Below are 57,671 nucleotides of genomic sequence, written 5' to 3' on the forward strand. Positions count from 1 at the left end.
CGCTCTGCGATGAGAAAACTGAATATCGATAACAATATTGAATTCTTGCGCTGGTTAAAAATGCACAGCGACTCTTGTTAATGGAGAGGGGGAAAGTGACGATCTGATTCGGTATTTTTACCGGCGCAGGCGGCGATCGTTCATGGTTGCCGCCTGGCATGGAATAGGTTTTATAGGGAGATAAAACATGGCTGATTTTGTAAGGGAAACGGTTTCCAAAAATCATTTCAAATTATTGCAGGACCTTTATGGCAGAGATCTGGGCGGGGAGCGTTTCCTGCACTGGAAGCATCTGCTCGATCCGCATTGTGGCGCGCCAAGGGAGAAGACGGGCATATTCTACAAGGATCGCGAACGTTATCTCGGGATGTTCGTTTCAAGCTTTTATCCCTTTAAGATCAACGGTGTTGGTGTCAATGTCAATATGCTTGGCGATCTTGGCATCCATCGTCAGGTAAAGTCCGCCACCGTACTGAAAGATTTTTTCCTGCAGGCCAGACGGTCGGACGTGGCGGCGGATATTTGCTTTTCCGATGACAGGAAGATCCGGGTTTACGAAAAAATATTTAGAAAGTATTTAACAACCAACACCCAAATCTATCCTTATGTCGAATTAACCTTAAAGCCTGACAAGTTTATGGCATTTCGTTTTGCTGAAAGTGGGCTCGCACAGCAGGCAAGCTTCATCAATAATTTAGGGCGGGAAAAAGATCGCCGCGCCTTTGAGTATATTGAAAAACACCCCCTGTACCATAAAATTCATTATATCAACAAAGGCAGCCACTACGCCGTGATTGGCTGTTCTCATGAATGTGCCGAACTCTTGGATATTTCCAACCCTTCCAGGGAGTGTTTTTCCTGGGCCATCGGTGTGTGTCGGCATCTGCATAGCCGTTGCAAAGTAATGATCCCCCTCGCTTTTTATAAGTCGGTTTGCGCTCAGGCGGCGGAGGTCATTTCAGAAAAACGCATCAACATGCTTATCGGCTATTACTCACAAAAGATAAGCGATCTGATGCCGAAAGAGGTTTGGGTATGCCGCATGGATCGCCGTTAAGCAGGGCTTGTGTCTTCTAAATGGAGTGTTTGTCATGGAAGAAATTCCTGTATCACCCTACTCAAAAGTTTTTATCGATGAATATGATCGCCATCCTGAAGGCTGCAATTACAACGTATTGGTGCTGCAGCGAATTGAGGGCGCGTTGGATCCCATCCGGTTGCAAGCCGCGCTGAATGCGCTGGTGCAAGATCATGTTCTGCTGAACAGCCATATTCATGAACAGGATGGCGAGCTGTATTGGCGCCGCAATGACGCAATCCATCCGTTGCAGCATTACACGGACCGTACGCTGCTGACGCAAGTGATTCGCCGGCCCTTCGATATTTACCGCGGGCCGCTTTATCGTTGGGCACTATTCGCCGAGGGGGAGCGGCGCTATACCTTGGCGTTGGTCGGCCACCATCTGGTGATTGACGGCGCCTCTTCCGACGAGTTTTTCTCCCTGGTGAGCCAGTACTATCGCCAGCAGCGGCTGGCGACGCGCGTCGAGGCGGCCGAGATCGCCGCCGTTAACCGGCAACTACAGCAGGAGGTGAAGCAACTGGCCGCCGAGGGGGCGCTGGCGCATTGGCGCGCCGAAGCGGAAAGTTTGGGCGCGCTCGAGGTGCCGTTTGAGCGAAGCGGCGCCGGCCGTGAAGACGAAGCGGGCGAGCTGCGCTTCCACTTTCCCAAAGCGCAATGGAAAGCGCTGAAACAGGCCTCGGGGATACGGCGAGTGAATGATTTCCTGGCGTTGCTGGTGCTGTGGGGCATCTTGATGGCGCGCAGTGGCAATCAGGAAACGGTCTACATCAGCTATCCGGTGTCGATAAAGAAGGGGCAAAAGTTTGCGCTGGGCGGCCATGTGAACACCAGCGTGTTGCCTCTCTCTTTGCGTGACGGCGCGAGTTTTTCCGACGTTTATCGACGGGCGCTGGCATTTATTACCGCCGCGCCGCCGCAGTCGCGCCAACGTTTTAACCAGCTGCCCACGCAAGAGGTGGTGCGGGCGTTGGGGATCCGCGCGTTACCGATCTCCTTTGCCCAAACCAACTTGCGCGATGCGGCATTGCCGCTGGCCGATTGCGCCACCTGGCCGCTATTCGAAGCCAATCACGATATGGCCAGCGCGGCGCTCTCGCTGGAATACGAAGACCGGGCCGATATTGATGCGTTGCAGTTCCGGTTGCGCTTTCGCCAGGGCATGTTTGACGAGGAAGACATGCGCGACTGCGCGGCGCATTTTACTCGCCTGATGCAACAGGCGATGAGCGCGCCTGACGCCCCGTTAAGCCACATGGCCTTCTATCCCGCCGCCGACAGGTCGCCGCCGGATAATGAGAGTCTCCCGCTGCCAGGGGAGACCCTCAGCGCCCGTTTTGAAGCGATCGCGCAACGCTATCCGGAAAACATCGCGCTGGAGTATGAGGGGCTGCGCGTCAGCTACCGTGAGTTGAACGGCATGGCGAACAGCCTGGCGCGCGAGATCGTGCTTCGCTATGCGTCGCTGACCGGGGCCGAGCCCCAGGCCGACGCGCCGATCGCGCTATACAGCGAAAAAAGCCTGGAAATGGTCGTGGCGCTGCTGGCGGTGCTGAAAACCGGCGCGGCCTATGTGCCGATCTCCTGCCATTATCCCCAGGCGCGTATTCAACATATTCTTGCGGAAACGCGGGCGGCCTTGGTGATTGCCGGGCCCTCTATGCAGACGGCGGCGGAAGCGTTGGCGGCGATGATGCCGCATCCCCAGGCCGTGCTGACACTGGGCGATCTGAGCCGCCTGCCGCATGAACGGCATAATCTGCCGGTGGTCACCGCCGCCGAACGGCTTGGCGCGATCATTTATACCTCGGGATCGACGGGAGTGCCGAAAGGCGTGATGCTCGAGCAACAGGCGATGTGCGGGTTGGCGACCGCGTCCGGCATCGCGATTACGCCCGAAGATGTCTTGTTGTTCCTGTCCAGCCCGGCGTTCGACGCGGCGACGTTCGAAGTGTGGGGTGCCTTGCTCAACGGCGCCAAACTGGTGGTTATCCGCGACACGGAAGATATCGCCGGCGATGTGCCGCAGCTGGAAGCGCTGCTGCGTCGGCAGCAGGTGTCGATTCTCTGGGCCACGCGCAGCCTGTTCGATCACCTTTATCTCAGTAATGCGGAGCTGTTTGCCGGGCTGCGCTATCTGCTGGTGGGCGGGGAGGCGCTGACCGCCACGCTGATGCAGCGCCTGGTGCGGCAACCTCACCGTCCGCAGTGGGTCATCAATGGCTATGGCCCCACCGAATGCACCACGTTCACCACGATGTACGCTATCGCTCCAGACGAAGCGCGCAGCAGCATTCCCATCGGCAGAGCGATACCGGGGCGCGAGCTCTACGTGCTGGATCGCTGGCTGCAGCCGCTGCCGCCGGGGTTGGCCGGCGAGTTGTATATCGGCGGTTCAGCGCTGGCGCGCGGCTATCTCAACCAGCCGCAGCAAACCCAGGCGAGTTTTATCGAACTGAATGGCCGGCGCTTATATAAAACCGGCGATCGGGTGCGTTGGCTGCGCGACGGCAACCTGGAATATCTCGGCAGAAATGATTGCCAGGTGAAAATTCGCGGATTCAGGATTGAACTCAGCGAGATAGAAAATGCGATCAATGCCCTGGATGGCGTCGAAAAATGTGTCGTGGTGGATGTCGCCCATCGCGACAGCAAGCGCCTTGCCGCTTATTTGCTGATGGCGCGGGGCGTGGCCTGGGATCCTGCTGAGCTGCGCGCCCGGCTTGAGCGCGGTTTGCCGGATTATATGGTGCCGTCCAGCTATGTCGAGATTGACGAGATACCGCTGACGGTTAACGGCAAGTTGGATCGTTCGGCCTTGCCCGCGCCGCAATTCGCGCAAAGCGGGCGTTATGCCGCGCCGGAGAACCCGCTGGAGGCGCTGATTTGCTCTCTGTGGTCGAGCATTCTTGGCGTGGAGACCGTGGGTATCGACGACGACTTTTTCCGATTGGGCGGCGATTCGATCCAAAGCATTGTGTTCACCAGCGAATTGAGCAAGTCGGGTTACCACAGTAACTCGCGTGCGGTGTTCGAAACCAGAAATGCGCGGGCTCTGGCCCAGCGCATTCTGCGGCAGCAAGACGCGGTTACCGCGCTCAATGAACAGGGCGAGCTGCAGGGCGAATTCGAGCTGCTGCCGATTCAGCGCTGGTACCGTGAGCTGGCGCCGAACCGCGGCGCCTTCTTCAACCAGACTTTTTTGGTGCGGGTACCGCCGATGTCCGCCGAACAGGTCGCCGATCTGGTGGCCGCGCTGGCGGATCAGCATGACATGCTGCGCGCGCGTTTTAGCGTCGACGACGCCGGCGTCATCGTGGCGCAGCGCTACCTGTCAGCGGCCGACGGCGGCCCTTCATGGGGCTACTATGACCTGGCGCTTTGTCGCCAAAGCCGCGCCGAGCTGCTGCGTCAATGGCAATCGGGGTTTGATCCGGCGGCAGGGCCGATGTGCCGCTTCGTTTATATCTTTGACAGCCGCGCCCCCGGCTACGCGCTGATGTTCTGCGCGTTTCATCATCTGATCGTCGATGTGGTTTCCTGGCGCATCATCGTCAGCGACCTGCAGCGGTTGCATCAGGGGGGATCGCTGCCGGCAAAAGGCACCAGCTACCGCCAATGGGGAGAACGGTTAAGGCAATACGCGGCAACCCGGCAAGACCAATGCACTTACTGGCTGGCGATGATCGCCGGGCAGCCCGATTACGCCACGCTCAGCGGCGTGGTGCAGGCCCCTGAATTTTGCCGCTTCGAGTGCGACGTGGCGTTGACCGCGCTGCTGATGGACGGTTGCCACCAGGCCTACAAAACCTCGGTGCGCGAAGTGCTGTTAGCGGCCCTGGCGCCGGTGCTGCAGGCATGGCACGGCAGTGCGGACAGTTACCTCACGCTGGAGCACCATGGCCGCGATATCAATGACGATAAGATCCGGCTTGAGGGCACCGTCGGCTGGTTCACCGCCTTGATGCCTTTGCGCATTACCGCGCACGAGTGCCAAAAAACCACGCTGCGCGCCATCAAGGACCGGCTGAGAAAGATGCCTGACCACGGTATCGGTTATTCGGCGCTGAAATACGCTTCAGCGCCGGGCGATGAGGTGCCGGCTTGCCTGCGGCGCCACCGCCTGCCGGCCATTTCGTTCAATTATCTCGGCGCGTTCAACGAGCAGGCCGACGACGCGTTATGGGCCTTGATCGACCAAACGGCGGATTTGGAAAATGGCGCGATGCCGGTCAGCGGCAACGTATTGGATCTGGTGCTTTATGTTCACGACGATCGGCTAAGCATCGTCATGTCAGGTCTGCTGCCGCATGAAACGCTGTCGCGGATCGGGTCGCACTATGTCGACAGCCTGTCGGCGCTGGTTGAGCACTGTTGCCACGAAGCCGGCAATGGCGTTTGTCTCGCCAGCACGGGCGACTTCCCCCATGCCGACGTCAGCCTCGCCGAATTGGATCGCTGGCAGCAAAAGCATCGCCTTGCCGCCGTTTTCGAAGCCACGGTAACCCAGCGAGAGTTGATGTATTTCAACCGACTCAACCGCGAGTATCAGATCGACCAGGCGGTTTATGAGATCGCGGGGCCGTTGCAACCGGCCGTGTTGAATCAGGCGTGGGCGCTGGCGCTGCAGCGGTTTGAAATGCTGCGCGCCGGATTTGACGATCAAACCCGCCGCGGCCGGCCCAACGTCTTTATCTGCGAGACGCTGCAGGCGCCGATCGCGATGGACGATTGGTCGGATGCCGCGCCAGCCTCTCTGGAGGAACGGATGGAGGCGCTGCTGGCCCGGGAGAGGGAGACCGCGTTTGAGCTGGATGCGCCGCCGTTGATTCGCTGGCGCCTCATCAGGTTGCATGCGGACGAGCACTATCTGGTGCAGACCTTTAACCACATTCTGTTTGATGGATGGTCGCTGGGGGTCTTGTTCGGCCAGTGGTTCAACGATTACCTCGCCCTGTTGGCGGGCCGGGTGCCGGCGCTGGAGATTAACCGATTCGAGCCTTTTGCCGCCCATGTGCGCACGCACGGCAATGATCCTGAGGCGCGGGCCTTCTGGGCAGACTATTTGCGGGATGCGCCGGTCAATCAACGCTTGCCGCTGACTGCCGCACCGCAGCTCGTACCGCAGGGGCGCCGGATGCGTCAGCATGGCGACGAATTCTCCAGCGCGCAGATGGCGCGCCTCACCGCGTTTTGTCGGCGGCAGGGGATCACGGTCAACCAACTGACGCAGCTGGCCTGGATGCTGGCGCTGGCCGAGGCGCTGGCTTGCGATGATATCGCCATCGGCACGACCATGAGCGAGCGCCCGGCCGACATTGAGCAGGTGCAGACGCTGTTTGGCCTGTGCGTCGCAAGCCCGGTGCTGCGGTTGCGGGCGATTCGCCGCCGCCCCCTTTATGAGCTGCTGGATGACATCGCGGATTCACAAACCTTCCGGCAGAAATACGCCTTTTCCGAACTGAATCGATACGACGAGAATTGGGTGCCCACCTCGCCGTTCGGCAGCCTGTTCGTGTTCGAAAACATGCCGAAACCGGCGATGGATCCGCGGCTGCCATTTCAGTGCCGCGTGATGGATATCGTCAGCGGCAGCAATCACCAAACGGTGCTGTGCCTGTTCCCCGAGGCGGAACGGCTCGCCATTTCACTGTTTTATGATTCCCACGAGATCGCTCGGGAAAACATCGTCGAATTGGGCCGACGTTTTCTGATTATTGCGCTCGCGATCGCCAATCTCCCGCCCGACAGCGACATCTGCGCTGAGGACGGGATTATCCAGGCTGAGGAGGCATGATATGTGGCTGGCAGTCGACGGCAAAATAAAGTACCGGGCGATCGTGAGCGATCTTGACGGCACCTTGCTCGATCCGTCCGGGAATTTATCCGATGTGACGGTGGAAACGCTCAACATTTTACAGCGTCGGGGGTTGGAAATCGTCATTGCAACGGGGCGCTGCGATGCGGATGCGCGCGGGATCGTGGATGGGCTGGGGTTCTCGCCGGTGATCGTTTCTTGCAACGGCGCGATGGTCAACATCGAAGGGCAGGCGGTGGCGGATAGAAGCTATTTTTTGCCCGCAGAGCTGCAAACCGGGCTGATCGATTTTTTATTCGCCAGCCCGTTCCACGTGACCCTGTTCACCCGAGAGGGCTGGATGATGGCCGAAGAGAATCCGCATTTTTCTGACTACGTCAAAACGTCGGGCGTGGCCTGCCGCTATGTCGAGCCTGAGGCCATGAAGCGGCAGCGGATATTGAAGGTACTGGTGCATGGCGACGCGGCGCCGATCGAGACGCTCTTTGACCAGGTCAACCAGGCCTTCGGCAAAACGCTGTCCATCTGTAAGTCCTCCACGGAAACGATAGACATCATGGATAAGCATATTTCCAAGGCCAGAAGCGTGGCCGACTATTTGAATTCCAAACAGATAGCGATGCGCGATTGCCTCTCTTTCGGCGATGCGATGAACGATCTGGACATGCTGCGCTGGGCCGGAACGGGCGTGGTCATGGGCAATGCCATGAGCGAATTGAAACGCGCTCTGCCGTTGAATCCGGTGGCGTTGCCCAATAGCCGCAATGGCGTCGCAGACTATCTCTGTCGTGAATTCGGTCTGTTCTGACGTTTTCACCGGGCGAGGTTTATTGGCAGACATAAGGAGGTGAACGAACAGTGAGGGTTTCATTTTCTCAAAACGGAACACTTAGATTAATGCAAAGGAGCGAGTATGAAAGAACTGACTGAAGCAGAAGTTATGGCGGTATCCGGCGCGGGCATCGCTTCCGACGCCGGCAAAATCCTGGGTACGGGTATTGGCGCCATCGTGGATGCCGGCACCGGTCTTTTCGGTATCCATGCGGATGCGTCAAACGCCGGCGCAAAACTCGGTGAAGGCATTGGCGCCGTCATCGATGCCGGGATTAGCGCGTTCTCGCAGTTGTTTGGCCGCAAATCCTCTTGAGCCTCTAATGAAAAGTGCCCGCAAGGGCACTTTTAAATCAACCGCGAGCGCGGTGCAGGGAACGGGGCGGGAGGATGAATGGCAAATAAAATCATGCTGATTATGGTTATCAATCTTTTTGTGGCGGTGGCATTGGCGGTGTTTAACGTCATCTATATCCAAAAGAAGATGGATATCCGCTACCCCAGTGACGCCACCCCCTTTCAGGTCGCGGAGAAAGCGCAGGCCAGAATCCTGTCCATGAGACAGACCGCGGTGTTTTTAAACAACAATCCCGTGGTGGCGTTTACGTTGGAAATTACTGCCAAGCGCAGGCAGTTCACCCTGACGGATCATCGCGAGGTCGTGCTCTATGTCGCCATGAGTCGTTATCAGGAGAACCGCATCTATAGCGTGCTGGTGGGCGAAAACGAGAACGATGTGATGTTCGAAAAAGACAGCTTCGGCTACCCGATATTATTTCATCACGCCTCGTGAGGCTGTTGATGCCCGTTTGCCGCCGCGCTGGCCTGCGAGGGCGGGGCAACGCCAATTATCGTGGGGGAAAAATGTTAAAGATCTCCGCTTATATTACCTTGATTTGGCTGGCTTTGGCCGTCTGCCGGTACGCCGCGGCCAAGGAGGAAGACACCTGCTTCGCCGATGAGCACCCAGCATTACAGACGGTGATCCCTTGCTATAACCAGCAACTGGCCACGCTGCCCCTGTCATTTTCGTTAAAAAGCGTGGAGAGCGGCCAACACGCGGAAATTCGTCATTATCGGCTGATGTCGCAATCCTGGTCGCCGCAAGACGCGATCCGGCCGACGCAGTGGTGGCACGACGTGGACATTTATATTCCCAACGGGGCATTCACCGGTAAAGCGTTGCTGGTGATGAGCGAAGACTGCGCGTGCAGCGCCGCCGGCCCGGGAACGTCGGGCAATCAAAAGCCGGCGTTTTCCGCCGAGGCGCTGGCGGCGCAGAGCAAAACGGTGGTGGTGGTGGTCAATCGGCTGCCTTACCCGTACCTGGAATACCAAAATGAGGGACGGCGCCGTTCAGGGGCGGATAGCCGGGCGAGGGGATGGCGATTGTTCCTGGATGATGCCGATGAATATTTGATGATGCCGCTGCATATCCCGATGACGGCGGCGCTGTCGCAAACCATGACGCTGGCGCAACGCGAATTGCGCCAGTGGGGGATAGACAAATTTATCGTCGCGGGCGTGTCTGAGGGGGGAACCACGGCCATGCTGACGGCGCTTTCAGATGAGCGCATCGATGCCGTGGCCGCCATTTTCCCTGAGGGGATCGCGGCGCGGCAGGTGATGAAGCATACCTATCGCACGTATGGCGGGCGTTGGCCTTTGGCGTTTCATCCTTATTACCAACTGGGCATCGATCGGCGCATAGAGACCCCGGCGTTTGACAAGCTGATGCAGATTGAAGATCCCATCGAATATCCCCCTCTGGCCGAGCGCGGGCGGCCTCAGGCGCCGAAGTATTTCATCGTCGCCGGCGGCGACGAACGCTATCCGCCCGACAGCACGCGGTTTTATTTGAATAAGCTGCCGGGGGAGGTCTCGATGCGAGCCATCGCCAGCGACGAGCGCACGGTCCCCGAACGCGCTGTTCTGGCCTTGGTCAACCGTCGTCAGCGTGATATTGCGCTACCGACGATCGAGGTGCAGAGCAACGCCTCAGAGACGGCGCTGCGCACGCTCCGCTTTTCCGAGCCGCCGATCAGGGTGTTGCGCTGGACTGCGCATAACCGCACGGCCCGAGATTTTCGCTACTCGTGCGGCGTGCGTTATACCTCGGCGCCGCTGGAGGCGAACCGCGGTGAATTTCGGCTGAACGCCCCTGCACAGGGTTGGGAGGCCACCTTTATCGAAGCCGAGTTTAGCGACGGGTATATCGCGACCTCGCCGGTCTTTATCACCCCTGACGATCGCTACCCGATCGCCGCACCGGCGGGCGATGGCCTGGCGTGTGAAACCTTACCGGGCCGAGGGCTGGGAGAAGATTATCGCCATGACGACTAATCCCGCTGAAAATAAGACGGAGAAGCGTTTATTATGAATTGAGCATCAAAAGAACGCGGCCACATCGCTGAATTAACCTGCGTCGGAAGGGAATCGCTGATGATCGAGGGCGGTTCCCTTCCCGCAGCATGATTACGCTGATTTTATTGTCGGCGTTTTCTTATTTAAGAGAAAGCACGCCCCCATGTTTTACCGCTTCTGAACGCCTAACCTTCGCTGCATCCTCTGGTTTATCCGTCGGCTCGTCATTTCCCCTTGCAAGAATAAAAAACCTCTCCGGTTATTCGCGCTCGTGCGGTGTCTTTCATATTTGTGACGATTAATCCTTGTGCGCATTCATTGAAGGGGAAATGAGTGGATTATCTTGTGGGTGGTGTATGAAGCACGCTGATAAACATTTCCTTTTCGGCCAGAGGAATGAATCAAGAAACGCCTTTTTTTTGGTTTTTTTAAAATAAAAATAAGAATGATGCCAATTCGATTCGGGGTAATTATCTTTTCTCATCTTTACATTGATTTTATGTATTGCTAAAGAGGGAAAGCCAAGCATAATTAACTGTGAAAGGGGCGGAGCTCCTATTCGCCTTATCACGGATTAGCCGTGATAGGGATATTTTTAAGTTTGTCCAATCAAAAGGAGAAGTACCCATGATGGAAAAAAAAGTGATTATGTTGGCATTGGTTGCGGCGAGTTTTTCGAGTGCTTTGCCGGCCCTGGCGGCAGACGGGCAGGTTAATTTTACCGGGAATATTGTTGATGCCGCGTGCAAGGTCACAAATGACTTGAGTAATCCATTAAATGTTGTTCTGGGCGATGTGGCCCGAACGGCATTTGCGGGGGGCAAGGGATCCACTTCCTCGGCGACTAAATTTACGCTGGAAGTGACGGATTGTCCGGATACGGTAAAAAGCGCCACCGTTAAGTTCGACGGCTCGGCCGATAATGGTGACAACAACGTATTGCAGCTGACCCAGGAAACGGATGTCGCCACGGGCGTTGGCATCCAGCTGTCTGATATTTCTAATAATGTTCTTCCGCTTTACACGGCCTCAACGGCCTATCCGCTGGCTTCCGGCAGCGGCGTGAAAAACAATCTTGATTTTACCGCGCGTTATATTTCCACGCTTGCAGATGTGACTGCCGGTAAAGCCAATAGCGTCGCGACCTTCACGCTGAATTACAACTGATAATATTTTCTTGCCCGCTGGTTTCCAGCGGGCCGTATTGCCTCGGAGATAATATTATGCGGTTTAATCGCTGCAGTGCCCTAATGGGATTCATTTTATTATTATTTTTTTCTACGGCGCAGGCCGGTGTGGTTGTCGGTGGAACGCGAGTAATTTTTAACGGTGAAAAAAAAGAAGCCTCAATCAGCGTCGACAACCCGGACAACGAACCTTATTTAATCCAGTCCTGGCTGGATAATCAACAGAGCGGCGTGGATAAGATAGCCTTTATTATTACGCCGCCTTTATTTCGTCTGGATGGGCATCAGGAGAATATGCTGCGCATCGTCCGCGTCGGCGATGACTTACCGAAGGATAAAGAGAGCCTGTATTGGATGAATATAAAGTCCATTCCTTCGACAGAACACACGGGTAAGTCGAACACGTTGCAAATCGCGGTAAAAACGCGCCTCAAACTGATTTATCGCCCTGCGGCGTTGCTCAAACAGGTTCCCGAGGATGTGACTCAACGGTTGACGTGGCAGCGCGTCGGCAAGGAATTAAAACTCACCAATCCCACGCCGTATTATATGAATTTTCATTATGTTCGCATCGGCGGGCGCGAAATGAAAGAGGTGACTTATATCGCGCCGATGAGTAGTGAAATGTTTTCATTGCCGGTTTCTGGCGCGTCGTCGGTCAGTTGGAAATTAATTAACGACTACGGCGGCACCGGCAAGGAGCATCAGTCAGGTATTTAACCGCCAGGGGATGGGCGGCAGAAGGGAATAACGAATTCAATAATGGAGCTAATGAATGATAACTCGTCAGCGTAGAGCAGCGAAGCGGGATGCTTGGCTGAAGCGCATCGTCTTATTCACGGCAACCACGGCGGTATGCGGCAACATGGCCAACCCTGCCTTTTCCCGTGACTATTTCAATCCGGCGTTGCTGGAAACGGGGCGTTCGGGCCAACAGCCTGTTGACCTGTCGGTGTTTGAAAACGGCAACCAGGTGCCCGGCAAGTATCGGGTGGATATTTGGGTGAATGACATGCTGATGGAGACGCGTGATGTTCGGTTTGTCATCAAGCCCGGCGGCGACGATAAAGCCGGCCTGCAGCCTTGCCTGACGGGGGAGGATTTACAACGGCTCGGCGTGAAGATCGAGCGGTTTCCCGCATTGAACCGCGCGGAAGAGTGCGCGAATTTGGCCGCCATCCCGCAGGCCTCGGCGCAATTTCAATTTAACCGCCAGCGGCTGGTGCTGAGCATTCCCCAGGCGGCGTTGGAAAATCGGGTGCGTGGTTATGTACCGCCCGAACTGTGGGACGAAGGGATGCCGGCGATGCTGCTTAATTACGGTTTCACCGGCAGCAACAGCAAGGGGCGCGATCGTTTTACCCAGAGCGCAAGCAGCTACTACCTCAACCTGCGGCCGGGGTTCAATCTGGGAGCCTGGCGGGTGCGGAATTACACCACCTGGAGCTACAACAGCGGCGGTGGCGGGCGGCAGTCGGAAGATCGCTGGGACACCGTCTATACCTACGCCCAGCGCAATATCATCAGCCTGAAGAGCTTGCTCACGCTCGGTGAAAGCAGCACTCCGTCCGATGTGTTTGACAGCGTGTCGTTTCGCGGCGCGCAGCTGGCCTCCGATGACGACATGTTGCCGGAAAGCCTGCGCGGCTATGCGCCGGTGGTGCGCGGCATTGCGCGCAGCAACGCGCAGGTGGTCATTCGCCAAAACGGTTATGTCATCTACCAGAGTTATGTCGCGCCGGGCGCGTTCGAGATTTCTGACATGTATCCGACCGGCGGCAGCGGCGATTTGGACGTGACCATCAAAGAGGCGGACGGCAGCGAACAGCATATGACCGTGCCTTTTGCCAGCTTGCCGGTATTGCAACGCGAAGGGCGCCTGAAATACGCGCTGACGTCCGGCCAATACCGCACCTACGATCACAGCGTGGAGAAAAAGGTTTTTTCTCAGGGCAGCCTGATTTACGGCTTGCCGGCCGGCTTTACCCTCTATGGCGGCGGACAGTTCGCCGGCCCGTATCAATCCTTGGCCTTGGGGGTGGGTAAAAACCTGGGCGAGTTCGGCGCCCTGTCGGTGGACGCGACTCAGGCCTGGGCGAAACAGGAACATCAGCCGAAAAGCGACGGCCAGTCGTGGCGCGTGCGCTACAGCAAAAACATCGTAGCGACCGGCACGAACTTCGCCATTGCCGGCTACCGCTATTCAACCAGCGGCTATTATGGGCTGCAGGAAGTGCTGGACACCTACCGCAGCGGCAACCGCTACGCCCTGACAGACCGCCGTAAAAACCGCGCCGAGATTACGCTCAACCAGAATTTATGGGAGGGGGCGGGGTCGCTTTCCCTCAGCGCGGTCAGCGAAGATTACTGGAATTCCGAGCGCAACATGCAATCGCTGAGCGCGGGTTACAACAATAGCTGGAATGGCATCAGTTACGGTTTTAACTACAGCTACAACCGTAATTCACAGGCGATTTACGGTGACTCAGGCCGGGGACAACGGCGTATTTACGATCGCGACCAACTGTTTGCCTTCAATATCAGCGTGCCGTTGGAGAAATGGCTGAGCAACACCTACGCCACCTATAGCCTCAATACCAGCCAAAAAGGCAATACCAGCCATACGGCGGGGCTCAACGGCACGGCGCTGGCCGGCAACAACCTCAACTGGAGCGTACAGGAAGGGTATGGCAATCAGGGCCAGGGCAACAGCGGCAATGCCAACCTTGACTGGCGCGCCACCTACGGCGAACTCGTCGCGGGATACGCTTACGATCGCAGCCAACAGCGCGTCAACTATGGCGTGAAAGGGGGCGTGATTGCCCACGAAGACGGCGTCACCTTCGGCCAGCCTTTTGGCGAGACGGCCGCCCTGGTGACGGCGGCCGGCGCCAGCGATGTGGCGGTCGGCAACCAGGTCGGGGTGAAAACCGACTGGCGCGGCTATGCCATCGTTCCTTACGCCACCCCTTATCGCAACAACTCGATTCGTCTTGATGTGGAGAGTTTGCCGGATGATGTCGATCTCGCGCTGACCAACCAGTCGGTCACGCCTACCCGCGGCGCGGTAAGCCGGGCGAATTTCAAGGCGCACGTCGGCAAAAGGATCCTGATGAGAGTCACGGATCCACATGGGGTGCCTCTCCCTCTGGGGGCCAGCGTCCGCGATGCGGATCATTCGGCGCAGCCGTTCCTGATTGGTGGGGATGGGTTGGTTTATCTGTCCGGCATGGCGGAACAAGGTCGACTCATCGTGCAGTGGGGGCGAAATGCCGAGCATCAGTGCCGCATCAGCTATCAACTGCCGGCGGAGAAACCTGCTGCAGGGATCCAAACCCTCAATGGCGTTTGCCAATAGATCTCGCTCCGTATCCATCATGACTTGTTAAGTGAGAGTGAAAATGAACGTTTTTATCAGGATATTCGGTTACGGCGCTCTGCTATGGCTGGCGACGCTAACGACGGTGGCGTATGCCGGCACCTGTACCACCAACGCGAAAACCATCCGCATGGGGTTGCTGACGCTGGCCGTGGATCCGCGTATTGAAATCGGCGAACAGTTGGCTGTCCGTACGGAAAACAGCATCAGCGGCACGACGTTTTCTTTTCTTTGCTCGGGCTCGGTGGCCTATCGCTCCCTGTCGCCGCTGACGCCGAGTGCGCTGCCCGGCGTGTTTGAAACGGGCATCGACGGCGTAGGCGTGACGATTTCGGACCTGTGGCAGAGCAATAAGAACGTGCCTTTCAATACGGCGATTTCGCCCAACCTGCTGACGCCGTGGATCAACCGGAATGATGTCAGGCTGACGTTTATCAAAACCGGCCCGATTAAAACCGGCGGTGATATGGGGGGGAAGATTATCGCCAGATATTATCTGGACTCGACCTCGGTATTGGACTTGAGCATTTCCGGCATGAAGGTCATTCAGAAAAGCTGCCTGGTGGATTTGAATTATAAAAATCAAACGGTGGACTTAGGCAGCCCAAAACGCAGCGAATTTAATGGGGTCGGCAGCAGCGCGGTGTCTTCCGAACGTAACTTCTTCGTGGTCTTGCAATGCCAGGAAGACAATATTCCGGTACAGGTGACGTTTGAAGCGGCCGGAAATTCGCCGGGCGTAGGCATGATCGCTATTGCCGACGGTTCTGATGCGGCAAAGGGCGTTGCCGTGGAGGTCCTGGACGAGAACCGTAATCCGCTCACGTTTTCCCGGCCGATTAACTATCACACCGCTGCCGAAAAAGAGATCAGAATTCCCTTAATGGCGCGTTATAAGCAGACGGGGGACATTAGCCCCGGGCAGGCCGATGCCGTCATGACATTCACCATTACGCAGAATTAAGGGAGCCGTATCAAAAATATAATGCCGTCTTTTCCCGCGGCATTATTGGTGGCATCCGGCGCTGCAGGCCGATGCCAATGCAATGACAACACGCATGTATGGCTGTGTTTGTCCGTTTAAATATGGAGATTAACCAATGAAAGAACTGTCTGTTATCGAAATGAATGAAGTGTCAGGCGCCTATTCCTGGGATATGAGCAATGGGCTGGCCGGCCTGATTGGCAGCGCCGTCACGAATGCCGCGGAAGCCGTTTCGTCCGTTGCTTTGGGCGCCGCGGTCGGCAGCATGGCGGGCGCCGTCATCGGCGGTAAGCACGGCGGCGACGGCGGTGGTCTGCTGGGCGTCGGCTCCATTGGCCAGGGCGTTGGCATGGTCGCTGCGGGTATTCTGGGTGGCGTGGCCAGCGGCGTGGCCGCGGCCGTTGTTGGCTGGGATACCACCCTGGAATACTCCAAAAAAGGCCTCGATGGGCTGATTAACGGCACCATCAGCTAAATCAATATTGCTGTCCAAGGCCGCAGCGCTCGCGCTGCGGCTGTCTCCCGGTCAGGCATGCGCAGGTCTTCCTATGAGTGATAATAAGAGCAGAAATATTTTCCGCCAGGAGGCGGTCAATTATCAACGTCAAAGATGGACCGGCAGAGCGCTGCTGATTTCCGGCGCGTCCAGCTCTGTGATTGCCGTGACGTGCCTCGTTTTTATTCTTATTTTGGCGAGCGCGCTCTATTTTTGTGAATATACGCGCAGGGTGGATGTCGAGGGGGAGGTGATCAGCATTCCGCATTCGACGAACGTTTTTTCTTCCCAATATGGCTATGTGAATCGGTCTTTCCACCAGGCCGGTGATGTGGTGGAAAAAGACGAGCCGCTGTATATCATCGATGTTTCCAGAAGCACGGCCTCGGGTAATGTCAGCCATATTGCCGCAGGTGAAATCAACAAGCAGATCGGCAATCTGGATTCGATTATCAGCAAGCTGAAAAAAAACAAAGACGCGATGCTGGAGAACCTGAGAAAACAGATCGACAGCTATGAGATAGCGTATAAAGAAACGGAAAAACTTAACCTCAGTGCCAGAGACGGCATGGAAAAAATGAGGGAGAGTTTGAAAAACTATGAGCATTACCTGACGAAAGGGCTGATTACCAAGGATCAGCTGAATTATCAGCGTTCGCTCTTTCAGCAACAGCAGAGTTCCTATCAGGCGCTCAACAGCCAAAAGATTCAGCAGAATATCCAGCTGTCGCAGCTGCGCAGCGATCTGCTGATTCGCGCCGCCGATTACGACAATCAAATATCGCAAAGCGAATCGCAACGCAGCGAGCTGCAACGCCAATTGGCGGAATCCAACGCCGGCGACCAGGTGATTATCAAGGCGCCGCTGAAGGGGAAAATCGAGTCGCTGAGCGTGACCGCCGGGCAGGTGGTCGAGAGCGGCAGCAGCCTGGCGCAGATCAAGCCGATTGAGAACATCAAATATTATCTGGTGTTGTGGCTGCCGAATAACAGTTTGCCCTACGTGAAAATCGGCGATGGCATCAACATTCGCTACGAGGCTTTTCCCTCGGACAAGTTCGGCCAGTTTCCGGGGCGCATTGAATCCATCTCTTCGGTTCCGGCTTCTCCGCAGGAGATGGAGGAATACAGCAGCGGCAATAAAAGGGAGCGAAACGCCTACTACAAAGTGTTGGCGTCCATCAGCGACACGCAATTCAGCGACAAAGGGAAATATCTGGAGATCAGCAGTGGGCTGCAGGCCAGGGTGATTGTGTTCCTGGATAAGAAACCGCTTTATCAATGGGCGGTCGCGCCTTTGTATGACATAAAAAACAGCGTGGTGGGGAGAGTCGATGAAGGATCATAATCTTTTTGAACGGATCAACGAAAAGTTAACGTTCTCTCTGCGTAAACGGGTGCCGAGCATCTTGCAGTCGGAGTCGTCGGAGTGCGGCCTGGCCTGCCTCGCGATGATCTCTTCTTATTACGGATTTAATGTGGATATGCTGAGCCTGCGGCAGCGATTCGGCATTTCCACCCAGGGCGCGACCCTGGGCACCCTGTCACAAATCGCGGCGCAAATTCAGCTGAAGACGCGGGCCTTGTCGCTGGACATCGATGAAATCAATCAGCTGAAAACGCCCTGCGTATTGCATTGGAACATGAACCATTTCGTGGTGCTGGTTAAGGTTCAGCGCGCGGGCTTTGTGATTCACGACCCTGCCTTCGGGCGCCGAGTGATTGGCCTGCAAGAGATGTCGAACCATTTTACCGGCATTGCGCTGGAGCTGTGGCCCGACAAGGCTTTTCAGCAAGAGACCTTAAAGACCCGTTTACGCCTGCTGGATTTGATGAAAAATATCGAGGGGCTGCCGGGAACGCTGCTCAAGATTTTTGCCTTATCGCTCGTCATCGAGTCGGTCAACCTGCTGCTGCCCGTGGGGACCCAGCTCGTGACCGACCATGTCATTCAGGCGCATGACTACAGCTTGCTGACGGTCATCTGTTTGGGGCTGATCTTCTTCACCCTGTTTCGCGCCGTGGTCAGCATCGCCAGGGCCTGGATTTCCATCGTGCTGGGGACGCTGACCGATATCCAGTGGAAGACGACGCTGTTCGAACATTTGCTGAAGCTGCCGCTGGACTTTTTCGAGAAACGGCACCTGGGGGATATCCAATCGCGGTTTTCCTCACTGGATGCGATCAGAACCACCTTTACCAATAATATCGTCGGCGGGATCATCGACGGCATCATGACGGTCGGCTTGTTCGTGATGATGATGGTCTATGGCGGCTGGCTGGTCTGGGTGGTGTCAGGCTTCACCCTGGTCTACATCCTCATCAGGATGATGACCTACCGCACCTACCGCCAATTCTCGGAGGAGCAAATCGTCAAGGCGGCCAAGGCCAACTCGCATTTCATGGAGACGCTGTACGGTATTTCCACGGTCAAAGCGCTGGGCATCAAGGAAACGCGCTCCAGCTATTGGCTCAATTTGAATGTCGATGCCGCCAATACCAATATCAAAATCACCCGTTTCAATATGATGTTCGGCGGGATCAATACCTTTATCACCACGCTCGATCAGGTGGCGATACTTTGGCTCGGCGCCATGATGGTCATCGACAATTCTATGACGCTCGGCATGTTCATGGCGTTCAACGCCTATCGCGGCCAGTTCTCGCAGCGGGCTTCCAGCCTGATCGATCTGGCGATCGGCCTGCGCATGCTGTCGCTGCACAATGAGAGGATATCTGACATCGTCTTTACCGATGCGGAGGCGGAGTCCGCGCCGCGGCAGGTCTTCGAACCGGGCAAAGGGGTTGCCGTTGAGGTTAAAAACCTTACCTATCAATATGACGCGCTGTCCCGGCCGATCTTTAAAGACCTGGATATCCGCATCGCCGCCGGCGAGAGCGTCGCCATCGTCGGGGCGTCAGGCGTGGGGAAAACCACCTTGCTGAAGGTCATGTGCGGCTTGCTCAACCCGACCTCGGGAGAGATCCTGGCCGACATGATGGATATCCATAAAATCGGCGTGAATAACTACCGCAATGCGATCGCCTGCGTGTTGCAGGACGACCGGTTATTCTCCGGCTCGATCGCGGAAAACATCAGCGGCTTCGAGGTCAACGCCAATAAAGAGTGGATTGTGGCCTGTGCGATGCACAGCAACATTCACGAGGAAATCATGCAGATGCCGATGGGTTACGAAACCCTGATCGGCGAGTTGGGGAACGGCATCTCCGGCGGGCAAAAGCAACGTTTGTTTATTGCACGCGCCCTCTACCGGCGACCAAGCGTGCTGTTTATGGATGAAGCAACCAGCCATCTGGACGTTGAGAATGAATTGGCGATCAACCGGGCGATATCTTCGCTGAATATCACGCGCGTGATTGTCGCCCACAGAAAATCGACGATCGACTCGGCGGATAGGGTGGTGGCGCTGGGGGCCGCGAGCGGCGGCTAACGCTCGCCCGGCAACCCAGGCTGTCCCCGCGGCCAAAATCGCGGTAAAATGCAGCAGTTGACCTTATCGCACGCCATCAGGCCGCCGTACTCGCTATGAAAATGCGCAAACCGCGCCGTCCGCCCGGGCGGTGGATCTATTACATCCTGCATGAAGACATGCTGTGGCCCTGCCCGGTCAAATGGGAGTGGGAGAGCGGCTATAACGCCTGGCTGCCGTTTTACTATTCCCCCACGCTGGAGTTCGTCGCCGGCAACCCCGCCCGCGCCACCAAAGTCAGCAGCGGTCGGCGTTAAGCGGGCAGCGCGTGCTGCTCGCCTTGCCGCCCGGCATCCGCTCACCTAAGATCATTGCATCACCCACAGGTTTTCCGGGAGCTCCCATGTCTACTCTGTTTCGCACTTCTCTTTGCGGCGCGGTGGCGTTGCTGCTGCTGGCGGGCTGTCAGCAAACGGCGCATAAACCGACGCCGCCGCTGCAGGCGCAGTTGGATCACATCGCTTCGATGCTGGCCGGCGGGCACTTCCTGCGCGTGGACTGCGGGCGCAGCGATGTGCCGGACGATGTCAAATTGCAACGCACCGCGATGCGGGCGGCGCAGCATCGCGGCTGGGATACGCAGGCGGCAGGGTATCGGCAGCTGCCGGCGCTCACCCAGGCGCGCTACCTGACTCTGCAGCAGGACAATCAGCTGCTGACGGACAAATGCACCACGCTCAGCCGCAGCACCGCACGCTTTATCGCGGCGGCGCAGGCCGATCAGGAAGACTACATGGAGTAGCGCGACGGTGTGCCTTACGGGCGCTCGTCGCGGGCGCCCAAAAATTCTTTGCAGGATAACGATTTATCGCTCATCATTTGAAATGATGTTTCACTTTTATCCATCGAGCCCACCTTGAACCTGTATGCCGCCCTGCGTCAGCGCGTGGAAAATACGCCCTGGTACGCCAAACGGAAAAGCTACCGCGTGCTGTTCTGGCGCGAAATCACGCCGCTGGCGGTGCCCATTTTTCTGGAGAACGCCTGCGTTCTGTTGATGGGGGTGCTGAGCACTTTTCTGGTGAGCTGGCTCGGTAAAGAGGCGATGGCCGGGGTGGGGCTGGCGGACAGCTTCAACATGGTGATCATCGCCTTTTTCGCCGCGGTGGATCTCGGCACCACCGTGGTGGTGGCCTTCAGCCTCGGCAAGCGCGATCGTCGGCGCGCGCGCGCGGCGGCGCGTCAGTCCCTGGTCTTGATGACCGGCGTGGCGCTGCTGTTGGCGGCAGGCATCCATCTGGCGGGCGAACCGATCATCGATGTGATCGCCGGGGCGGCCTCGCCGGAGGTGAAGGCGCTGGCGCTCTCTTACCTGCATACCACGGTGTGGAGCTACCCGGCGGCGGCGATTGCGCTGATTGGCAGCGGCGCATTGCGCGGCGCGGGCAACACCAAGATCCCGCTGCTGATCAACGGCGGCATGAATATCCTCAATATCATCATCAGCAGCATTCTGATTTACGGCATGCTCGGCTGGCACGGGCTGGGCTTCGTCGGCGCCGGGCTGGGGCTGACGATTTCCCGCTATATCGGTGCCATCGCCATTCTCTATGTGCTGGCGATCGGTTTTAACCCGGCGCTGCACATCACGCTGAAAAGCTATTTCACGCCGCTGAAGATGAGCATCCTGTGGGAAGTGCTGGGGATCGGCATTCCCGCCAGCGTCGAATCGGTGCTGTTCAACGGCGGCAAGCTGCTGACGCAGATGTTCGTCGCCGGCATGGGCACCAACGTGATCGCCGGTAACTTCATCGCCTTCTCCATCGCTTCGTTGATCAACTTGCCGGGCAACGCGCTGGGCTCGGCCTCGACCATCATCGTGGGCCGGCGGCTCGGCAAAGGTGAGATCGGCCAGGCGGAGCGGCAGCTGCGCCATATTTTTTGGCTGTCGACCCTTGGGCTCACCGCCATCGCCTGGGGCACGGCGCCACTGGCCGGCGTCTTTGCCGCGTTCTATACCTCGCAGGATGACGTAAAAACGGTAGTGAAAACCCTCATCTGGCTCAACGCCGCCTTTATGCCGATCTGGGCTGCTTCCTGGGTGTTGCCCGCCGGGCTGAAAGGCGCGCGCGACGCCCGCTTCGCCATGTGGGTGACGATGCTGGGCATGTGGGGCTGCCGCGTGGTGGCCGGCTATGTGCTGGGCATTGAACTGGGCATGGGCGTGGTGGGCGTCTGGCTGGGGATGTTTCTCGATTGGGCGGTGCGCGGCGCTTTGTTTTACTGGCGCATGGTCAGCGGGCGCTGGCTGTGGAAATATCCGCGGGTCAGGCGCACGGACGCCGGATAGTCTCGTCCGTGCGAAGCCTGCCGGTAGCCTGGGGGACACCGGCAGGAAAAACGCGTTCAGAGGGAAGGGTACCAGCGCAACGACTTATTGACCGGCCCCGGCGTGACCAACACTTTGCCCCTGCCGGCCAGATTCAACAGCAGGTTGCGCGCCTGATAGATGGTGATGTCGTTAGACTCGGCCAGCTGGCGAGTGGTGGGCCACTCGCCGGGGGGCGGGGGGGCCGCACCGTTGGCCACAGGGCAGAGGCGGTGCAGCGTGGTTAATAAATGCTGCTGCAGGTTTTGTAATTCTTGTTGTTTTGGCGTGCGTTTTATCATGTCAGCCTCCCTTAAGCCTCAGCCGAGTTTTGATATAACGGTAAGCGTCTCCCGGACAATAATGCTCTGTTCCGGCAATACCCTTCTTGAACCGATCGCGAACGCCTGCCTGAACCCGATATTTCCGTTGCGATAATCCCGCGGCACTCACCGATCAGAAGGGGTAACGGGGTGGCTAAATGCTCAGCCTGCTGTATGTAATGGCTGTAATTCATATCTTTTCTCCATTATTTACTGCCCGGTGCCGGTTTTTACCGGACCGAATTGATAAGCCTCCCTTTCCTTTTCCGGATCATTATAACGCAAATAGAAAAAAGGCGATCAATAATGTCGCGTGATATATATTTTACGAGATAATTGACTGATGTTGTTAATTTTACGATCTGTTGTTTCGCAAAAATATATTTGCCCTGTGGTTTTTGGGCTTATATCTCGTATTTATTGCTTTTGCCGGAAATGACTTTTCAAATTGTCGCGGTTTTTGTAACAATATTCGGGCCAAGACAAGCGAATAAGTTAAATCTTAGTGTAATTTTCATGATGGGTAGTAAATTTTGTGGAAATTTAAAGATTTGATTTTTTTCTTTCTCGTCAGCGTGAGTTTTGCTGAATACCTAAAATGGGTAATGATGAAATAAAATACGCGATTTAATTATCGTGAGGGTTTGCTTTGTCTGCGGATAATACCGTTTTCATTCTGGATTATATAAATAACTGTTAAAGGAACGGGAGCGATCCTGCGCTTTTTACATAAATTAAAGGAATAAGTGAATTATGAAACTGAACAAAATCATGCTGGCAGCGGCTCTGGCGTTTGGCGTTTCTTCTCTGGCGCATGCCGGCGATCAGGGGCATGGCAAAGTGACGTTTACCGGTTCCATTATTGATGCGCCTTGCTCCATTTCTCCTGAGACCGTGGACCAGACCGTGGATATGGGCCAGGTTTCCAACGTTGCGTTGAAAAATGGCGGCAAATCGGCGCCACGCCAGTTCGATATCAAACTGGAACAGTGCGACAACTCGACGCTGAAAACCGTCACGACCACCTTCGAAGGCAAAGCCTCTGCCGCCAACAAGGATCTGCTGGGCATCGTCGGCACCGCCAGCGGCGCCAGCATCGCCATCACCGACACCGCCAGCAATCCGATCAAGCTGGGCACCGCCACGGCTCCGCATAACCTGGGTGCCGGTACCAACACGCTGCGCTTTGCGGCTTACCTGCAGGGCGACGGCGCTTCCGCCAGCGTGGTTCCGGGTGATTTCACCGCCGTAGCCGACTTCAAGCTGGCTTACCAGTAAGCCTGCGCCATTGGCGTGACTTTTTGCATGCGGGGGTTCCCCGCATGCATTTTTCCAAGATGGAAGGGCAGTTGTCAGGAGGTTCAGTGCGCCGATTTATTCACCCTTTAGTGTCTCCTTGCATATTGATGGCCACGCTGATGAGCCCGGCCGTGTCGGCGGCGCCCAGCTCTCAAGGCTGGGGGCGCGTAAATATGCAAGGAGCCATTATTGATACCGCTTGCGCGATCGCCGCCGGCAGCCGCGAACAGACTATCGATATGGCCGTAATGCCGACGGGAAATATGATGCGTGACGGTTTGGGCAATACACATGCCTTCACCATTGAATTAATCAACTGCACGCTTGAGCGCCCGAAGCCGAATTTACCGGACTGGCGGCAGTTTCAGGTGGTTTTCGACGGTGATGCCGAGGGCGATTTATTCGGCGTGCACGGCGAAGCGAAAGGCATCGCGCTGCAAATATCCGATGGCCTGGGGAATATTGCCGCGCCAGGTCGGCCGTTGCCGCTTGGCGATATAACGCCAGGCAGCATGTCGCTTAATTATTCCATAAAGCTGGTTGCCAATAATCAACCGATGCGTGCAGGGGATTATTTTTCCGCCGTGCGTTTTAAGCTGGATTATTACTGAGCGCTGCGATTGCGGCGAGCCGCAACGCCAGAATTATACGATATAAGGTTAGGGATATGATGTTGTCGCCTGCTGGGAAGCTATTTCGTTTTCAGGTGCTGGGGTTATGTATCACGCTGGCGCTGGGAAGTTCATCAACGTGGGTATATGCCGAAGACGGTATTCAGTTTAATGCCGACATTTTGGACGTGAACGATCGCAAAAATATCGACCTAAGCCAATTTTCCCGCAGTGGATACATTATGCCGGGAAGTTACAGCATGGTGGTTCATCTCAATAAAAGCGAGTTACCCGAGCAGAAAATCCCTTTTTATCCGCCGGACAACGAACCTGACGGCAGCCGCGCCTGCGTCGGCAAAGTGCTGGTCGATCAGCTGGGGCTGAAATCGGCGGCGATGCAAACGCTCACCTGGTGGCATCAGGGAGAGTGTCTGGATGAGTCCAGCCTGAAAGGGATGGTGTCGCGCGGCGATCTGGCGACGGGCGCGCTGTATTTAAGCGTGCCGCAGGCCTACCTGGAATACAGCTCGGAAGACTGGGATCCGCCGTCGCGTTGGGATGAAGGCATTCCGGGCCTGCTGTTCGATTACAACGTCAACGCCCAGAGCCGGCAGCAGCAGCAGGGCGGTACGCGGGGGTACAGCGTCAGCGGCAACGGCACCGCCGGCGCCAACCTCGGCGCCTGGCGCCTGCGCGCCGACTGGCAGGGGCAGGTGAACCATCAGACCGGCAGCGGGCAATCGACCGACAAACGGTTGGACTGGAGCCGTTACTACGCCTATCGGGCCGTTTCCGCGCTGCGCTCGCGCCTGACGTTGGGTGAGGATTATCTGGATTCGGGCATTTTCGACAGCTTCCGCTTCTCCGGCGTGAGCCTGGTGTCGGACGACAACATGCTGCCGCCTAACCTGCGCGGCTATGCGCCTGAGGTGGTCGGGGTCGCCAAAACCAACGCCAAGGTGACGATCAGCCAACAGGGGCGGGTGATCTATGAAACTCAGGTGGCGGCGGGGCCGTTTCGCATTCAGGACATCAACGACGCCATCAGCGGCGAACTGGACGTGCGGGTGGAGGAGCAGGATGGCAGCGTGCAGGCGTTCAAGGTCAACACCGCCAGTATTCCGTACCTGACGCGCCCCGGCTCGTGGCGCTTCAAGCTGGCCGCCGGCAAACCTTCGGATTGGCAGCACCATTCGCGCGGGCCACTGTTCGGCACCGGCGAGTTCTCCTGGGGCGTCAGCAACGGGTGGTCGCTGTATGGCGGGGCGCTGCTGGGCGGCGACTATAACGCGCTGTCGCTGGGGATAGGCCGCGATCTGATGATGTTCGGTGCGCTGTCGTTCGACGCCACCCAGTCGCGGGCGCGGTTGCCGCAGCGGGATGAGACGCTGAGCGGCGGCTCTTATCGCGTGAGTTATTCGAAAACCTTCGACGAGCTGGACAGTCAGGTCACCTTCGCAGGCTATCGCTTCTCGGAGGAGGACTTCATGAGCATGGGCGAATACCTCGATGCGCGCTATTACGGCAGCCGGGTCGGCAACAACAAGGAGATGTACACCATCACCTTCAACAAGCAGTTCCGCGACTGGGGGCTGAGCAGCTATCTCAACTACAGCCACCAGACCTATTGGGATCGTCCGTCCAACGATCGTTACAACCTGACGCTGTCGCGCTATTTCGATCTCGGCGAGATAAAAAACCTGAATCTGTCGCTGTCGGCCTACCGCAACCGCTACAACGAAACCAACGACGACGGCATGTACCTGTCGCTGTCGATGCCGTGGGGCAACGGTGCCACGCTCAGCTACAACAGCACGGTGAACCGCAATGACAACACGAACCGGGTGGGGTACTACCAGCGAGTCGATGAGCACAACAACTATCAGCTGAGTGCCGGCAGCTCGCGCCGCGGCGCCAACCTGAGCGGCTACTACAACCACGAGGGCGATGCGGCGCGCCTGAGCGCCAACGCCAGCTATCAGGAAGGACGCTACAGCGCCGTGGGGCTGTCCGCGCAGGGCGGCATGACGCTGACGCCGGAAGGCGGCGCGTTGCACCGCGTCGGCATGATTGGCGGCACGCGCCTGCTGCTGGACACCAACGGCGTGGCCGGGGTGCCGGTACGCGGCTACGGCAGCACCGTCAGCACCAACCGCTTCGGTAAGGCGGTGGTGGCGGACGTCAACAGCTACTACCGCAACAAGGCCAGCATCGATCTGGACAAGCTGGGCGACAACGCCGAAGCCACCCGCTCGGTGGTGCAGGCTACCCTGACCGAAGGCGCGATCGGCTACCGTCAGTTTGACGTCATCGCCGGCGAGAAGGCAATGGCGATCGTCAAACTGGCGGACGGCAGCACGCCGCCGTTCGGCGCCACGGTGCTGAACGCCCGTAAACAAGAAACCGGCATCGTCAACGACGGCGGCAGCGTCTACCTGAGCGGCATCAACGCCGGCGAGATCATGACGCTTCACTGGAGCGGCGCGGCGCAGTGTCAGGTGCAGCTGCCTGCCACGCTGCCGGCCGACATGCTCACGCGTACGCTGCTGCTGCCTTGCCGGCCGATCGCCGCGGCGCCGGCGGAGCCGGTTGAATAAATTCATCATCCTGAATTTGGAGTTATCGACAACATGCAAACTTTTTCTCTGAAAACCACGGCGGCGCTCGTGCTGCTGGGCGCCACGGTGTCGCAGCACGCGCAGGCGGCGATCGCGCTCGACCGCACCCGGGTGATCTTCGACGGCGGCCAGAACTCGGTCAGCCTCAATCTCAGCAACCAGAACAAACAGCTGCCGTACCTGGCGCAGGGCTGGCTGGAGGACGAGCAGGGCAACAAGATCCAGAGCCCGCTGGTGGTGTTGCCGCCGGTGCAGCGCATCGAGCCGGGCAAACCGAGCCAGATCAAGATCCAGGCGCTGCCGGCGGCCAAACAGCTGCCGCAGGACCGCGAGACGCTGTACTACTTCAACCTGCGCGAGATCCCGCCGAAGAGCAACAAGCCCAATACGCTGCAGATCGCGCTGCAGACGCGCATCAAGCTGTTCTACCGCCCGGCGGCTATCGTGCCGAGCCGTACCGACATGGCGACGCCGTGGCAGGAGCAGCTGACGCTGACGCGGCAAGGAGAGCGTTACCAGGTCAATAACCCGACGCCGTACTACATCACCATCGTCGATGCGGGCAGCAAAAAGGGCGGCGAGGGCGTGAAGGGGTTTGAGCCTTTCATGATCGCGCCGAAAAGCCAGGCGAGCCTGACCGTCGGCGCAGCGGCTCTGGGCGGCAGCCCGGTGCTGACCTACATCAACGATTACGGCGGCCGGCCGCAGCTGATCTTCAGCTGCAGCGGCACGAGCTGCAAGGTGGTGCCGGAGAAACGGACGGCTTCATAACCCGCGCTGTGAGCCATTCAGGGGTAAAGGATGAAACGAGAACGGAAAAAAATCGGCGCAGGCGCGTTGCTGCTGGCGCTCAGTCTGGGCGTGATAGCGATGCCGCCGGCGCAGGCCGACGAGGTGGACAACTGGCAGGTAGAGGGCGCCAATGGCGTGCTGCAGGTGTACGGCGCGCTGACGGAGAGCGCCTGCCGGTTGGAGATGACCAGCGCGCGGCAGGACATCTGGCTGGGTGAGACCGGCACCGCACGGTTGCGGCAGGTCGGCGATCGCGGGCAGCCGGTGGCGTTCGAGCTGCGCTTGCAGGATTGTCTGCGCACCCCGGGCGGCCAGCGTGATGCGCGCACCGGCGCGTTGACCTGGGCGCCGAATCAGCCGGCGGTGACGGTCAGCTTCGGCTCGACGGCGGACAGCGACAACCCGCAGCTGGTGAAAGCGCAGGGTACCACCGGGCTGGGGCTGCGCCTGCTGGACGGCCGCGGCCGCGACGTTCGTCTGGGCAGCCGCGGGCAACCGCTGCTGTTGACGCCGGGGCAAGATGCATTGAGCTACAGCGTGACGCCGGAGCGAACCGCGGCGCCGCTGATGGCCGGCGCGTATCGGGCGACGGTGGATTTTAGGCTGAGTTATGACTGAGGCGAGGCGATGGCACAGAAGATAACGCGTTGCCGGGCAGCGTTCTGGCTGGCGGGGATGCTGGCGCTGGGCCAACTGCCGGCGCAGGCGACCACGGTGAACGTGCGGGTCACCGTGCTTTCGCCCCCCTGCATCATCAACGGCGGGCGCCCGATTGAGGTGGACTTTGGCGATGAGGTGATGACCACCCGCATCGACGGCGCCAATTATCGGCGGGCGGTGAATTACACGCTGACGTGCAGCGGGCAGAGCAGCAACGGGCTCAAGCTGCAGGTGCAGGGGGCGGCGAGCGGTTTCGACGGCCAGCTGCTGCGCACCAGCAAGGACGGGCTAGGCATTGCGCTGCTGAACGGCGGCCGCCGCTGGCCGGTCAATCAATGGCTGAGCTTTACCTATCCGGCCGCGCCGACGCTTGAGGCGGTGCCGGTGAAATCGGCTTCCGCCAGGCTGACGGCGGGCGAGTTCACCGCCGGCGCCACCATGAAGGTGGATTACCAGTAACGCGGGAGCGAGAGCATGAAACAACGTTTTACGGCGAGCGTGCTGCTGTGCGCCGCGATGGCGTGCCCTTTCGCCTGGGCGGAAAAAACGGTCGACATGCAGTTTCGCGGCACGCTGATCGCGCCGCCGCCCTGCACCCTTAACGACGACGGGATCATCGACGTGGACTTCGGCGATCGCGTCGGCATCAACAAGGTTGATGGCGTGAACTACCGACAAACCATCGGCTACCGCATTCGCTGCGAACCGGGAATCGGCAAATGGGACATGCTGCTGAGCCTGACCGGCACCGCCGCGACGTTCGACGAAGCGGCGGTGCAAACCAATCGGCGCGCTCTGGGGATCCGCATTTACCAGAACGCCCAACCGTTCAAAGTGGGCAGCGCACTGCCCGTCGATCCCGCCAAACCGCCGTTGCTGGAAGCGGTGCCGGTCGGCAAACCGGGCGAAGCTTTGACGGAAGGCGCATTCGAGGCCGCGGCGACGCTGCGGGCCGACTACCAATGAACAAGGAGGCGCGCGTGAAAACAATACAAGCCCGCCGCCGGCCAGGCGGCCACGGAGCCATCGGCCTGCTGTTGCTGACGCTGGGCGTGAACGGCGCGGCGCACGCGGTGGACAACCTGCGCATGCACGGAGCGCTGGTGGCGGAGCCTTGCGTCATCCAGCCGGGCGACGAAGACATCGAGCTGGATTTCGGCACGCTGGTCGACAAATACCTGTACCTGAACCAGCGCACGCAGGGGCAACCGTTCGAGCTGCGGCTGACGGAGTGCGATCTCAGCCTGGGCAAGACGGTCTCGATCACCTTCAAAGGCACGGAGAATGCGCAGCTGCCGGGGCTTCTGGCACTGGCGGCGAGCAGCCAGGCGCGCGGGATCGCCATCGGCATGGAGACGCCGCAGGGGCAGCCGTTACCGCTCAACAGCGCCGGCGGCAAGTACCCGTTGCAGAACGGCAGCACGGTTATCGGCGTGCAGGCTTATGTGCGCGGCGAACCGGAAGCGATCGCGAAGCGAACCATCGGTCGTGGCGCTTTCAGCGCCATTGCGACTTTCAGTCTGGATTACCAATGAGCGCCGGGCTCCGGCACCACAGAATAAGGATATGACGCGATGCAGCGTGTTCACTTCAGATGGATGTACTTACTGCTTGGCCTGCTGCCGGGGCTGTGCTCGGCGCAAATATACTCGTACGTGACCAAGAGCACCGGCTCTCCCAGCAACGCGTCCTATGAATTTGTGCTCGAAAGCTGGGATACGGACGATTCGTCGCCCAATCCCTGTTACCAGCAAAGTATGTGCGCGGTGGGGATCAACCACCGCCACACCAGTGCCAATACCGGCGGCAGTACGGCGGTGACACCGTCGACCTCTATCGTCGGCTCAGGGCGCTACCCACAGATCACCCAATTGAGGACGATGGGCGAACTCAGCCGCTTCTACCAAAACATCTATCCGTTGCCGATTGTCGGCGCGACTTCTCATGTGGGGGACGCTATCACTCAGGAGTGTGTCGGGCTGTTTTATACCACCAGTTCCTCTTCCGTTGTTCAGGGGGCCAGTGCGAGATTGATGCCGAGCAGCGTTTGCGGCATCGCGCCACCGCCGGTCGGGGTGTGCGGCATCGATGAGCAACAGCTCGATCTGAACCACGGGGTGTTGCCGGATACCGAACTGGTGGGCAACACGGCGCGCGGCAGCCTGCGCGTGGTTTGCTCGCAGAAGATGAACATCGTCATGTATATCCGTGTCGGCAGCAATGGCCGCCTGGATCTGGGGAACTCCGGCGTTTACAGCACGCTGCGCATCAATGGCGCTCTGGGCAACCTGGGTTACCAGTTCACTTCTGATACACGCGGCGTCACGGTGCCGATCACTTCCACGCTCGGCGTGACCGGAACGGTCAAGGCCGGCGATTACTCGGGGCAATCGGTCGCCATTCTGGCGCTGCCGTAGCCGCATTACCCCCGCCGCGCGCCGTCGCGATACCGCGTTATGCCGTTGAGTCGCCCGCCGTCGGGGGGATGACTCACGCTCGGCGGCGGCCGGGAAGGATTATTTCAAAGGGAGCGTGCCGATGGAAAGCACTATCACTCTGGCGTTTATCGATAATGACCGTTTCTTTATTGAAGGATTGCAGCGGCTGCTGCTGGCGTATTTTTCGCGCCGAGGTATGCGGGTTCAACTGCTGGACGCCGCACAGGCGCACCGGGCGGATATGGTGTTCCAGTCCGTGGAGCGAGACTGGCAGGCGCGTTTCTGCCTGCGTTCAGTGAGCGGCAGCCGACCGATCAACTTTGCGCTGCGTGAGCCGGGCGATATTCGTTGGCGCGATAAGCCGCGCTGCATCAGCGAAACGGGGGTGATCTTCCGCAATGACTCGCCGGACAGCGTTGTCAGACAGCTGGACCTGGCGCTGGCGGTGCGGGCGCAAAGCGGGGCAGTGCACCGCTGCCATTGGTGCGAACGGCAGCGCATTACCCGCCGCGAGCAGGACGTGATGCGCTATCTGGCCTGTGAATTGCCGCAGACCACCATTGCGCGCAACCTGCACCTGAGCGTGAAAACCGTCAGCAACCACAAACAGGCGGCGATGAGAAAACTGGGTTTCAAACGCAACGCGGATCTCTACCACTGGCTGCGAATGGGCGGGTTGAAAACCGTAGAGCGGCCGCGAGGATGACGGCGCGGCTCAGGCGCCAGACCGTATGCCTGAGCCGCTGCGGCGTCAATACAGCAGGGTCATCGCGCTGAAGAACAACAGCGTCAACACGATGATGATGACGTTTTGCGTGGCTTTGCGCAGCAGCTTACCGGCGCTCAGACGGCTGTCGATGACGTAGAGCAGCGGCACCATCAGTAGCACGTAGGCAAACATCAGCATGGCGGTAAAAGGCTGCACATTCATTCCGGCGGCTCCTGTGGGTCATCTTGGCCGATCAGGTGCACCAGCACGGCCTCTGTTTGATGGGGAAGTCCGACAAAGGGCGAATGGACGGGGGGAGCCGGCTCGAACGGCAGGCCGGCGCGCCGCGTCTTCACCGCCGCTTGCAGGATCTTCTTTTGGTGTCTTTGCGTGTGGTCGACCATGCGCCTCCGAATAGGGCCGCCCGCAGGCGGCCAACTGCCATATTGCCCATTAAGGTGGAGAAGGATTGCGGGCCACTGCCGGGGCCACGCACTCATAATATTGCGAATGATAATTATTATCAATAATGAAAATGAAAAAATTAAGGGTATTGCGGGCGGCGCATCAGGCGGGGCGTAAAAAGAAAAAGCACGCCTTGCGGCGTGCTTTGCAGGGTATTACCGGTGGCGGTTACTTCTGATCGGGCAGCGCGTAAGCGACCACATAGTCGCCCAGCTTGGTGCCGAAGGAACCGTGGCCGCCGGCGAAGATCAGGACGTACTGCTTACCGTTGACCTCATAGGTCATCGGCGTCGCCTGGCCGCCGGCCGGCAAGCGCGCTTCCCACAGTTTCTCACCGTTGGTCACGCTGAAGGCGCGCAGGTAGTTGTCTGCGGTGGCGCCGATGAAGAACACGTTACCGGCGGTGGTCACCGGGCCGCCCAGCATCGGCATGCCCATTTTGAACGGCAGTGGCAGCGGGGAGCTGTCGCGCACGGTGCCGATGCGTTTTTTCCACACGATGTCGTTGGTTTTCAGATCAACGGCGGAAATGTAACCCCAGGCCGGCTGTTTGCACGGCAGGCCGAACGGTGACAGGAACGGATTCAGCGTGACGCCGAACGGCACGCCATACTGCGGCTGGATACCGGTTTCGGTACCGCTGCCGCCCTTGTCGCCTTCCGGCGGCTCAATCGGGTTGCCTGGGCCGCGTGGGATCAGTTTGGACACGAACGGCAGCGCGATTGGGTTGGCGATGGCGATTTCGCGATCGGTATCGACGGCCAGGCCGCCCCACTCGAACATGCCGAGGTTACCCGGGAACACCAGCGTGCCCTGCTCGGAAGGCGGGGTGAAGGTGCCTTCATAACGCAGGCTGTGGAACATCACGCGGCAGACCAGCTGGTCATAGATGGTCGCGCCCCACATGTCTGCACCAGTCAGTTTCTTCTCAGGACGGAAGGTCAGCTCGGAGAACGGCTGGGTCGGTGACAGGCGATCGCCTTTGGCCGGCCCCTGCGGTACCGGTTTCTCCGGCGCCGGCACCACCAGTTCGCCGTTGGTGCGGTTCAGCACGAAGATGTTGCCGGTTTTGGTCGGCACGTAGATGACCGGCACTTTTTTACCGCTCTTGTCGGTAATGTCCGCCAGGGTCGGCTGCGCCGGCACGTCCATGTCCCACAGGTCATGGTGAACCGTCTGATAGAACCAGGCCAGCTTGCCGGTGGAGGCGTTCAGCGCCAACAGGCCGCTGGCGTAGCGCTCCATTTCCGGGGTGCGGTTGCCGCCCCAGATGTCCGGCGTGGCGACGCCCATCGGCAGATAGACGATATCCAGCTTGGCGTCATAGGCGGCCGGTGCCCAGGAGTTCGGCGAGTTCGGCACGAAGTGATGCTCGTCCGCCGGGATGGCGTTCGGATCTTTCGCGCCCGGATCGAAGGCCCACAGCAGCTTGCCGCTGTTGACGTCGAAGCCGCGGATCACGCCGGAAGGCTCGCGGGTGGAGTAGTTGTCGGTCACGGCGCCGGCGACGACGATCACTTTATCGGTAATCACCGGCGGCGAGGTCGGCTCGTAGTGGCCCGGTGTCGCATACGGCATGTTGCTCTGCAGGTTCAGTTCGCCGTTGTTGGCGAAGTCTGGGCACGGCTTGCCGGTTTCGGCGTCCAGCGCGAACAGGCGGCCATCGTTGACCGGCAGAATGATGCGGCGTGCGCACATCGCCGGTGCGGCGTTGCTGGCAGCGTCTGCGGCGGCAGCGGTTTCGTGGTAAGACACGCCACGGCAGGTGATGTGCTGGAAGGTCGGGTTGTACTTCAGCTGCGGATCAAACTTCCATTTTTCTTTACCGGTGGCGGCATCCAGCGCAAACAGCTTCTGGTGCGGCGTACACATGTAAAGGGTATCGCGGATCTTGATCGGCGTGACTTCGTTGGTGATTTCACCCGGATCGTTGGCGGTCTTCAGATCGCCGGTCTGGAAACGCCAAACCTCTTGCAGCTGGCCAACGTTTTTGTCGTTGATCTGGCTCAGCGGCGAGTAACGGGTGCCTTCCTGGGTGCGGCCATAGGCCGGCCAGTCGGCGCCGGTGGTGTCTTTAGGCTGTACCTGCGCGGCGTCGAGGGTGCCGTTGATCTCTTGCGGATCGTTGAACACGGCATAGGCCAGCGCAATGACGGTGATGACCAGCGCCGCGCTCAGCGCACCGTAGGCGAACTTGCCGTTGGCCACCAGCTTACGGTAGATAAACGGCAGTACCAGCCACAGGCCGAAGAAGAAGGTGACGTCCAGACGCGGCGTCAACGCCCAGAAGTCCGGGCCGACTTCCCACAAGGCCCAAACGGTGGTGCCCAACAGGAACACGGCGTACAGCAGCAGCGCGGTGGCGCGGCGGCGGAACAGCAGCCAAGAGGTCGCCAGCAGCACCAGCCCGGCGATGATGTAATACAGCGAACCGCCCAACTTGGCCAGCCAAATGCCGCCGCCGAGCAGATAAAGCCCGCTCAGGGCGGCAAACAGCGCCGTTATGACGATAAGCGGCGATAGTGACGCTTTATTTTGCATAGCAATACCCTTACCAAAAATGAAAGTCCCCGATTTAGAGATTAAGCCAAATCGGAAAAAACACGCGGTTTCTCCCTAATATTTCAGCGGGAAGCCGCTAGGGTGACGTAAAACCCATCCCGTCTTTTAACCTTAAGGTGCTTTGCCTTATTCAAAGCGGTAAGACAAGGTGGCGCCGCCACCCCAGTTGCGACCCGGCGCCGGCTCGAAATAGCGGCCGTTGCCTTCGTTGACGATCACCGAACCGACGTAACGGCGATCGAACACGTTATCTACCCGGCTGAACACGTCCAGCGCCCAGCGGTTCCAGGTAAAGCGATAGCCGGCGTTTACGCCGGCCACGGTGTAAGAGGGGGCCTGCGCGCTGTTGGCGTCGTTGGCCTGAATGTCGCTCATGTAGCGCAGCTCCGCGCCGGCGTGCCAGCCTTCCGGCGGCGCAAAGGCCAGCGAAGCGTAGCCCATGTTGCGCGCGATGCCCGGCAGGCGATTGCCGGCGGGAATAGTCTGGGCCGGGGTACAAACGGCTTTGCCGCACATATCGCTGCGGTAGGTGGCGTCCAGCAGCGTCCAGGCCATATGCAGGCGCCAGTCCAGCGCAAACTCTTGATCCAGCGCCAGCTCCAGGCCGCGCCGCCGGGTTTTGCCGGCGTTGGCATAGCTGGTGCGTCCGCCGCTGCTTTCCGCTACCACCAGCTCGTTATCGGTATCGGTCTGGAACAGGGCCGCGCTCACCAGGCCGTTGCCGAGGCGCAGTTTGCTGCCCAGTTCGACGGTATCGCTGGTGGACGGCTGCAGGCCGATGTTGAGGCCTGACTGGCCGTCGGGACGGTAGGAGAGCTCGTTGATGGTGGGGGTTTCAAAGCCGCGGCCGGCGGAGAGATAAACGTTCCACGCCGGATTGATCTTGTAGTTGAGCGAGCCCATCGGCAGCCACTGGTGGTAGCGTTTGCTGCCGCTGTCGTCGCCGTTGCGCGGCGTGATGTAGTAGTCGGTCGAGTCGAAGCTGACCGTGCTGTAGCGCAGGCCGGCGTCCAGCGTCCAGTGCGGCGTCAGTTGCCAGGAGGTTTGCAGGTAAGGATCCAGGTTCCAGATGCGGTTCTTCTCGTTGCGCCGCTGGTCGCCTTTCTCGCCGTAGTCCACTGTGCCGTCTCGCAGAATAAAGTTTTCGAACCCCTGGCGGCGTTCGGTCATGGTTTCATAATCCAGACCGCCGATCAGTGTTACCGGTAACGATGCGAGAGTATCCTCATGCTTCCAGCGAGTGTCAATGCCCTGATATTTTCTTTCCAGCACGATCACCCCGCCGGCGTGGGTGGGGTTGAGCTGCGGCCCTATCGGGATTGATTGGTATTGCGTGGTGTGGCGCTCGCCGTGGTAGGCGGTCAGGGTCAGTTCATCGCGCTCGCTCATCTGGCGTTGATAGCGCAGGCCGGCCTGGGTCTGGTCGAGCGATTTGCGGGTGTTGTATTGATCCGCGCGCGGCGCCTGGCGCGGGTTGGCCTTCCATTCCGCCTCGGTCAGGCCGCCCGGATCGCCGGCGTCAATCGAGACGCTGTTGAACATCAGCGTCAGGGTGCTGACGTCGTCCAGCCGCACGCCGAGCTTGCCGTTGCCGAGGTTTTTCCGCGCGGCGCTGTGATCGCGGTAGCCCTGGGTGGTAAAGCGGGTGCCGGAGATGGCGTAGTTGACGTCGCCGGCCTGGGTACCGTCGCCGGTGGTGCCGGTCGCTTTCACCCCGTAGCGCCAGGTGTTGTCGCTGCCGAAATAGCCGCCGGCTTCCAGCGTCGGCGGCTGGGTGCCGGTTATCGTATCAACATTGATAACCCCGCCCGAGGCGTTGCCGTACAGCGCGGAATAAGGGCCGCGCAGCACCTCGATGCGTTCGACGGAATTGATGTCGATATTGGAGGTTTGCCCCTGGCCGTCGGGCATGGTGGCGGGAATGCCGTCGACGTACATGCGCACCCCGCGCACGCCGAACATCGAACGGCTGCCGAACCCGCGTATCGACATCTGCAGATCCTGCGCATAGTTTTGCCGATTTTGGATCTGCAGGCCCGGCACGCTGCCGAGGTTTTCCGACAGGTTAATCTGCGGCGCGGCGTTGCGCAGGGTTTCGCCGTCGATCACGCTGACGGAGACCGGCGACCCCAGCTCGGTCAATCCGGTGGGTTGCGCCATCACCACCAGGGTGTCGCTGTCTTTTTGCTCCGCCGCCAGGGCCGAGCCGATACAGATCGGCTGCAGCAATAACAGGGTTGCCGGGGTCAAGGCGGGACGTTTTTTATTCATCAGATAATTCTGCCAATAATGCTGAAAGAGTTGCCCGCAAAGGGGCGAAAATAGCCATTTTTGACTCCCTGTACTGGCATTCAATGGGAAGGAAACTGCATCCTGCAAAGAGTATAGGATATTCCGACATCGTGCGCTTTGGAATAGCGCAGCAGAAAGAGGTGTGTTTTTAATTAAGAAAATTCTCTATTCAATAGTGATTTGCCGGGCGTTTTTAAATTACCCTCACTTATCTTAAATATAATCCTATTTGTTTTTTTAATTTGTTTATTTCATTTATTTTATTAATGAATGCAATGTGGTTAATCCATTGATGGAAAATCAAAATCAATTCTAATTAATTGTTTTTTATGATGTTTATTTATTTGTATTTTTGTGGCTTTATTTTTTATAAAAATAAAATAATATTCGCACTTATGTTTTTAGTTTTTCAGCTAACAGCTCAACCGCATAACGGCCACGCTATTTATTTAATGCATAAGTAGTGGTTGATATATTTTTGGAATATATTAAAAGGGAATTGCTTTATGAACGTGCTCATCGCTTCACCCTATACCCACACGTTTTGGAATGAGTACGTGCTCAATCCACACTCCTGCGAGTACAACCTGGTGCTGGATCAGACGATTGAGGGAGAGCTGGACGTCGGACGATTGCGCGCGGCGATCGACGGGGTTTGCCGGGACTATATTCTGTTTCACCACGTTTTGGATGACAGTTCCTCGCCACTGCGCTGGGTAAAGACGGCGAAAAAAATTGCGTTGGAAACGCTCGATGCCGATTGTGATATCGGTAAGTTAATCAACACGCCGTTCGATCTCCGGGAAGGGCCGCTGTGCCGCTTCTACCTGATTGAGCTGGCCCCTCAGCGCTATAACCTGATCATTGTCGTTCATCACATCCTGATCGACGGCCTGTCGGGGCAGGAGTTCTACAGCGCCGTTTCCGCCTATTACAATCGCGGCGCGGCGGTGGCGCCGCCGCAGGCGGATGAAACGGACATCTGCACATTGTACGAGCGTTATGAGGCGGATGTCGCGACGTTGAAGCACGAGTTCGGCTCTGCGTCATTCTGGGGTAACCTGCTGGCTGAATGCGCTCCGCGCGTGGCGTTGCCTTATCTTCCCGGCGCAGCCCCCGAAGCGCCTGGCGCCGGTGAAGTGCGCTTTAGGTTACCGTTCGCCGAGTGGCAGGCGCTGAAATCCGGCGTCAGGTATGCCAATCCTTTCCTGATATTCAAAACGCTGTGGGCGTTGCTGATCGCCCGGCAATCCGCGCAGGAAACGGTGCATATCGGTTATCCCGTCGCGCCGGAGGGCGGCGAGGCGCTGTTCTTCGGCGCACAGGTCAATACCGCCGTGTTCCCCTTGACCCTCGCCCCGGGGGCCACGTTCAATCAGCTGTACCGCGCGACGCTGGCCTACAGCAAAGCGCTCAAGGCGGCAGGCAAGCTGCGGCACAGCCAGTTGCCGGTTTATGACATGCTGAGCCTCAGCCCGGTGCGTCAGCTGAACGTCAACTTTACCCAGGCTTACCTGAAAGATGCGCCGCTGGCGCTCGACGGTTGTCGCATCGGCGTCAATCATCGCTTCAACGTCGATCTGGCCGGTTCGGAACTGCTGCTGGAGTACCAGCCTACCGAGCAGGCCTTTGAGTTTCGCCTGCGCTACCGCCCCGATCTGTTCGACGCGACCCAAATGACGGAGATGGCGGAGCAGTATCTCTGGCTGTTGCAGCGCGCGTTAACCGAACCGGACGCGCCGATTGCCGCTTGGCCGCAGCTGACGGCGCAGCAGGTTTTACGCTGCCGCGACGGCTGGGAGAGCGGGCCGGCAACGGCCGATGCGGAAGCGACGCTGCTCGAGGGCGTGGCCAGACAGGCGCGCCGTCACCCGGAGCGCATCGCCGTGACCGATGCCAAAGGATCGCTCAGCTACCGCCAGCTGGCGCAGCGCAGCGATCGTCTGGCGCTGCGGCTGCGGGCGGAGTATCAACGGCTGTGCGGCGTGGCCATGCCGCCGGAGACGCTGATCCCGCTGTATCTGCAGCGCAGCGCGGAGGCGGTGGTGGCGATGCTGGCCATCATGAAGGCGGGCGGTGCCTATGTGCCGCTGGATCCCGCCGCGCCGGCGCAGCGGCTGGATTATATCCTGCAAGAGGTCAACAGCCCGATCGTCTTGACCGAAAACGCGTTGCAGGCTGCGGCGCAGCGATTGGCGCCGGGCGGTCTTTGCCTGTCGGCAGATGAACCGCTCGCCGACGCGGATGCCGCAGCCTTGCCGAGTGTGGACGCCCGGCAGTTGGCCTACGTGATTTACACCTCCGGCACTTCCGGGCGGCCAAAAGGCACGCTGTGCGAGCACCGGGGCGCGGCCAATATGGTGCGGGGCCACACGCAGCGTTTGTTGTGCAATGAGCCGGATGCGCTCAACTGCCTGCAGTTCGCGTCGCTGGCGTTTGACGCGCACGTTTTCGAAGTGTTCGTGGCTCTGGACAATGGTCACCGGCTGTTCATCGCGAGCGAAGCGCAGCGGCGGGATCCGGCGCAGTTGTGCGAACAGATGGCGGCCTGGGGCATCGAGGCCTGCTTCCTGCCGCCGGCGCTGCTTGGCACCTTGCCTGAACTTCCGGCTTCGGTGCGCTATCTCGCGACCGGCGGTGAGGCGACCGCGCAGGAAGCGCTCGACCATTACCTGGCCAGCGGCATGCAGGTCGCCAACATGTATGGCCCGACCGAAGCCTCGGTCAGCGCCAGCCTGAATATCTATCGCCGCAACGGCGCGCGCAATATCGGCCACGCTATCGCCAATATGCGTTGTTATGTGATTGACGAGAAAGATAATTTGTTACCGTTGGGCGTAGAAGGCGAGCTGTGCCTGGCCGGCGTGGGGTTGGCGCGGGGATACCTGAACCTGCCGGCGCTGACGGCGTCCACGTTCGTCGCCAACCCATTTGAACTGCGGGAACCGTACCGGCGCCTGTATCGCACCGGTGACAGAGTGCGGCGCTTGGCCGACGGCGGTCTGGAGTATCTCGGGCGGCACGATCAGCAAATCAAGATCAACGGCTATCGCATCGAATTGGGCGAAATAGAAATGCAGCTGCGTGCGCTGCCTGAGGTGGCCGAGGCGGTGGTGAGTCTGCGTCCCGGCACTACGGACCAGCTGGCGGCTTGGTATGTGCCGCAAGCTGGCGCGGAGCCGGAGGCCGGCGACATCTTGCAACGCCTGGCGGCGCAGCTGCCGCACTACATGTTGCCTTCGGCGATGCGGGCGCTGGCGGCGCTGCCGCTGACGGTGAGCCGCAAGGTCGATTACCGGGCATTGCCGGAACTGCTGCCGGTCGAGCCGCAAACGGCGTTTCGCCGGCCGGGCACGCCGCTGGAGACCCGTCTGTCGGCGCTGTTCAACCGGCTGCTGGGGGGCGATGTTGGCGTGGACGACAACTTCTTCCGCCTCGGCGGCAACTCCATTATGGCCATCAGGCTGTGCCACGAAGTGAATAAACTGCCGGGGGCAAAGATCTCGGTACTGACGTTGAATCAGCATCCGACGGTGGCCGCATTGAGCGAGCACATCGCCGCCCAACGGCAGGCGCCGCCGGATGAGCTGCCGATCCTCTCCGGCGGGCTGCGGGAGGCGCCGCTGTCGCTTCAGCAGTCGCGGCTGTGGTTTGTTCAGCAACTGTCGGTGAATGCCACGCATTATCTGTCGCCGGTGCTGCTGCGGCTGCCGCCGGATGTCGATGACGAACGCTTTGCGGCGTGTCTGCAGGCGATCGTCGAGCGCCACCAGATCTTGCGCAGCCTGATCCGCCAGAATGACCGGGGCGAAGCCAGTCAGTGGGTCAGCGACACCGTGCTGCCGGTACCTTTGCTGACGCTGAGCGCCGATGAATTTGACGCTGCGCTGGCGCAAGCCTGCAGCCAGCCGATGGATTTGACGCGCGAGCTGCCGCTGCGCGCCACGCGCTACCGTTACCGCGATGCGGCGGAGCGGGAAACGACCGTTTGCCTGTTGGTGTTCCATCACATCGTCTTTGACGGCTGGTCGCTTGAGGTGCTGCTGCAGGAATTGGACGCGCGCTATCGCGGGACGTGGCGTGAGGCGACAGAGCCGGCGTTGCAATACCTCGACTATGCGTGCTGGCAACAAGCGCCGGAAAATGTGCAGCGCCGGGCGGACGAATTGGCCTTTTGGCGGCAAGCGCTGGCAGGTTGCCAGCAACTCGATCTGCCGTTGGACTTTTTGCGGCCGGCGGTCTTCGACGAGCGCGGTGACAACAGCGAAGTACCGTTGCCGGCGGCGCTGGTGAAGGCGCTGGATGCGCTGGCACGCAGAGAGGGGGTGACGCTGCATGCGGTGATGCTGGCGGGGTTCATGCTGCTGTTGTCCCGCTACAGCGGCCAGAACGATGTCATGGTCGGTACGCCGCTGGCGAACCGCAACCGTCCCGAACTGGAGAATCTGATTGGGTTCTTCGTCAATACGCTGCCTTTACGCCGGCGGCTCGATCCGCGTCATCGCGTCGCCGAGTTTGTGCGGCAGGTGGCGGCCACGACGCTGCAGGCGCAGCAGCATCAGACGCTGTCGCTGGAAGCGCTGGTGGACGATCTGGCGCTGCCGCGCGATTTTTCTCGCCATCCGCTGTTCCAGGTCATGTTCGCGCTGGAGAGCGAGGGCGGCGCGCAGGCGCGCCCGGACTGGCTGTCGGTGGTCGATCTGAGCGCTTATGAGCGCACCGCCAAGTTCGACCTGACGCTCACGCTGACGCCGCAGGGCGAGCAGATGCGTGCGCGCTTCAACTTCGCTTCGGCGTTGTTCAGCAAGGCGTCGATGGATCGGCTGGCCGGCTACTATCTCGCCGTATTGCAGCAGATGGCTCACCACGACGACTGGCCGCTGGAAAACATCCGCTTGCAACCGCAAAGCCAGGCGCTGCCGGCCGGATCCCCCTTCGGCTATGCGTTTGAACGCAGCCTGCAACAGGATTTCGTGCAGCATGCGCGGCGCAGTCCGCAGGCCGTGGCGGTTGTCGACGAGCAGGGGGAGATGACTTACGGCGAGCTGCACGAGGCGGCGTTGACGCTGGCCACTCAGCTGCGCGTGCAAGGACGGATGACCGGCGACGCCATCGCCGTCATCGCCGACAAAGGGCGCCGGCAGCCGGTAGCCCTGCTGGCGGCGCTGATGTGCGGTAAGGCGTTCTTGCCGATGGAGGCGGCATGGCCACCGCAGCGGCGGCTGAAAGTGATGGCGCAGGCCGGCATCAATACGCTGCTCAGCGATGCACCCTGGGCCTGCGCCGAGATCAACCTGATCGAACTGAATGCCGCAGGGCTGGCGGCGCAGCTGCCGCTGCCGGAACAGCGCCTGCCGGCGCTGGATGCCGGGCCTGACAGCCTGGCCTATATCATTTTCACCTCAGGATCGACCGGCACACCGAAGGGCGTGGCGATCGAACATCGCAGCGCGGTGAACATGCTGGAGGGCGTGCGGCGGTATTTCGGCCTCAACGAGCGGGATCGCAGCCTGGCCCTCAGCGCGTTGAGCTTCGATCTGGCGATCTTCGACATTTTCAGCCCGCTGAGCGCCGGCGGTGCGGTCGTGATGCCGGCCGAGCGGGACAGGAGCAATCCGCAGGCCTGGTATCAATTGATGATGGCCCATCGGGTGACGCAATGGCTGAGCGCACCGGCGCTGATGGAGCTGTTGCTGGATTACGTGAACGGCGCGGGGTTAACGGCAGGGCCGGCACCGGCGCTGCGGGCGGTGATGGTGGGGGGCGATTGGATCGCCACCTCGCTGCCGGAACGCTGCCTGGCCTGGGCGCCGCACGGCCGTTTTTGCAGCGCCGGCGGCGCGACGGAGGCGGCGATCTTCACCATGCTGTACGAGGTCCCGCGCGGTCAGAACATTCGGTCGGTCAGCATTCCTTACGGCAAACCGTTGCCGCACCAGCGTTGCTATATCCTGGACGCCGGGCGACGGCCCGCCGCACCGGGGGTGCGAGGGGAAATCTATCTGGCGGGTGAGGGCCTGGCGCGCGGGTATTACGGCGATCCGCAACGCACCGCCGAGAGTTTCTTCTGGCATGACGAGCTGCAGGAGCGGGTGTACCGCACCGGCGACGTGGGCCGATGGCTGGAGGATGGCAACGTGGAGTTCATGGGGCGTCTCGATCAGCAGATCAAGCTGAACGGCTATCGCATCGAGCTGGGGGAGATAGAACATGCGGTGCTCGCCTATCCGGGCGTGACCGCCTGTTGCTGCGTGCTCGTCACGCAACCGCAGCCCTGCCTGGCCGCGTACTACGTTGCCGATGAGACGATCGCCCCCCAGGCGCTGGCTCAGCACTTGAGCAGCCAACTGCCTCCGTACATGGTGCCGCAGGCGCTGATGCAGCTGGCGCAGCTGCCGCTGACCGAAAACGGCAAGATAGCCCGACAGGCGTTGCCGCAGCCGGAAAGGGCGGCGCGTGAGCTCGTTGCGGCGCAGAGCGAATGGGAGAACGTTTGTCTGGCGGTGTGGCGCGATTTGCTGCAGCGGCAGGATATCGGCGTGGAGGACAACTTCTTCTCGCTGGGGGGCAACTCTCTTCTGGCTATTCAGGCCTGTTATCAGATCGGCCGGCGGCTGGCGCGTGAGGTAACGCTGAGCGAGCTGGGGCGGTTCCCGACGATCCGTTCGCTGTGTCGCGTGTTGCAGCAACAGGAGCAGGGCGCCGCGCCGGTGTCGATCCCGCCGCTGCGGCAACGCGAGTATCCGCTCTCTTCTTCACAGCTGCAGCTGTGGTTTATCGAGAATCTGAACGGCGGCGGCAATCTTTACCATGTGCCGATGCTGTTCCGTCTCGGCGACGAGGTGTGTCTGGCGGCTTACGAGCGCAGTTTACAGGCGGTTGTCGCCCGGCATCAGGTTTTACACAGCCTGATTGTCCAGATGCCATCCCAAAGCGCCGTCGCCCGGGTCTGTGAACTGACGCTTTCGCTGGAGCGCGTGACGCTGGAGGCGGCGCACTGGCCGGACAGGCTGCGGCAGGATATCGACCGGCCGTTCGCGCTGGGGGCGGAATTGCCGATCAGGGCGGCCGTTTACCGGGTTACGCAGCCGGATGGCGGGTGGGTGAATTACAGCCTGATTCTGGTGCACCACCTGGCGTTTGACGGCTGGTCGCAGCCGGTGCTGCTGCAGGAGCTGGACGTGCTGTATCAGGCGCAGCGGCAAGGGCAAGAGGCCGGGCTGGCGGCGTTGCCGTTGCACTATGGCGACTACGCCGTCTGGCAGCGGCGCTGGCTGGATTCCGCTCAGGCGGATGAGGCAAAAGCGTATTGGCGCCATGCCCTGGCGGGGTGGCAGGCGCTGGAAATGCCGCTCGACTTCGTGCGGCCTGCTCGCTTCGATCATCGTGGCGCCAACCACGTCATCGCGCTGCCGGAGGCACTGGTGGCGCAGGCGACGCAGTTCGCCCGGCGGCAAGGCGTCACGCCGTTTGCGCTGTATCTTGCGGCCTTTAATCTGCTGCTTGGTTACTTCAGCGGCCAGCAAGACATTCTGGTCGGCACACCGGTCGCCAACCGGCCGGTGGCGGAGACTCGCTCGGCGATCGGTTTCTTCGTCAATACGCTGCCGCTGCGCTCGCAAATAGACGATGCGGTGTCGCTGAACGATTATGTGCATCGGGTCTTTGACGGCGTGCTGCAGGCGCAACGGCATCAGAACTTGCCGTTGGATCAGCTGATCGAACTGCTGCAGGTGCCGCGCGACCTGTCGCGCCATCCGCTGTTCCAGGCGCTGTTCGCGCTGGAGGAGGTGGGGGACGCGCCGGCCTGGCTGGTGCCGCAGGATCTGCTGGCATACTACCAGGCGGCCAAATTCGATTTGACGCTGAGCATACAACCGGCGCCGCAGGGCGGGCGGGCGATCTTCAACTATGCTACCGCCTTGTTTGCACCGACTACGCTAGCGCTGCTGGGGGAGTATTATCTGACGATCCTCACGCAGATCGTCAATCATGGGGAGCAGCGCGTCAGCCAGTTGGCGCTGATCTCGGAGAGTGAAATGTCGCGGCAGCGCGCCTTCCATCAATCCTGTCCGCCGGCCTACGATTTCGAGCGCGCCATCCATCATGATTTTATCCGTCAGGCCGAGCGCGATCCGCAGCGGGTGGCGATCGTCGATGAATGGGGCGAACTGAACTACGGTGAGCTGTATCGGCGGGCGCTGACGCTGTCGTTGCAGCTGCGTCAGCACGCGGACATGCGCGCCGAGACCATCGCGGTGATGGTGGATAAAGGGCGGGCGCAAATCATTGCGGTGCTGGCGATTCTGATGGCCGGCAAGGCCTATTTGCCGCTGGATGGCGCCTGGCCGGAACGCCGCCGCCTGGATATCGTCGCGCAGTCGCAGACTCGGGTTATCCTGAGCAGCCGCGAGTGGGGGGCCAGCGGCGAGGCCAGGCTGTTGACGATCGATCCGCAGGGGGCCGTCATGGGGTTACCGCCGGCTCCGCCGGGGGAGCCTGTCTTGCCGGCACCTTCCGCGCTGGCCTATGTGATCTTCACCTCCGGGTCTACCGGCGCGCCAAAAGGGGTGGCGATAGAACATCGCGGCGCGGTGAACAGCATCATCGATACGTTGCACCAGCTGGAACTCGGCGCGGACGATCGCGGGTTGGCGCTCAGCGCGTTGAGTTTCGACATTTCGGTGTTCGATATTTTCGGCCTGCTGTCGGTGGGGGGCGCCATAGTGATGCCGTCCGAAACCGAACGCTACCAGCCTGAGACCTGGCATCGGCTGTTGATGACCCAGGGCGTAACCTTCTGGAATTCCGCGCCTTCAGTGATGACGCTGCTGGTGGAGCAGTTGGAGTCCGCCGCGTCGCAGGCGCAGTGGCCGCAGCTGCGCAATGTGGTGCTGGTGGGCGAGGTGATCTCCCGCCAACTGCCGGCGCGTATTCGCCAATGGCGGCCAGGGTGCCGGATCGTCAGCGCCGGGGGCGCGACCGAGAGCTCCATTTGGTCGATCCTGTACGACATCCCGGAAACGCCGATCCTGGCGCCCAGCGTGCCTTACGGCCAGGCGATGGCGCATCAGCGCTTTTACGTGCTGGATCGCCATCAGCGCGTACTGCCGCCTGGCTTGCCGGGAGAACAATACATCGGAGGGATCGGCGTGGCGCGCGGCTATTACCGCAATCCGTCGCTGACCGAAGAGAAATTCATCTACCATCCGGCGCTGGGAGAGCGTCTTTATCGCACCGGCGATGCCGGCCGCTATTTGCCGGACGGTAATCTGGAGTTCCTCGGCCGTATGGATTTTCAGGTGAAAATCAACGGCTACCGCGTTGAGCTGGGGGAGGTCGAGCAATGTGCGCTGGCATTCGGCACGATCAAATCCTGCTGCGCCATCGTGCTGTCGGAGGCGCATCGGCAGCGCCTGGCGCTGTATTACGTCAGCGAGGCGCCGCTGGATGAATCGGCGCTGCTGGTCTTTATGAGTGGGCAATTACCGTTGTACATGCTGCCTGCGGCGCTGATGCGGCTGGAAGCACTGCCGTATAACTCCAGCGGCAAACTGGATCGCAAGGCGTTGCCTGCGCCGGCGGTGAGCGAGCCGCAGGCCTATGTCGCTCCCGCGAGCGAGCTGGAACAGCAGCTGTGCGCGCTGTGGCAGGCGGCGTTGCAGTGCGGGCAGGTCGGCATGACGGATGATTTCTTCCTGCTGGGCGGCACCTCGATCAAGGCCATTTCCCTGTGCGTCGGCATGGGCGAACTGATGGCCGCGCCGGTGCCGGTGGTGCAGCTGCTGCAAAGCCGCACCCTGAAAAATCTGCTGGCCGCCAACGAACGCCGCCTGGTCTTGCCGCTTAACCGTTGGGCTGAGGGCGCGCCCGTGGTATGGATGATCCACCCGGCGCTGGTGGGGGCGGAAGCGTTTCACGCTTTCGCTCAGCCGTTGCAGGGGCGATTCAACTGCTATGGCGTCGACAACCATAACCTTTACCATCAACCGGCCATCGACTCGCTCGGCGATCTGGCCGAACGGTATCTGAACGACATGATCGCCGCCGGTCTGCTGCAAGGCGCCGGGCCGGTGCACATTCTCGGTTGGTCGCTGGGGGGGATCATCGCGCTGGAGATTGCCGCCCGTCTGGAAGCGCGCGGCTGCCGTAACGTGCAACTGTATCTGCTGGACAGCTTCTACCGGCAGGCCACGGCGGAGTTGCCTCTGGAGCAGCTGTTGCCGGCGTTGGGCATCGAGGGCGAGGCGGCGACACGCGCCATGGCCGCAGGGCAGGCGGAGCGGCGGCTGTCGGAAGGGAGGCTGAGCCGCCAGCTGCAGACCACTAGGGTGACGCTGTTTAAGGCGACGGAGGGTAATCCGCAGTTGCCGGAGGCGGTCACGGCGCCGCTGTTGGCGGTGGACGATAATGGGCTTGGCGCCGTCTGCGAGCGGCTGCAGGTCATCCCGTTGGCTTGCCATCACCATAACATCTTGCTGTGTGAGGCGGAGATCGCGCAAGCGCTCAACGAAGGGATCTGATTCATGAGCCTGGCTCATAAGCTCAAGCGTATTTCGCCCCATAGTCATGGCGGCGGTTGCGTTTTACAGTCATCACACCGGAACGGCTCCGCGTCAGGCGGGGCCGGTATCAATCAGTGGGGGAGTGAAGATGCAAACACGCAAATTGGGGCGCGAAGGGCTGGAAGTCTCGGCGTTGGGGTTGGGCTGTATGGGACTGAGCTTTGGTTACGGCCCGGCCACCGACAAACGGCAGGCGGTCGATCTGATCCGTGCCGCGGTTGACGAGGGCGTGACGTTCTTCGATACCGCCGAGATTTATGGTCCGTTCACGAACGAGGAATTGTTGGGCGAAGCGCTGGCGCCGGTGCGCGATCGGGTCGTCATCGCCACCAAGTTCGGTTTCGATCTGCCGCAGCCGGCGGGGCAGCAGGTGTTGAACAGCCGTCCGGAGCATATTCGCCGGGCGGTGGAGGGTTCGCTGAAGCGCCTGCGGATAGAGACGATCGATTTGCTGTATCAGCACCGTGTCGATCCTGAGGTGCCTATCGAGGAGGTGGCCGGTACGGTGCAGCAACTGATTCGCGAAGGGAAAGTGAAGTATTTCGGCCTGTCGGAAGCCGGTGCGCAAACCATTCGGCGAGCTCACGCGGTGCAGCCGGTCACGGCGCTGCAAAGCGAATATTCGCTGTGGTGGCGCGAGCCGGAGCGTGAAATCTTGCCGACGCTGGCAGAGCTGGGCATCGGTCTGGTGCCGTTCAGCCCGCTCGGCAAGGGCTTTCTCACCGGTGCCATTACCGAGGACACCACCTTTGACAGCGGCGATTTTCGCAACGTGGTGCCGCGCTTCAGCGCCGAAGCGCGCCGGGCCAATCAGGCGCTGGTGAGCGTGCTGGGGCAGATAGCGCAGCGCAAAGGCGTGACGCCGGCGCAGATCGCTCTGGCCTGGCTGCTGGCCCAGCAGCCGTGGATCGTGCCGATCCCGGGAACCACCAAGCGTCACCGGCTGGAAGAAAACCTTGCGGCGGCGGCGGTGGTGTTGGCGGCGGACGAGCTGGGCGAGATCGAGCGTGCGCTCTCCGCTATCGACGTGATCGGCGATCGTTACCCGGCGCATCTGCAGAAGAACGTCGGGCGTTAAGCCCCGCGTCGCAGCGCCTCAATCAGCAGCGCAAAGGCGGTAGTGTGTTGCCTGCGGCTTGGATAATAGAGGTAATAACCGGGAAACGGCGGGCACCAATCGTCCAGCGCCATCAGCAAGCGACCGTCGGCCAGCGGCTCGGCGACGGTATCTTCCGGCACAAAGGCGATGCCGAGGCCGAGCTGCGCGGCGTCGATTCGCTGGCGCAGGCTGTTGAAGGTCAGTTGCCCCTCTACCCGCACTTTAATCTCCCGGCCATCGCGGGCAAATTCCCAGGCGTACAGCCCGCCGAGGGTGGGGAGCCGCATATTGATGCAGCGATGGTTTTGCAGCGCTTGCGGCGTGGCAGGGAGGCCGTAACGGGCGAAATAGTCAGGGGAGGCGACGGGCACCATACGCATGTCCGGCCCGATGCGCACCGCGACCATGTCCTTCGCCACCTGTTCTCCCAGCCGGATGCCGGCGTCGAAACGCCCGGCGACGATGTCGGTCAGGCTGTTGTCGACGGTGATTTCCACGTTGATATCCGGGTAATCGACGAGAAAAGTGCGCAGCACCGGCCACAGCACCGCATCCACCGCGTGTTCGCCGGCGGTGATGCGGATGTTGCCGGCGGGCCGATCGCGCATTTCACCCAGCGCGTTCAGCTCGCTTTCAATCTCCGCCAAGCGCGGGCCGATGCTGTTGAGCAGCCGCTCACCGGCCTCGGTGGGGGCGACGCTGCGGGTGGTGCGCGTGAGCAAGCGCAGCGCCAGGCGCTCTTCCAGCCCACGAATGGCGTGGCTGAGCGCCGATTGGGAAACCCCAAGCTGCGCCGCCGCTTTGGTGAAGCTGCGCTCCCTGGCCACCATCAGGAAAGCGATCAGATCGTTAAAGTTTTCTTTCAACATACCGGCACCGAAGAGGAAGGTGAGCGCACTGTCGCGCGTAGATTTATGAATTGAGCTCATAGCTCCTTGCGCATTTTACCCGCTAGTCGCCGTAAAAGCATGGCGCTATCTTGGCATCACTGACTCATGACGATCAGCGCCGGCGGTGAGAGCCGGCGCGGAGGACACGACAGATGAAAATACAACGCAGCGGTTCGATCCCTTCACAGCGCGGTTCGGCAGAATATTTTACCGGGCAGGTACGCATCGACGCGCCGTTCGCCGGTGACGCGCCGGCCAGGGTGGGCGGCGCGACCGTCACCTTTGAACCCGGCGCCCGCACGGCCTGGCATACCCATCCGCTCGGCCAGACGCTGATCGTCACCCAGGGGCGCGGGTGGATCCAAATGTGTGGCGAGACCACGCAGGAAATGCACCCCGGCGATATCGTCTGGATCCCGGCAGGCGTCAAACACTGGCACGGTGCGACGCCGGACACTGCCATGACCCATATCGCCATCGCCGAAGCGGTGGACGGCAGCCCGGTGACCTGGCTGGAGCCGGTCAGCGAGGCGGAGTACCGGCAATAAGGCCGCTCAGGCCTCGTGGCTCTGCTCGCAAAACCGCAGGCGGTTGCCGAACGGATCGGTCAGGTTCAGCTCTTTGCCCCAGTCGACAACCTCCAACCCCGGCCGGGCATAGCGGTAGTTTTTGGCCGTGAGCTCCCGGTGCAGCGCGTCGATATCGTGTACCGGGATGAAAATAGCGGCGCCGGGCGTGCTGTCGCCATAGTGTTCGCTCAGGTGCAGCGTCAATCCGGCGCGGGTCACCTGCATGTACAGCGGCAGATCTTCGCTGAAACGGTGCTCCCACTCCAGCGTGAAGCCGAGAAAGTCCAGATAAAACTCTTTGGCCTTATCGACCGCAAAAATGCGCAGGATCGGAATGGCGGGGGAGAAGGTGATCATCGTCGATCTCACTGTTACGTTAGCGGCAGCCGATATGGATATCGACCGCCTCGAGGCCGGTATAGGCTTCGAAGTCGGTCAGGAAGCGGCGTTCGATTTCCGGGTGTTGCTCGAAGTAGGCCCAGATGGCTTGCCAGCCTGCGATAACCGCCGCCGGCATGGCGCCACGGGCCTGGAACACCAGATAGCGGCCGGGTTGGATGTGCAAACCGCTCTCTGCCGCGCTGCCGGCGGTGACGTCAAACGGCCCGCCGGCGTCGGAGGCGTAGTTGGAGTAGACCCCATAGACCGGCGTGGCGGGCGAGGTGGCGAAAAAGTCTGACCACAGCGCCGGGATTTTTGCCGTCTCGGGCTGGGTTTCGTCCTGATTGGTGGTTCTGACCGTTTGGCCGGCGACGTAAAAGCCGGGTAGCTGTACCACGAGAGGTTGCATACTGGAAATTCCTTTTAACCGTTCGAACGAGAGGCCTAAAGGTAGCAAAGGCTTCCCGGATCCGCCAGACAGGGCCCCCGCAGACGCGGAGGCCGAACGCATCAAGCGCCCAAACCGCCAAGGCACAGGTATTTGATCTCGAGATAGTCCTCGATGCCGTATTTTGAGCCTTCGCGGCCCAAACCGGAGTGCTTCATGCCGCCGAACGGCGCCACCTCGGTGGAAATCAGCCCTTCGTTGATGCCGACGATGCCGTACTCCAGCGCTTCGGCCACGCGCATCACCCGGCCGATGTCGCGGCTGTAGAAGTAAGCGGCCAGGCCGAACGGCGTGTCGTTGGCCAGTTCGATGGCTTCCGCTTCCTGGTTGAAGCGGATCAGGGGCGCCACCGGGCCGAACGTTTCCTCGCGGAAGATTTTCGCCGTGCGCGGTACGTCGGTCAGGATGGTCGGGGTGAAGAAATTGCCGCCCAGCGCGTCAGGCTTGCCGCCCAGCAGCACCGAGGCACCGTGCTCGACGGCGTCGGCGATATGCTCGCGCACTTTCTCCACCGCGTCCGGGTTAATCAAGGGGCCGATGGTGACGCCGTCATCCAGGCCGTTGCCGACTTTCAGCTTGGCGACGGCGGCTTTCAGTTTGGCGGCGAAGGCGTCGTACACGCCGTCCTGCACCAGAAAACGGTTGGTGCAGACGCAGGTCTGGCCGGCGTTGCGGTATTTCGAGGCGACCGCGCCGGCCACGGCGGCGTCCAGATCGGCGTCGTCGAACACGATAAACGGCGCGTTGCCGCCCAATTCCATGCTGGTTTTCTTGATGGTGGGCGCACACTGGGCCAGCAGCTGCGCGCCGACTTCGGTGCTGCCGGTGAAGGAGAGTTTACGCACATCCGGGTTGGCGGTGAGTTCGCCGCCGATGCCTTTGCTGGGGCCGGTGATCACGTTGCACACCCCGGCGGGCAGCCCGGCGCGCTCTGCCAAAACAGCGATCGCCAGCGCCGAGAACGGGGTCTGGCTGGCGGGGCGGATCACCCCGGTGCAACCCGCCGCCCAGCCGGGGCCGGCTTTGCGGGTGATCATCGCCGCCGGAAAGTTCCACGGGGTGATGGCGGCGAACACGCCGATAGGCTCTTTCTGCACGATGATGCGGCGACCCGCCTGGGGCTGCGGAATGGTATCGCCATACACCCGCTTGCCTTCCTCGGCGAACCATTCGATAAAGGAGGCGGCATAGGCGATCTCACCGCGGCTTTCAGCCAGCGGTTTACCCTGTTCCGCCGTCATGATGCGCGCCAGATCCTCCTGATTTTCCATCATCAGCTCAAACAGCCGCCGCAGTTTGCCGGCGCGTTCTTTGGCGGTCAGCGCACGCCAGGCGGGCAGCGCCTTCTTGGCGGCGGCGATGGCGCGCGCGGTTTCTTCAGCGCCGAAGGCCGGCACATGGCCAACCAGCTCGCCGTTGGCGGGATTATGGATGGCGATCGCGTGGCCTGCTTTGGCCGGCAACCATTGCCCGTCGATGTAATTGGCCTCGCGGAACAGCGTGGGGTCCTTGAGGGTAGCGCTGATGCTGGTGCTCATTGGTCTCTTCCTTTGCTGAGTTCAATAGAATGGTCTATCCCATACGGCTACCCTTTACCCTAGCAAACTTTGCCGTCGCCGTTTGCCTGCGTGGCGACAAGATGAGCGTTTTCTTCATGCGCACCTTCTGTACAAAAAATATCCGCCGCCGGGCCGATACTGAAAGAGCAGGCATATGACCCTTTTCGATGTGATTAAAAGGAGTGTGCGAATGATGAAATCAGTGGACAGGCATCTCGCGGCCTACGGCAGCGAAATGGATTTTTTGGCGTCGAGTATCGCCCTGATGGAATGGCAAGGGCGGCAGATTGACGCCGGGCAGGTGGCCGGCAATATGTCGGAACAGCAAAGCCGCCTGTTCTTTGCGCGGTTGAGTTATTTTCGTCAGCTTTATCAGGCCGCAGCGGCGGCCGAACACAGCCTGTAATTTCCTGATTCAGCCCCGCCGCAGCGGGGCTTTTCATTTCAGCGGTGCCACACTCCGGTCGCCAGCGTCGCCGGCGAATACTCAAGATCGCGTCCCCGCCACGGCAGCGCCGCCGCAAAGCGCCAGGCGCGGTGAACGTCAAACCGCCAATAGCGCTCCGCCCCTTCCACGCCGGGATCCCCTTGCGCCTGCCAGAGGATCTGCGTTTTTCCTTGCAGATGCAGCACGTCGCCGCGATCGAAATCGATGAACAGCAGCGCCGCCCGCGGTTCGGCCAGCAGGTTGCCCAACGTATTCATATAGCGGTTGCCGCGAAAGTCCGGCATCCACAGCGTGTCGCCTTCCAGATGGATAAAGCCGGGCCGCCCGCCGCGATGGGAAATATCGACGCCGCCCTGCGCCAGTTCCAGATGCGCGCCGCTGGCGACGAAGCTGGTGTCTGCGGTGCGGATCAGCGCCTGCGCCGCCGCATCGAGCGACGCTAAATGCTCAACCGGCTGTGGCTGGCTCTCCACCGGGTAGAGTTCGCGGCGCTGAATGTACTGCGGGCAGTTGCCGAAGCTTTGGTGAACGACGATCTCCACCCGGTTTTTATCGGTGCGGCCGACGGTGCCGTTGGCGCGGTTGCGCCGCCGGTTGCTGAAGTCGAGCCCGAGCGCGCCGACCGGTTTGCCGGGCAGCAACAGCGCCTGGGCGGGATCGTCGCTGCGGCGCGGCGCGCTGATGCGCAGGTGCGTGTCGTCCGGCGTGCGTAAAAATCCGGGCGGGCCGCTGAACAGGGTGGCGATGGGCCAGCCCTGGTCGTCCAGCGTGGCGACGAACAGGTAGGGCAGTGCGGCAAAAAACGCACGGTGCTGATCCGGCATCGCGGGGTAGATGCCGCCGCCCACGCGATCGAAACCGGCCAGCGTCTGCGCGCGCAGCTCATCGGGGTGGAACCGTTGCGGGATCATGGCGTCAGCTCGCCGCCGGTGCCGGCAGGGCCGGCATGGCGAAGAAGCCGGGAAGCGCCGCGATGCTCGCCACCCAACGCCGTATGGCGGGGTAAGGCGCCAGCGAAATGCCGCCTTCGGCCGCGACCGCCACATAGCTGTAGCAGGCCAAATCGGCGATGGTCGCCTGTTCACTGGCCAGATAGCCGCGCTCGCTCAGGTGCTGCTCCATCTGCGGCAGAAAGCGATCGCTGATTGCCCGCGCCGCCTGGTAATCCTCCGGCACCGCGAACTGGGCGATCAATCGGCAGGAGGCCGGGCCGTAGCGGACTTCGCCGGCGGCTTTGGAAAGCCAGGCCTGCACCCGCGCCGCCGCCGCCGGCTGTTCCGGCAGCCAGTGGCTGTCCGGCGCATAGCGTTTCGCCAGATAGACCAGAATGGCGTTGCTGTCGGCCAGCGTCAGATCGCCGTCCTGCAAGACCGGGATCTGGCCAAACGGGTTGAGCCGGCGAAAGGCCGCGCTCTGCCGCACCTCCGCCGAGGCTTCTACCCATTCATAAGGCAGCGCCAGCATGCGCAGCAGCAACGCCACGCGGTGAACGTGGCCGGAAAGCGGGGTGCCGTAGAGGGTGATGGTGGACATGGCGTTTCTCCTCAGTGCTTTTTTTTTCAGCATACTCTTGCGGTGAATGAGCGGAATCCGGCAATGTGGAAATTGATAATTTCACTTATCGGAAGAGTCTATGGATCGGTTAGACGAGTTGGCCATCTTCGTGGCGGTGGTGCAGCAGGGCAGCCTGGCAGCCGCCGGGCGCAAACTGCGGCGCTCGGCGCCGGCGATCACCCGGGCGATCGCCGCGCTGGAACAGCGGTTCGGCACCCGGCTGGTGGAACGCACCACCCGGCGGCTGGCGCCTACCGAGGCGGGCGTGCGCCTGCTGGAGCGCGCGCAACAGCTGCTGCAGGATTATCAGGCGGTGGTGCAGGATACCGCCGAAGCGCAGCTGAGCGGCTTGCTGCGCGTCACTTCGCCGGTGCAGTTCGGCCGCCGCTACGTGGCGCCGGTGGTGATGGCGTTTCTCGATGACTACCCGCAGATGCAGATCGAAATGGTGTTGAACGATCGCAATCTCGATCTGATCGACGAAGGGCTGGATATCGCGGTGCGCATCGGCCATCTGCAGGACTCTTCGCGCGTGGCGCGGCGGCTGGGGCAGGTCAGTCGGGTGACGGTCGCCAGCCCGGCTTACCTGGCGCGCTGCGGCGAGCCGCGCTCACCGGCGCAGCTGGCGGAGCATGCCACCATCGTCGGCACTCAGCGGCCGTCGCTGCGTGAATGGCGCTTCGGCCCGCAGGAAAACGGCGAGCGGGTGCGCTTGGCCCCCCGACTGTTGCTCAACGATGTGGAAGCGCAGCTGCTGGCGGTGCGCGCCGGCAAGGGCATCGCCCGCCTGCTCTCGTATCAGGTGGCGGACGATGTGGCCGCCGGTACGCTGGTGCGGCTGCTGGCGGACCATGAACCGTTGCCGATGCCGGTGCAGCTGGTGGCGCAGCAGGCGCAGCGCATGCCGCTGAAGGTGCGTGCCTTTTGGGATTATGCGTTTGAGCGGCTAAGCGCATTGCCGCAAATTCAGCCGGACGGGCGGGGAAAATAAGCGCAAAAAGTTTCATGGGTTAAACTTTTTCGCCGCCGGTGTTGTTTTATTTTACCGGGCGCGCATTGCTGATAGACCCGTCTTGACAATAATGTTGCCGGTGCTAATAGTTAATTCATATCTTAAATAATAAACGAAGTTTAATATATGAAACAACTTGCGGGGAGCTATGACAACGGCGCTGCGGTGGATAATGAAGACGCTATTTTGGCTTCATTTCAGACCCGCAGTGCGGCTATTTATCATCAGACGAAACATGAAAAGAATATTGCGTATGGCGAAAGCGAACGCGAGACGATGGATTGGCTCTATTCTGCAAAGCAGCACCAGGGGACGTTAATTTTTATTCACGGCGGCTATTGGCAATTCTGCGATAAGGCGGATTTCGCCTTTATCGCTGCCGGGCCGTTGGCGTTGGGTTTTGACGTGGTGCTGGTGGAATATGCGCTGGCGCCGGCGGTTAATCTTGACGCTATTTGTCGCCAGGTGGGGGCGGCGCTTGATGCTATTCAGCGCCGTCTGCCGCCGCACTATGCCCATCCGGTGCATCTGTGCGGCCATTCCGCCGGCGGGCATCTGGCGGCGTTTTGGCAGCAGCATGCGTTGGTGGAGGCGGTCTTTCCCATCAGCGGCCTGTTCGAACTGGCACCGCTGCAAGAGAGCTATGTCAATCGGGCGCTGCAGCTGACCGAGCGGCAGATTGAAACGCTAAGCCCGGCGCGCCACCCGCCGACGCGCAGTAAGCCGCTCACGCTGTATTACGGCGCAGCTGAGCTGCCGGAGCTGATCGGTCAGTCGCAACACTATCACGCGGCGCTGCGCCAACGCGGGTTGCCGGCCGAACTGGTCGCGGTGCCCGGCGCCAATCATTTCACCATTCTGGATGCGTTGTTCGCCGCCGACGGCGCGCTGCTTCGCCAACTTGACCACCACGGGAACCACTGACATGCGCGAGATCGTAGAGACCGGGCTGCCGGACATCGGCCAGCCTTTTTCCTGGGCCACCCGGGGCGGCGGCATGCTGTTTACCGCCCACGGCCCGGTGCGGGCGGACGGCAGCATCGAGACCGGCGCGCCGGAGCAACAGATTGCGTTAACCTTCGATAACCTGGCGCAGACGTTGAAGACGGCGGGCAGCCACAGCGATAAGGTACTGCAGGTGATCGTTTATCTTACCGACGTCAACGACGTTAAATTGCTCGATGATATTTACCGGAAATACTTTAATTATCCTTATCCCAATCGCTCCACGGTTATTGTCGAAAAACTGGTGGTGCCGGGAATGAAAATAGAAATCACCGTCAGCGCCATCGCCTGATTTAATTTTTATTAAGTCCATCTTCATATTAATTCAATAACGAGTTAAGGATGCGTCATGTTTAAACAGATTGCACCTTCTGCAGCCGATCCTATTATGTCGCTGATGGAAGCCTATTTGCAGGACCCCAATCCGAAAAAAGTGAATTTAGGCATTGGGCTCTATTACGACCGGCAGGGGAATATTCCGCTGATGCAGGCGGTGGAGGCCGCCGAGCAGCGGTTGCTGGCGCTGCGTCGCCCGCACGGTTATCCGCCGATCGAAGGTTCGCCGCAGTTCGCTCGCCAGGTGCAGGTGCTGCTGTTCGGCGAGCAACAGGCGGCCGAGATCGCCACGGTGCAGACCGTCGGCGGTTCCGGTGCGCTAAAGTTGGCGGCGGATTTTTTGCGCCACTTTCTGGCGCGCAGTGACATTTGGGTGTCCGATCCCACCTGGGCCAATCACTGGGCGATATTTGAAGGCGCCGGGCTGCAGGTGAATACCTATCCCTACTTTGACGAAGCGGCGGGTGGCCTGCGTTTCGCCGCCATGCTCGACGCGCTGGACAGCCTGCCGCCCGGCAGCGTAGTCCTGTTGCATCCTTGCTGCCATAACCCGACCGGCACCGATCTGACGGCGGAGCAGTGGCGCGCCACGCTCGCCGTGCTGCAGCGGCGTAAGCTGCTGCCGCTGTTCGATCTCGCCTATCAGGGCTTCGGCGACGGGCTGGAGGAGGACTGCTTGGCGTTGCGCGAAGCGCTGAAAACCGATCTGCCGTTTTTGGTCTGCAACTCGTTTTCCAAAAACGTGGCGCTGTACGGCCAGCGGCTGGGCGCGCTGTCGGTGCGCTGCGCCGATGCGGAAAACGCCGCTAACGTCAAAGGCGCGTTAAAAACGCTGATCCGCCGCAGCTACTCCTGCCCGCCGACGCACGGCAGCCAGATCGTGGAAACCCTGCTCGGCGACGCCGAACTCGGTGAGCTTTGGCGCAATGAGCTGGCGGAAATGCGCGTGCGCATCAAGCAGATGCGTGAGCAGCTGGCCGCCGGCCTGGCGCGGGGAGGTTCTTCGCTGGATCACCGGCGCATACGCGATCAGCGCGGTATGTTCAGCTATACCGGCCTGAACGAAGCGCAGCTGCAGACCCTGCGGCAGCGCTAT

The 57,671-nt window shown here is 60.2% G+C and carries 46 protein-coding genes (2 of these 46 cut by a window edge); 35 read left to right on the top strand and 11 right to left on the bottom strand.

The features are described 5' to 3' along the window. From ACUXAC_RS03525 to ACUXAC_RS03605, 17 genes are all read left to right on the top strand, one after another. Positions 1-81: the end of a helix-turn-helix transcriptional regulator gene (locus ACUXAC_RS03525; RefSeq protein WP_060420452.1), read on the top strand. 495 nt of this gene lie to the left of the window's left edge; only the last 81 of its 576 coding nucleotides appear in the window; its start codon lies off the left edge, out of view; it ends in the stop codon at positions 79-81. 106 nt (positions 82-187) lie between these two features. Continuing rightward, positions 188-1,057, top strand: a complete 870-nt coding sequence (locus tag ACUXAC_RS03530; RefSeq protein ID WP_412008168.1) for a hypothetical protein — start codon at positions 188-190, stop codon at positions 1,055-1,057. Positions 1,058-1,091: 34 nt separating this feature from the next. After that, positions 1,092-6,878 carry an amino acid adenylation domain-containing protein gene (locus ACUXAC_RS03535; protein WP_454266483.1) on the top strand — a complete coding sequence of 1,929 codons (5,787 nt, stop codon included), beginning with the start codon at positions 1,092-1,094 and terminating at the stop codon, positions 6,876-6,878. Position 6,879: 1 nt separating this feature from the next. Beyond that, positions 6,880-7,707, top strand: coding sequence for a Cof-type HAD-IIB family hydrolase (locus ACUXAC_RS03540; RefSeq protein ID WP_060420458.1), 828 nt, complete (start codon positions 6,880-6,882; stop codon positions 7,705-7,707). Positions 7,708-7,812: 105 nt separating this feature from the next. After that, positions 7,813-8,046 carry a hypothetical protein gene (locus ACUXAC_RS03545; RefSeq protein WP_038872255.1) on the top strand — a complete coding sequence of 78 codons (234 nt, stop codon included), beginning with the start codon at positions 7,813-7,815 and terminating at the stop codon, positions 8,044-8,046. A gap of 78 nt (positions 8,047-8,124) precedes the next feature. Further along, a complete protein-coding gene (locus tag ACUXAC_RS03550; protein WP_060439610.1) occupies positions 8,125-8,523 on the top strand; it encodes a hypothetical protein in 399 nt (132 codons plus the stop codon). Positions 8,524-8,594: 71 nt separating this feature from the next. Then, on the top strand, positions 8,595-10,073 hold the full coding sequence (locus ACUXAC_RS03555; RefSeq protein ID WP_454266484.1) for a PhoPQ-activated protein PqaA family protein: 1,479 nt from the start codon (positions 8,595-8,597) through the stop codon (positions 10,071-10,073). A gap of 648 nt (positions 10,074-10,721) precedes the next feature. Next, positions 10,722-11,261, top strand: a complete 540-nt coding sequence (locus ACUXAC_RS03560; protein ID WP_454266485.1) for a fimbrial protein — start codon at positions 10,722-10,724, stop codon at positions 11,259-11,261. Between the two features lie 56 nt (positions 11,262-11,317). Beyond that, positions 11,318-12,001 (top strand): fimbrial biogenesis chaperone, encoded by a 684-nt coding sequence (locus ACUXAC_RS03565; RefSeq protein ID WP_060420464.1) that lies wholly within the window; start codon positions 11,318-11,320, stop codon positions 11,999-12,001. A gap of 55 nt (positions 12,002-12,056) precedes the next feature. After that, entirely contained in the window at positions 12,057-14,639 is a 2,583-nt protein-coding gene (locus ACUXAC_RS03570; RefSeq protein WP_087763125.1) for a fimbria/pilus outer membrane usher protein, read from the top strand. 43 nt (positions 14,640-14,682) lie between these two features. After that, positions 14,683-15,624: a fimbrial protein gene (locus ACUXAC_RS03575; protein ID WP_060420468.1), complete on the top strand. Its 942-nt coding sequence runs from the start codon at positions 14,683-14,685 to the stop codon at positions 15,622-15,624. A 136-nt stretch (positions 15,625-15,760) separates the two neighbouring features. Then, entirely contained in the window at positions 15,761-16,120 is a 360-nt protein-coding gene (locus ACUXAC_RS03580; RefSeq protein WP_060420470.1) for a hypothetical protein, read from the top strand. Positions 16,121-16,193: 73 nt separating this feature from the next. After that, positions 16,194-17,489, top strand: a complete 1,296-nt coding sequence (locus ACUXAC_RS03585; RefSeq protein ID WP_342119807.1) for an HlyD family secretion protein — start codon at positions 16,194-16,196, stop codon at positions 17,487-17,489. Next, positions 17,476-19,593, top strand: coding sequence for a peptidase domain-containing ABC transporter (locus tag ACUXAC_RS03590; RefSeq protein WP_100396942.1), 2,118 nt, complete (start codon positions 17,476-17,478; stop codon positions 19,591-19,593). The genes ACUXAC_RS03585 and ACUXAC_RS03590 overlap by 14 nt, the downstream gene beginning before the upstream one ends. A 95-nt stretch (positions 19,594-19,688) precedes the next feature. Continuing rightward, positions 19,689-19,889, top strand: a complete 201-nt coding sequence (locus ACUXAC_RS03595) for a hypothetical protein (protein ID WP_016927170.1) — start codon at positions 19,689-19,691, stop codon at positions 19,887-19,889. A gap of 86 nt (positions 19,890-19,975) precedes the next feature. Continuing rightward, entirely contained in the window at positions 19,976-20,374 is a 399-nt protein-coding gene (gene gspS, locus ACUXAC_RS03600) for a type II secretion system pilot lipoprotein GspS (RefSeq protein ID WP_060420474.1), read from the top strand. 114 nt (positions 20,375-20,488) lie between these two features. Next, positions 20,489-21,922 carry an EmmdR/YeeO family multidrug/toxin efflux MATE transporter gene (locus tag ACUXAC_RS03605; protein WP_421115085.1) on the top strand — a complete coding sequence of 478 codons (1,434 nt, stop codon included), beginning with the start codon at positions 20,489-20,491 and terminating at the stop codon, positions 21,920-21,922. Positions 21,923-21,978: 56 nt separating this feature from the next. Here ACUXAC_RS03605 and ACUXAC_RS03610 read toward each other — a convergent pair whose 3' ends face one another. Then, positions 21,979-22,242: a FaeA/PapI family transcriptional regulator gene (locus ACUXAC_RS03610; protein WP_060420478.1), complete on the bottom strand. Its 264-nt coding sequence runs from the start codon at positions 22,240-22,242 to the stop codon at positions 21,979-21,981. Positions 22,243-23,016: 774 nt separating this feature from the next. Between ACUXAC_RS03610 and ACUXAC_RS03615 the strand changes: the two genes are divergently transcribed. From ACUXAC_RS03615 to ACUXAC_RS03660, 10 genes are all read left to right on the top strand, one after another. Further along, positions 23,017-23,541 carry a fimbrial protein gene (locus ACUXAC_RS03615; protein WP_060420481.1) on the top strand — a complete coding sequence of 175 codons (525 nt, stop codon included), beginning with the start codon at positions 23,017-23,019 and terminating at the stop codon, positions 23,539-23,541. Between the two features lie 128 nt (positions 23,542-23,669). After that, positions 23,670-24,173, top strand: coding sequence for a fimbrial protein (locus ACUXAC_RS03620; RefSeq protein ID WP_080432905.1), 504 nt, complete (start codon positions 23,670-23,672; stop codon positions 24,171-24,173). 56 nt (positions 24,174-24,229) lie between these two features. After that, a complete protein-coding gene (locus ACUXAC_RS03625) occupies positions 24,230-26,770 on the top strand; it encodes an outer membrane usher protein (protein WP_454266486.1) in 2,541 nt (846 codons plus the stop codon). A 33-nt stretch (positions 26,771-26,803) separates the two neighbouring features. Beyond that, positions 26,804-27,562: a fimbria/pilus periplasmic chaperone gene (locus ACUXAC_RS03630; RefSeq protein ID WP_089186142.1), complete on the top strand. Its 759-nt coding sequence runs from the start codon at positions 26,804-26,806 to the stop codon at positions 27,560-27,562. A gap of 30 nt (positions 27,563-27,592) precedes the next feature. Beyond that, complete coding sequence (locus tag ACUXAC_RS03635) at positions 27,593-28,201, top strand: fimbrial protein (protein WP_060420492.1); 609 nt, start codon at positions 27,593-27,595, stop codon at positions 28,199-28,201. 9 nt (positions 28,202-28,210) lie between these two features. Beyond that, a complete protein-coding gene (locus tag ACUXAC_RS03640) occupies positions 28,211-28,702 on the top strand; it encodes a fimbrial protein (RefSeq protein ID WP_060420495.1) in 492 nt (163 codons plus the stop codon). A 15-nt stretch (positions 28,703-28,717) separates the two neighbouring features. Continuing rightward, on the top strand, positions 28,718-29,209 hold the full coding sequence (locus ACUXAC_RS03645) for a fimbrial protein (RefSeq protein ID WP_060420498.1): 492 nt from the start codon (positions 28,718-28,720) through the stop codon (positions 29,207-29,209). A 14-nt stretch (positions 29,210-29,223) separates the two neighbouring features. After that, the gene (locus ACUXAC_RS03650) at positions 29,224-29,778 is read left to right on the top strand and encodes a fimbrial protein (protein WP_204275700.1); all 555 of its coding nucleotides are present in this window, start codon (positions 29,224-29,226) and stop codon (positions 29,776-29,778) included. 39 nt (positions 29,779-29,817) lie between these two features. Beyond that, complete coding sequence (locus ACUXAC_RS03655; protein ID WP_201965707.1) at positions 29,818-30,660, top strand: MrpH family fimbial adhesin; 843 nt, start codon at positions 29,818-29,820, stop codon at positions 30,658-30,660. A 121-nt stretch (positions 30,661-30,781) separates the two neighbouring features. Then, positions 30,782-31,387 carry a helix-turn-helix transcriptional regulator gene (locus ACUXAC_RS03660; protein ID WP_225528629.1) on the top strand — a complete coding sequence of 202 codons (606 nt, stop codon included), beginning with the start codon at positions 30,782-30,784 and terminating at the stop codon, positions 31,385-31,387. A 45-nt stretch (positions 31,388-31,432) separates the two neighbouring features. Here ACUXAC_RS03660 and ACUXAC_RS03665 read toward each other — a convergent pair whose 3' ends face one another. The 4 genes from ACUXAC_RS03665 to pqqU form a co-directional block, all read right to left on the bottom strand. Continuing rightward, positions 31,433-31,612 carry a hypothetical protein gene (locus ACUXAC_RS03665; protein WP_454266488.1) on the bottom strand — a complete coding sequence of 60 codons (180 nt, stop codon included), beginning with the start codon at positions 31,610-31,612 and terminating at the stop codon, positions 31,433-31,435. Beyond that, on the bottom strand, positions 31,609-31,794 hold the full coding sequence (locus tag ACUXAC_RS03670; protein ID WP_038872209.1) for a hypothetical protein: 186 nt from the start codon (positions 31,792-31,794) through the stop codon (positions 31,609-31,611). Before ACUXAC_RS03670 ends, ACUXAC_RS03665 begins: the two co-directional genes overlap by 4 nt. A 229-nt stretch (positions 31,795-32,023) precedes the next feature. After that, complete coding sequence (locus tag ACUXAC_RS03675) at positions 32,024-34,396, bottom strand: glucose/quinate/shikimate family membrane-bound PQQ-dependent dehydrogenase (RefSeq protein ID WP_447260116.1); 2,373 nt, start codon at positions 34,394-34,396, stop codon at positions 32,024-32,026. Positions 34,397-34,543: 147 nt separating this feature from the next. Then, a complete protein-coding gene (gene pqqU / locus ACUXAC_RS03680; RefSeq protein ID WP_454266489.1) occupies positions 34,544-36,688 on the bottom strand; it encodes a TonB-dependent receptor PqqU in 2,145 nt (714 codons plus the stop codon). Positions 36,689-37,215: 527 nt separating this feature from the next. Here pqqU and ACUXAC_RS03685 point away from each other — a divergent pair. Beyond that, complete coding sequence (locus tag ACUXAC_RS03685) at positions 37,216-47,232, top strand: amino acid adenylation domain-containing protein (RefSeq protein WP_454266490.1); 10,017 nt, start codon at positions 37,216-37,218, stop codon at positions 47,230-47,232. 130 nt (positions 47,233-47,362) lie between these two features. After that, a complete protein-coding gene (locus ACUXAC_RS03690) occupies positions 47,363-48,352 on the top strand; it encodes an aldo/keto reductase (RefSeq protein ID WP_454266491.1) in 990 nt (329 codons plus the stop codon). On the opposite strand, the gene ACUXAC_RS03695 is transcribed toward ACUXAC_RS03690, so the two are convergent. Then, complete coding sequence (locus tag ACUXAC_RS03695) at positions 48,349-49,242, bottom strand: LysR family transcriptional regulator (protein ID WP_043140030.1); 894 nt, start codon at positions 49,240-49,242, stop codon at positions 48,349-48,351. The genes ACUXAC_RS03690 and ACUXAC_RS03695 overlap by 4 nt on opposite strands. Positions 49,243-49,415: 173 nt before the next feature. Here ACUXAC_RS03695 and ACUXAC_RS03700 point away from each other — a divergent pair, with 173 nt between their 5' ends. Further along, positions 49,416-49,811, top strand: coding sequence for a (R)-mandelonitrile lyase (locus ACUXAC_RS03700; protein ID WP_454266492.1), 396 nt, complete (start codon positions 49,416-49,418; stop codon positions 49,809-49,811). Between the two features lie 6 nt (positions 49,812-49,817). Here ACUXAC_RS03700 and ACUXAC_RS03705 read toward each other — a convergent pair whose 3' ends face one another. The 3 genes from ACUXAC_RS03705 to gabD form a co-directional block, all read right to left on the bottom strand. Further along, entirely contained in the window at positions 49,818-50,186 is a 369-nt protein-coding gene (locus ACUXAC_RS03705) for a glyoxalase superfamily protein (protein WP_165384357.1), read from the bottom strand. Positions 50,187-50,208: 22 nt separating this feature from the next. Next, complete coding sequence (locus ACUXAC_RS03710) at positions 50,209-50,622, bottom strand: GyrI-like domain-containing protein (RefSeq protein WP_336850983.1); 414 nt, start codon at positions 50,620-50,622, stop codon at positions 50,209-50,211. 101 nt (positions 50,623-50,723) lie between these two features. Next, the gene (gene gabD, locus ACUXAC_RS03715) at positions 50,724-52,199 is read right to left on the bottom strand and encodes an NADP-dependent succinate-semialdehyde dehydrogenase (protein ID WP_060420548.1); all 1,476 of its coding nucleotides are present in this window, start codon (positions 52,197-52,199) and stop codon (positions 50,724-50,726) included. A gap of 211 nt (positions 52,200-52,410) precedes the next feature. On the opposite strand from gabD, the gene ACUXAC_RS03720 reads away from it, so the two are divergent. Beyond that, a complete protein-coding gene (locus tag ACUXAC_RS03720) occupies positions 52,411-52,626 on the top strand; it encodes a glycogen synthesis protein (protein ID WP_049201387.1) in 216 nt (71 codons plus the stop codon). Between the two features lie 38 nt (positions 52,627-52,664). Here the strand turns inward: ACUXAC_RS03720 and ACUXAC_RS03725 are convergent, their stop codons facing one another. Continuing rightward, positions 52,665-53,579, bottom strand: coding sequence for a pyridoxamine 5'-phosphate oxidase family protein (locus tag ACUXAC_RS03725; protein WP_454266494.1), 915 nt, complete (start codon positions 53,577-53,579; stop codon positions 52,665-52,667). A gap of 4 nt (positions 53,580-53,583) precedes the next feature. After that, entirely contained in the window at positions 53,584-54,201 is a 618-nt protein-coding gene (locus tag ACUXAC_RS03730) for a glutathione S-transferase family protein (protein WP_084827599.1), read from the bottom strand. 100 nt (positions 54,202-54,301) lie between these two features. Here ACUXAC_RS03730 and ACUXAC_RS03735 point away from each other — a divergent pair, with 100 nt between their 5' ends. The 4 genes from ACUXAC_RS03735 to ACUXAC_RS03750 form a co-directional block, all read left to right on the top strand. After that, the gene (locus tag ACUXAC_RS03735; RefSeq protein ID WP_047730355.1) at positions 54,302-55,213 is read left to right on the top strand and encodes a LysR family transcriptional regulator; all 912 of its coding nucleotides are present in this window, start codon (positions 54,302-54,304) and stop codon (positions 55,211-55,213) included. 147 nt (positions 55,214-55,360) lie between these two features. Then, positions 55,361-56,158 carry an alpha/beta hydrolase gene (locus ACUXAC_RS03740; RefSeq protein WP_454266495.1) on the top strand — a complete coding sequence of 266 codons (798 nt, stop codon included), beginning with the start codon at positions 55,361-55,363 and terminating at the stop codon, positions 56,156-56,158. Position 56,159: 1 nt separating this feature from the next. Then, positions 56,160-56,531, top strand: coding sequence for a RidA family protein (locus ACUXAC_RS03745; protein WP_197795262.1), 372 nt, complete (start codon positions 56,160-56,162; stop codon positions 56,529-56,531). Between the two features lie 57 nt (positions 56,532-56,588). Continuing rightward, positions 56,589-57,671 carry the 5' portion of an amino acid aminotransferase gene (locus tag ACUXAC_RS03750; RefSeq protein WP_454266496.1) on the top strand. Its footprint extends 105 nt past the window's final position, so only the first 1,083 of its 1,188 coding nucleotides appear in the window; the start codon lies at positions 56,589-56,591; the stop codon falls past the right edge of the window.

The sequence above is a fragment of the Serratia sp. 121840015-1 genome (assembly GCF_053627655.1).

What these genes read in the sequence shown, in the direction of transcription:
- ACUXAC_RS03530 (WP_412008168.1), top strand. Translation starts at nt 188, where the DNA reads ATGGCTGATTTTGTAAGGGAAACGGTTTCCAAAAATCATTTCAAATTA.
- ACUXAC_RS03535 (WP_454266483.1), top strand. Translation starts at nt 1,092, where the DNA reads ATGGAAGAAATTCCTGTATCACCCTACTCAAAAGTTTTTATCGATGAA.
- ACUXAC_RS03540 (WP_060420458.1), top strand. Translation starts at nt 6,880, where the DNA reads ATGTGGCTGGCAGTCGACGGCAAAATAAAGTACCGGGCGATCGTGAGC.
- ACUXAC_RS03545 (WP_038872255.1), top strand. Translation starts at nt 7,813, where the DNA reads ATGAAAGAACTGACTGAAGCAGAAGTTATGGCGGTATCCGGCGCGGGC.
- ACUXAC_RS03550 (WP_060439610.1), top strand. Translation starts at nt 8,125, where the DNA reads ATGGCAAATAAAATCATGCTGATTATGGTTATCAATCTTTTTGTGGCG.
- ACUXAC_RS03555 (WP_454266484.1), top strand. Translation starts at nt 8,595, where the DNA reads ATGTTAAAGATCTCCGCTTATATTACCTTGATTTGGCTGGCTTTGGCC.
- ACUXAC_RS03560 (WP_454266485.1), top strand. Translation starts at nt 10,722, where the DNA reads ATGATGGAAAAAAAAGTGATTATGTTGGCATTGGTTGCGGCGAGTTTT.
- ACUXAC_RS03565 (WP_060420464.1), top strand. Translation starts at nt 11,318, where the DNA reads ATGCGGTTTAATCGCTGCAGTGCCCTAATGGGATTCATTTTATTATTA.
- ACUXAC_RS03570 (WP_087763125.1), top strand. Translation starts at nt 12,057, where the DNA reads ATGATAACTCGTCAGCGTAGAGCAGCGAAGCGGGATGCTTGGCTGAAG.
- ACUXAC_RS03575 (WP_060420468.1), top strand. Translation starts at nt 14,683, where the DNA reads ATGAACGTTTTTATCAGGATATTCGGTTACGGCGCTCTGCTATGGCTG.
- ACUXAC_RS03580 (WP_060420470.1), top strand. Translation starts at nt 15,761, where the DNA reads ATGAAAGAACTGTCTGTTATCGAAATGAATGAAGTGTCAGGCGCCTAT.
- ACUXAC_RS03585 (WP_342119807.1), top strand. Translation starts at nt 16,194, where the DNA reads ATGAGTGATAATAAGAGCAGAAATATTTTCCGCCAGGAGGCGGTCAAT.
- ACUXAC_RS03590 (WP_100396942.1), top strand. Translation starts at nt 17,476, where the DNA reads ATGAAGGATCATAATCTTTTTGAACGGATCAACGAAAAGTTAACGTTC.
- ACUXAC_RS03595 (WP_016927170.1), top strand. Translation starts at nt 19,689, where the DNA reads ATGAAAATGCGCAAACCGCGCCGTCCGCCCGGGCGGTGGATCTATTAC.
- gspS (WP_060420474.1), top strand. Translation starts at nt 19,976, where the DNA reads ATGTCTACTCTGTTTCGCACTTCTCTTTGCGGCGCGGTGGCGTTGCTG.
- ACUXAC_RS03610 (WP_060420478.1), bottom strand. Translation starts at nt 22,242, where the DNA reads ATGATAAAACGCACGCCAAAACAACAAGAATTACAAAACCTGCAGCAG.
- ACUXAC_RS03615 (WP_060420481.1), top strand. Translation starts at nt 23,017, where the DNA reads ATGAAACTGAACAAAATCATGCTGGCAGCGGCTCTGGCGTTTGGCGTT.
- ACUXAC_RS03620 (WP_080432905.1), top strand. Translation starts at nt 23,670, where the DNA reads ATGGCCACGCTGATGAGCCCGGCCGTGTCGGCGGCGCCCAGCTCTCAA.
- ACUXAC_RS03625 (WP_454266486.1), top strand. Translation starts at nt 24,230, where the DNA reads ATGATGTTGTCGCCTGCTGGGAAGCTATTTCGTTTTCAGGTGCTGGGG.
- ACUXAC_RS03630 (WP_089186142.1), top strand. Translation starts at nt 26,804, where the DNA reads ATGCAAACTTTTTCTCTGAAAACCACGGCGGCGCTCGTGCTGCTGGGC.
- ACUXAC_RS03635 (WP_060420492.1), top strand. Translation starts at nt 27,593, where the DNA reads ATGAAACGAGAACGGAAAAAAATCGGCGCAGGCGCGTTGCTGCTGGCG.
- ACUXAC_RS03640 (WP_060420495.1), top strand. Translation starts at nt 28,211, where the DNA reads ATGGCACAGAAGATAACGCGTTGCCGGGCAGCGTTCTGGCTGGCGGGG.
- ACUXAC_RS03645 (WP_060420498.1), top strand. Translation starts at nt 28,718, where the DNA reads ATGAAACAACGTTTTACGGCGAGCGTGCTGCTGTGCGCCGCGATGGCG.
- ACUXAC_RS03655 (WP_201965707.1), top strand. Translation starts at nt 29,818, where the DNA reads ATGCAGCGTGTTCACTTCAGATGGATGTACTTACTGCTTGGCCTGCTG.
- ACUXAC_RS03660 (WP_225528629.1), top strand. Translation starts at nt 30,782, where the DNA reads ATGGAAAGCACTATCACTCTGGCGTTTATCGATAATGACCGTTTCTTT.
- ACUXAC_RS03665 (WP_454266488.1), bottom strand. Translation starts at nt 31,612, where the DNA reads ATGAATGTGCAGCCTTTTACCGCCATGCTGATGTTTGCCTACGTGCTA.
- ACUXAC_RS03670 (WP_038872209.1), bottom strand. Translation starts at nt 31,794, where the DNA reads ATGGTCGACCACACGCAAAGACACCAAAAGAAGATCCTGCAAGCGGCG.
- ACUXAC_RS03675 (WP_447260116.1), bottom strand. Translation starts at nt 34,396, where the DNA reads ATGCAAAATAAAGCGTCACTATCGCCGCTTATCGTCATAACGGCGCTG.
- pqqU (WP_454266489.1), bottom strand. Translation starts at nt 36,688, where the DNA reads ATGAATAAAAAACGTCCCGCCTTGACCCCGGCAACCCTGTTATTGCTG.
- ACUXAC_RS03685 (WP_454266490.1), top strand. Translation starts at nt 37,216, where the DNA reads ATGAACGTGCTCATCGCTTCACCCTATACCCACACGTTTTGGAATGAG.
- ACUXAC_RS03690 (WP_454266491.1), top strand. Translation starts at nt 47,363, where the DNA reads ATGCAAACACGCAAATTGGGGCGCGAAGGGCTGGAAGTCTCGGCGTTG.
- ACUXAC_RS03695 (WP_043140030.1), bottom strand. Translation starts at nt 49,242, where the DNA reads ATGTTGAAAGAAAACTTTAACGATCTGATCGCTTTCCTGATGGTGGCC.
- ACUXAC_RS03700 (WP_454266492.1), top strand. Translation starts at nt 49,416, where the DNA reads ATGAAAATACAACGCAGCGGTTCGATCCCTTCACAGCGCGGTTCGGCA.
- ACUXAC_RS03710 (WP_336850983.1), bottom strand. Translation starts at nt 50,622, where the DNA reads ATGCAACCTCTCGTGGTACAGCTACCCGGCTTTTACGTCGCCGGCCAA.
- gabD (WP_060420548.1), bottom strand. Translation starts at nt 52,199, where the DNA reads ATGAGCACCAGCATCAGCGCTACCCTCAAGGACCCCACGCTGTTCCGC.
- ACUXAC_RS03720 (WP_049201387.1), top strand. Translation starts at nt 52,411, where the DNA reads ATGATGAAATCAGTGGACAGGCATCTCGCGGCCTACGGCAGCGAAATG.
- ACUXAC_RS03725 (WP_454266494.1), bottom strand. Translation starts at nt 53,579, where the DNA reads ATGATCCCGCAACGGTTCCACCCCGATGAGCTGCGCGCGCAGACGCTG.
- ACUXAC_RS03730 (WP_084827599.1), bottom strand. Translation starts at nt 54,201, where the DNA reads ATGTCCACCATCACCCTCTACGGCACCCCGCTTTCCGGCCACGTTCAC.
- ACUXAC_RS03735 (WP_047730355.1), top strand. Translation starts at nt 54,302, where the DNA reads ATGGATCGGTTAGACGAGTTGGCCATCTTCGTGGCGGTGGTGCAGCAG.
- ACUXAC_RS03740 (WP_454266495.1), top strand. Translation starts at nt 55,361, where the DNA reads ATGAAACAACTTGCGGGGAGCTATGACAACGGCGCTGCGGTGGATAAT.
- ACUXAC_RS03745 (WP_197795262.1), top strand. Translation starts at nt 56,160, where the DNA reads ATGCGCGAGATCGTAGAGACCGGGCTGCCGGACATCGGCCAGCCTTTT.